This window comes from Plectonema cf. radiosum LEGE 06105, from assembly GCF_015207665.1.
Taxonomy (GTDB): domain Bacteria; phylum Cyanobacteriota; class Cyanobacteriia; order Cyanobacteriales; family Nostocaceae; genus Rivularia; species Rivularia radiosa_A.
This window is the reverse complement of sequence record NZ_JADEWL010000035.1, coordinates 1-50711: the sequence shown is the minus strand read 5'-3', so window position 1 is coordinate 50711 and position 50711 is coordinate 1. Positions and strand designations below refer to the sequence as shown.

The 50711-nt window shown below is 38.0% G+C and carries 40 protein-coding genes; 24 read left to right on the top strand and 16 right to left on the bottom strand.

Annotated elements, in window-relative coordinates; translation table 11 throughout:
• Nucleotides 1-3: 3 nt before the first annotated feature.
• Nucleotides 4-1005, bottom strand: a complete 1002-nt coding sequence (gene galE, locus IQ247_RS12975; protein ID WP_193920577.1) for a UDP-glucose 4-epimerase GalE — start codon at nucleotides 1003-1005, stop codon at nucleotides 4-6.
• A gap of 250 nt (nucleotides 1006-1255) precedes the next feature.
• Here galE and fraI point away from each other — a divergent pair, with 250 nt between their 5' ends.
• Together fraI and IQ247_RS12965 are read left to right on the top strand one after the other, a co-directional pair.
• A complete protein-coding gene (gene fraI, locus IQ247_RS12970) occupies nucleotides 1256-1942 on the top strand; it encodes a septal nanopore formation protein FraI (RefSeq protein WP_193920576.1) in 687 nt (228 codons plus the stop codon).
• Between the two features lie 87 nt (nucleotides 1943-2029).
• Nucleotides 2030-2848: an SDR family oxidoreductase gene (locus IQ247_RS12965; RefSeq protein WP_193920574.1), complete on the top strand. Its 819-nt coding sequence runs from the start codon at nucleotides 2030-2032 to the stop codon at nucleotides 2846-2848.
• A gap of 240 nt (nucleotides 2849-3088) precedes the next feature.
• On the opposite strand, the gene ftsH3 is transcribed toward IQ247_RS12965, so the two are convergent.
• The 4 genes from ftsH3 to IQ247_RS12945 form a co-directional block, all read right to left on the bottom strand.
• The gene (gene ftsH3 / locus IQ247_RS12960; RefSeq protein ID WP_193920572.1) at nucleotides 3089-4939 is read right to left on the bottom strand and encodes an ATP-dependent zinc metalloprotease FtsH3; all 1851 of its coding nucleotides are present in this window, start codon (nucleotides 4937-4939) and stop codon (nucleotides 3089-3091) included.
• 108 nt (nucleotides 4940-5047) lie between these two features.
• The gene (locus tag IQ247_RS12955) at nucleotides 5048-5851 is read right to left on the bottom strand and encodes an aminotransferase class IV (RefSeq protein WP_193920570.1); all 804 of its coding nucleotides are present in this window, start codon (nucleotides 5849-5851) and stop codon (nucleotides 5048-5050) included.
• 66 nt (nucleotides 5852-5917) lie between these two features.
• Nucleotides 5918-6469, bottom strand: coding sequence for a 3'-5' exonuclease (locus IQ247_RS12950; protein ID WP_193920568.1), 552 nt, complete (start codon nucleotides 6467-6469; stop codon nucleotides 5918-5920).
• A 10-nt stretch (nucleotides 6470-6479) separates the two neighbouring features.
• Nucleotides 6480-6974, bottom strand: coding sequence for a hypothetical protein (locus IQ247_RS12945; protein ID WP_228059704.1), 495 nt, complete (start codon nucleotides 6972-6974; stop codon nucleotides 6480-6482).
• Between the two features lie 94 nt (nucleotides 6975-7068).
• On the opposite strand from IQ247_RS12945, the gene petN reads away from it, so the two are divergent.
• Nucleotides 7069-7158: a cytochrome b6-f complex subunit PetN gene (gene petN, locus IQ247_RS12940; RefSeq protein ID WP_010998401.1), complete on the top strand. Its 90-nt coding sequence runs from the start codon at nucleotides 7069-7071 to the stop codon at nucleotides 7156-7158.
• An 8-nt stretch (nucleotides 7159-7166) separates the two neighbouring features.
• Nucleotides 7167-7328, top strand: coding sequence for a hypothetical protein (locus tag IQ247_RS12935; RefSeq protein WP_193920564.1), 162 nt, complete (start codon nucleotides 7167-7169; stop codon nucleotides 7326-7328).
• 389 nt (nucleotides 7329-7717) lie between these two features.
• On the opposite strand, the gene IQ247_RS12930 is transcribed toward IQ247_RS12935, so the two are convergent.
• Nucleotides 7718-9361, bottom strand: a complete 1644-nt coding sequence (locus IQ247_RS12930) for an alpha/beta hydrolase (protein WP_193920562.1) — start codon at nucleotides 9359-9361, stop codon at nucleotides 7718-7720.
• Between the two features lie 495 nt (nucleotides 9362-9856).
• Between IQ247_RS12930 and IQ247_RS12925 the strand changes: the two genes are divergently transcribed.
• The 4 genes from IQ247_RS12925 to IQ247_RS12910 all read left to right on the top strand — a co-directional run bounded on the left by IQ247_RS12925 (nucleotide 9857) and on the right by IQ247_RS12910 (nucleotide 11765).
• Nucleotides 9857-10192, top strand: a complete 336-nt coding sequence (locus IQ247_RS12925) for an ArsR/SmtB family transcription factor (RefSeq protein ID WP_193920560.1) — start codon at nucleotides 9857-9859, stop codon at nucleotides 10190-10192.
• The gene (locus IQ247_RS12920; protein WP_193920558.1) at nucleotides 10180-10662 is read left to right on the top strand and encodes an SRPBCC family protein; all 483 of its coding nucleotides are present in this window, start codon (nucleotides 10180-10182) and stop codon (nucleotides 10660-10662) included. The genes IQ247_RS12925 and IQ247_RS12920 overlap by 13 nt, the downstream gene beginning before the upstream one ends.
• A gap of 74 nt (nucleotides 10663-10736) precedes the next feature.
• Nucleotides 10737-11624, top strand: coding sequence for an alpha/beta hydrolase family protein (locus IQ247_RS12915; RefSeq protein WP_193920556.1), 888 nt, complete (start codon nucleotides 10737-10739; stop codon nucleotides 11622-11624).
• 3 nt (nucleotides 11625-11627) lie between these two features.
• Entirely contained in the window at nucleotides 11628-11765 is a 138-nt protein-coding gene (locus IQ247_RS12910; RefSeq protein ID WP_228059703.1) for an NAD-dependent epimerase/dehydratase family protein, read from the top strand.
• A 109-nt stretch (nucleotides 11766-11874) separates the two neighbouring features.
• Here IQ247_RS12910 and IQ247_RS12905 read toward each other — a convergent pair whose 3' ends face one another.
• A complete protein-coding gene (locus IQ247_RS12905; protein WP_193920554.1) occupies nucleotides 11875-13962 on the bottom strand; it encodes a S8 family peptidase in 2088 nt (695 codons plus the stop codon).
• A gap of 294 nt (nucleotides 13963-14256) precedes the next feature.
• Between IQ247_RS12905 and IQ247_RS12900 the strand changes: the two genes are divergently transcribed.
• Both IQ247_RS12900 and IQ247_RS12895 read left to right on the top strand, forming a co-directional pair.
• The gene (locus IQ247_RS12900) at nucleotides 14257-14892 is read left to right on the top strand and encodes a L,D-transpeptidase family protein (RefSeq protein ID WP_193920552.1); all 636 of its coding nucleotides are present in this window, start codon (nucleotides 14257-14259) and stop codon (nucleotides 14890-14892) included.
• A 32-nt stretch (nucleotides 14893-14924) separates the two neighbouring features.
• Complete coding sequence (locus IQ247_RS12895; protein ID WP_322745498.1) at nucleotides 14925-15461, top strand: GNAT family N-acetyltransferase; 537 nt, start codon at nucleotides 14925-14927, stop codon at nucleotides 15459-15461.
• Nucleotides 15462-15556: 95 nt separating this feature from the next.
• On the opposite strand, the gene IQ247_RS12890 is transcribed toward IQ247_RS12895, so the two are convergent.
• Both IQ247_RS12890 and IQ247_RS12885 read right to left on the bottom strand, forming a co-directional pair.
• On the bottom strand, nucleotides 15557-16603 hold the full coding sequence (locus IQ247_RS12890; RefSeq protein ID WP_193920545.1) for a M28 family peptidase: 1047 nt from the start codon (nucleotides 16601-16603) through the stop codon (nucleotides 15557-15559).
• Between the two features lie 351 nt (nucleotides 16604-16954).
• Entirely contained in the window at nucleotides 16955-23089 is a 6135-nt protein-coding gene (locus tag IQ247_RS12885) for a translocation/assembly module TamB domain-containing protein (protein WP_193920543.1), read from the bottom strand.
• A 379-nt stretch (nucleotides 23090-23468) separates the two neighbouring features.
• Between IQ247_RS12885 and IQ247_RS12880 the strand changes: the two genes are divergently transcribed.
• The 10 genes from IQ247_RS12880 to IQ247_RS12835 all read left to right on the top strand — a co-directional run bounded on the left by IQ247_RS12880 (nucleotide 23469) and on the right by IQ247_RS12835 (nucleotide 37446).
• Nucleotides 23469-23861 (top strand): DUF3110 domain-containing protein, encoded by a 393-nt coding sequence (locus tag IQ247_RS12880; protein ID WP_193920534.1) that lies wholly within the window; start codon nucleotides 23469-23471, stop codon nucleotides 23859-23861.
• Between the two features lie 77 nt (nucleotides 23862-23938).
• Nucleotides 23939-24847, top strand: a complete 909-nt coding sequence (murQ, locus tag IQ247_RS12875; RefSeq protein ID WP_193920532.1) for an N-acetylmuramic acid 6-phosphate etherase — start codon at nucleotides 23939-23941, stop codon at nucleotides 24845-24847.
• A gap of 557 nt (nucleotides 24848-25404) precedes the next feature.
• Entirely contained in the window at nucleotides 25405-26625 is a 1221-nt protein-coding gene (locus IQ247_RS12870; protein ID WP_193920530.1) for a response regulator, read from the top strand.
• Between the two features lie 195 nt (nucleotides 26626-26820).
• On the top strand, nucleotides 26821-27183 hold the full coding sequence (locus IQ247_RS12865; RefSeq protein WP_193920528.1) for a response regulator transcription factor: 363 nt from the start codon (nucleotides 26821-26823) through the stop codon (nucleotides 27181-27183).
• Between the two features lie 127 nt (nucleotides 27184-27310).
• Nucleotides 27311-27784 carry a chemotaxis protein CheW gene (locus IQ247_RS12860; protein ID WP_193920523.1) on the top strand — a complete coding sequence of 158 codons (474 nt, stop codon included), beginning with the start codon at nucleotides 27311-27313 and terminating at the stop codon, nucleotides 27782-27784.
• A 69-nt stretch (nucleotides 27785-27853) separates the two neighbouring features.
• Complete coding sequence (locus tag IQ247_RS12855; RefSeq protein ID WP_193920521.1) at nucleotides 27854-31303, top strand: GAF domain-containing protein; 3450 nt, start codon at nucleotides 27854-27856, stop codon at nucleotides 31301-31303.
• A gap of 31 nt (nucleotides 31304-31334) precedes the next feature.
• A complete protein-coding gene (locus IQ247_RS12850; RefSeq protein ID WP_193920513.1) occupies nucleotides 31335-31709 on the top strand; it encodes a four helix bundle protein in 375 nt (124 codons plus the stop codon).
• Nucleotides 31710-31873: 164 nt separating this feature from the next.
• Nucleotides 31874-35560: a hybrid sensor histidine kinase/response regulator gene (locus IQ247_RS12845; protein WP_193920511.1), complete on the top strand. Its 3687-nt coding sequence runs from the start codon at nucleotides 31874-31876 to the stop codon at nucleotides 35558-35560.
• Between the two features lie 167 nt (nucleotides 35561-35727).
• Nucleotides 35728-36441 (top strand): CAP domain-containing protein, encoded by a 714-nt coding sequence (locus tag IQ247_RS12840; RefSeq protein WP_228059702.1) that lies wholly within the window; start codon nucleotides 35728-35730, stop codon nucleotides 36439-36441.
• A gap of 186 nt (nucleotides 36442-36627) precedes the next feature.
• Entirely contained in the window at nucleotides 36628-37446 is an 819-nt protein-coding gene (locus tag IQ247_RS12835; protein ID WP_193920510.1) for an alpha/beta fold hydrolase, read from the top strand.
• A 756-nt stretch (nucleotides 37447-38202) separates the two neighbouring features.
• Here the strand turns inward: IQ247_RS12835 and IQ247_RS12830 are convergent.
• From IQ247_RS12830 to carA, 5 genes are all read right to left on the bottom strand, one after another.
• Complete coding sequence (locus IQ247_RS12830; RefSeq protein ID WP_193920509.1) at nucleotides 38203-38505, bottom strand: DUF1816 domain-containing protein; 303 nt, start codon at nucleotides 38503-38505, stop codon at nucleotides 38203-38205.
• 84 nt (nucleotides 38506-38589) lie between these two features.
• On the bottom strand, nucleotides 38590-39576 hold the full coding sequence (rlmB, locus tag IQ247_RS12825; protein WP_193920508.1) for a 23S rRNA (guanosine(2251)-2'-O)-methyltransferase RlmB: 987 nt from the start codon (nucleotides 39574-39576) through the stop codon (nucleotides 38590-38592).
• Between the two features lie 101 nt (nucleotides 39577-39677).
• Nucleotides 39678-40154, bottom strand: a complete 477-nt coding sequence (locus IQ247_RS12820) for a Mini-ribonuclease 3 (protein WP_193920507.1) — start codon at nucleotides 40152-40154, stop codon at nucleotides 39678-39680.
• A gap of 494 nt (nucleotides 40155-40648) precedes the next feature.
• Complete coding sequence (locus tag IQ247_RS12815; RefSeq protein ID WP_322745497.1) at nucleotides 40649-41140, bottom strand: STAS domain-containing protein; 492 nt, start codon at nucleotides 41138-41140, stop codon at nucleotides 40649-40651.
• Nucleotides 41141-41159: 19 nt separating this feature from the next.
• The gene (gene carA, locus IQ247_RS12810) at nucleotides 41160-42320 is read right to left on the bottom strand and encodes a glutamine-hydrolyzing carbamoyl-phosphate synthase small subunit (protein WP_193920506.1); all 1161 of its coding nucleotides are present in this window, start codon (nucleotides 42318-42320) and stop codon (nucleotides 41160-41162) included.
• 465 nt (nucleotides 42321-42785) lie between these two features.
• Here carA and IQ247_RS33395 point away from each other — a divergent pair, with 465 nt between their 5' ends.
• Together IQ247_RS33395 and IQ247_RS12800 are read left to right on the top strand one after the other, a co-directional pair.
• A complete protein-coding gene (locus IQ247_RS33395; RefSeq protein WP_193920501.1) occupies nucleotides 42786-43880 on the top strand; it encodes a retropepsin-like aspartic protease family protein in 1095 nt (364 codons plus the stop codon).
• Between the two features lie 1034 nt (nucleotides 43881-44914).
• A complete protein-coding gene (locus IQ247_RS12800; protein WP_228059701.1) occupies nucleotides 44915-45211 on the top strand; it encodes a hypothetical protein in 297 nt (98 codons plus the stop codon).
• A 289-nt stretch (nucleotides 45212-45500) separates the two neighbouring features.
• On the opposite strand, the gene IQ247_RS12795 is transcribed toward IQ247_RS12800, so the two are convergent.
• Together IQ247_RS12795 and IQ247_RS33135 are read right to left on the bottom strand one after the other, a co-directional pair.
• Nucleotides 45501-47711: a phosphoketolase family protein gene (locus tag IQ247_RS12795; protein ID WP_193920499.1), complete on the bottom strand. Its 2211-nt coding sequence runs from the start codon at nucleotides 47709-47711 to the stop codon at nucleotides 45501-45503.
• A gap of 317 nt (nucleotides 47712-48028) precedes the next feature.
• The gene (locus IQ247_RS33135; RefSeq protein ID WP_265579684.1) at nucleotides 48029-48163 is read right to left on the bottom strand and encodes a hypothetical protein; all 135 of its coding nucleotides are present in this window, start codon (nucleotides 48161-48163) and stop codon (nucleotides 48029-48031) included.
• A 29-nt stretch (nucleotides 48164-48192) separates the two neighbouring features.
• On the opposite strand from IQ247_RS33135, the gene IQ247_RS12790 reads away from it, so the two are divergent.
• Together IQ247_RS12790 and feoB are read left to right on the top strand one after the other, a co-directional pair.
• On the top strand, nucleotides 48193-48426 hold the full coding sequence (locus IQ247_RS12790) for a FeoA family protein (RefSeq protein WP_193920497.1): 234 nt from the start codon (nucleotides 48193-48195) through the stop codon (nucleotides 48424-48426).
• Between the two features lie 74 nt (nucleotides 48427-48500).
• Complete coding sequence (gene feoB, locus IQ247_RS12785) at nucleotides 48501-50354, top strand: ferrous iron transport protein B (protein ID WP_193920495.1); 1854 nt, start codon at nucleotides 48501-48503, stop codon at nucleotides 50352-50354.
• Nucleotides 50355-50711 lie beyond the last annotated feature (357 nt).

Sequence of the window (50711 nt, the reverse complement as noted above, 5' to 3'; positions counted from 1 at the left end):
CCATTAACTCCCGTGTCGCTTCTGATGCCATTCCCAAGCGTGGGTAATGATATCTTTAAGGGAGGTATATTGTGGCTGCCAACCTAGGATTTTATGAGCTTTTTGAGCGCTACCGATCAAGGCTGGGGGGTCTCCCGGACGACGATCGCACTCTACAACTTTAATCTCTTTGCCTGTGATCAATTGTGCGGCTTCTATTACTTCTTTGACAGAAAAACCGTTACCATTACCTAAGTTAAAGAAGTCACTATCGCCACCTTTGAGAAGATATTCTAAACCTAAAACGTGAGCATCGGCTAAATCGCTAACGTGAATGTAGTCCCGAACACAGGTACCGTCCTTTGTGGGGTAATCGGTACCAAAAATTGATATTGATTCGCGCTTACCTAAAGCTGTTTGTAAAACCAAGGGAATTAAATGAGTTTCGGGGTTATGGTCTTCACCAAGTAAACCTGATGGATCTGCACCTGCTGCATTAAAGTATCGAAAACGTACCGATCTAAAGTCGTATGCTTCGTTAAAATCAGCAAGTATGCGCTCTACCATTAATTTAGTGGCACCATAAGGGTTGATGGGATTTTGGGGGTGATCTTCCGGCATCGGTACCATTTCCGGGACTCCATATGTAGCACAAGTTGAAGAAAATACAAATTTCTTAACGGATGCTGCTAACATTGCCTCTAACAGGGTTATTGTACCGATAACGTTATTGCGGTAATATTTTGCTGGGTCAGTAACTGACTCTCCGACATAAGCATAAGCAGAAAAGTGCATGACTGCTGCAATATTTCGTGTAGCAAACAACTTATCCAATAAATCGCGATCGCTAGTATCTCCCTCGATAAGTTCGACCTGAAGCACTTGTTCTACCAAGTCGCGGTGTCCGTAAACTAAATTATCAAGAATCAAAACTTCATAACCTGCTTGCTTCAAAGCCAGTACGGTATGTGAACCAATATATCCGGCTCCTCCCGTGACTAAAATTGTAGATTGTGCGGAAGACATAAATTTCCTTTGAATTTGACAAGTACATAATTAATTTAATTTACTTAAGCGAGATTACTTATCCTTAAGACTACAAATACTCAGCATTGTTGAATAAAATTGCACTAAAATCACTACGAAGGTAATTTTAGTGTGTAGGGTATAAGGTATTTGAAGTCAAACAATGGTGGTACTACCATTTGACAGTAGAATAAATCAATTGCCCAGAGCCATATAGATTGACCGTACAGAAACATTTGAGAGTAAATTTATGTTTGAATTATTAAGCCGAGTGCTTCTATGGCTACTTATAGGTACTGTCGTATTTAGCCTATTCCAGAAATTCTACCCAACCGGCAACTTTGTCGGACGATTTGTAGTAGTAATTTTTCTGATTGTCTTATTGTTGTCCTTCGTTAATCCTACGGAACCAGCTATTGCTTCATTGTGGAGAGTAATATCTTTTCCTCTAAAACCTTTGGGAGCATCAATTTTGTTGATGACTTTCGCTGCTCAAAGAATAAAAGGTGGAGCAATAGACAAACCGGGAGGATATTTAATCGGCTGGGCTTTGACGATTTTAATCTTAGCTAGTACACCAGCGGTTGCTTATTTCTTGATTCAATCACCTGTTGCACAGGTAGCTTATCCCAATGTAGCTTTAATTCAACCGAAATCTGCAACCCTTGTGGCATTTGCAGAAGAAACCAATCTAGCGAATATGTCAGATGTAGTAAGCGATACTTATATTTCTCCACTAAATGCAAGTCAATCAACAATAGCATTTAATCCTACCAAAATAAATATTCCGCCTTATCTTTTACAAAGACCAGAAACTATCCGTCGTCGTGGTTTAAGCTTAGAAGATTTTGTACCGAATGCAGAAACTCTACTATTAACTACCGAAGTTTGGGAACGTTACCTCTCTCAGCTTTACGCTTTCTTAAGTCCGCGATAGAGATTATACATATAAATATTCTAGGGTGTGGTAGGTACTATACCCTAGTTTTGATTTGTCAGCGGAAGGATATTTTAGTAAAAAATCATGACTTCAAATAATGTGTCGGGACAAGATTTAGTATTAGTTGCTGGTGCTACAGGTGGGGTTGGACAATTAACTGTAGCAAAGTTACTTGACAAAGGTTACAAAGTCAGAGTTTTGACGCGCAACACTTCTAAAGCCGCAAATATGTTTGGGGATAAAGTAGAAGTTACTGTTGGTGATATTCGCAATCTCGAAACTCTACCAACAGCAATGACGAATGTTACTCATATTATTTGCTGTAGCGGTACAACTGCTTTCCCATCCGAAAGGTGGGAGTTTGAAAACAATCCTAATTTTCTAGAGTATTTTGGATTATTTTTTAATCCCGAAGAAGCAAAAGCGAAAGCTAAAAATAGTCCGATGAAAGTTGATGCTCAAGGTGTGAGTAATTTAGTTGAAGTTGCACCACAAAATTTACAGCAATTTGTTTTTATATCTTCTTGCGGTGTCGAACGTAAAAATGAATTTCCTTACAGTATTTTAAATAGTTTCGGCATCCTTGATGCAAAAAAACAAGCTGAACAAACTATTATCAATTCCAATTTACCTTATACAATTATCCGTCCTGGACGTTTAATAGATGGTCCTTACACTTCCTATGACCTAAATACTTTATTGAAAGCAAAAACCGATGGTAATTTAGATATAGTATTGGGAACTGGGGATAAACTTACAGGACAAACTAGTAGAATTGACGTTGCCAATGCTTGTGTTGAATGTCTGAATAATTCAAATTGTTATAACAAAGTTTTTGAAATTGTTAATCAAGGGAAAAGACCATCTGTTGTTGATTGGAATGGGTTGTTTGAGCAGCTTTGATTTGATTACGGTGCGTTATTTATATCAAATATTTTAACATCGAAATTATGTTTTTCTTAACGCAAAGGAATACAAAGGTATACGCTGAGGAACGCAGAGTTTTTGATAAAAAAAAGAGGTAACTCTAGAACATTCTAGAACTACCCCGCTTTATATCAGTTAAAAGCTCTTAATTAACTCCTAACTCCCGTACAGACGTAGCATTGCTACGTCTCTACAACTCTTAATTCCTAACTTATCTTAAGCAAACGCTGCTGTTTTCACATCATTTGTTGCTAATAATTCTTGCAATTCTTCAGCGTCTACGGTTTCTTTATCAATCAACATTGCTGCTAATTTGTCAAGAATGTGACGGTTTTCTTGTAACACTTGTTTAGCACGGTTGTAAGCAACGTCTACTAAGTCGCGGACTTCCATATCAATGGTCGCTGCGGTTTCTTCGGAGAAATCACGCTCTGACATGATGTCACGTCCGAGGAACATATTACCTTGCTGACGACCAAGGGCAACTGGTCCAAGGTTATCGCTCATTCCAAAGCGAGTTACCATTTGACGAGCTACACGAGCTACTTGCTGTAAATCATTAGAAGCACCTGTGGTAACTTCTTCTTGACCGTAGATTAATTCTTCAGCGATACGTCCACCCAAAGCTACAGCCATTTGGTTTTCCAAATAAGCTCGGCTGTACAAACCGCTGTCCATGCGGTCTTCACTAGGGGTAAACCAGGTTAAACCACCCGCACGTCCGCGAGGAATAATACTGATTTTTTGCACTGGATCGTAATCTGGCATTAAAGCACCAACTAAAGCGTGACCGGCTTCGTGGTATGCTACTAATTCTTTGCGTTTTTCGCTCATTACGCGGTCTTTCTTCTCTGGACCAGCTAATACGCGATCGATCGCATCGTTAATTTCATCCATGGAAATCTCTGTCAAGTTGCGTCGTGCTGCTAAAATCGCGGCTTCGTTGAGCAAGTTTGATAAATCCGCACCAGTGAAACCGGGAGTACGACGAGCAATTCTATCTATATCTACGTCTTTCGCTAAAGTCTTACCGCGAGCGTGAACTTTAAGAATTTCAACTCTTCCAGCGTAGTCGGGACGGTCAACAACTACTTGGCGGTCGAAACGTCCGGGACGTAATAATGCTGCATCGAGTACGTCTGGACGGTTGGTAGCAGCAATAATGATGATTCCGGTGTTACCTTCAAAACCATCCATTTCGGTGAGTAACTGGTTCAAGGTTTGCTCCCTTTCATCGTTACCACCACCTAAACCCGCACCTCGCTGACGACCTACTGCGTCAATTTCATCGATAAATACGATACAGGGAGCATTGGCTTTCGCTTGCTCGAACAAATCACGAACCCTCGAAGCACCAACACCGACAAACATTTCTACGAACTCGGAACCGGAGATGGAAAAGAAGGGAACCCCAGCTTCACCAGCTACCGCACGAGCTAACAAAGTTTTACCAGTTCCGGGAGGTCCAACTAAAAGTACACCTTTAGGAATTTTCGCACCAATAGCGGTAAAGCGATCGGCGTTTTTAAGAAAATCTACTACTTCGTTTAACTCCAGCTTGGCTTGGTCAATACCAGCGACATCACCAAAAGTAACTTGAGTTTGTGGCTCCATTTGCACTCTGGCTTTTGACTTACCAAAGTTCATCGCTTGGCTTCCCGGTCCGCTTTGAGCGCGTCGCAGTAAGAAGAACAAACCTACTAGAAGCAATACAGGAAAAAATAGGCTGCTAAGTGCTTTAAACCATAAACCTTCATCGGTTTGAGGCAATACAGAAATATCAACCTTGTTTTCGGTAAGAGTATTAATCAGTTCTGAGTCATTATTAACCAAATTCACAACTTTTTTATTGGGGTCGTACTTCGGAGTTACCAAAGCCCTTGAGCGGTCGGAACTCAAACTAACTTTTTCTACTCTGCCTTTTTGAACTTCTTGGATAAACTCACTGTAACGCCATGAATCGGCATTTTGAGCTTGATTATTGTCAAAAAATGCTGTTCCTAAAGCAATCACAACAATAAAAAGCAGCGCGTATAGCCCCGCATTTCTCCATCTTTTATTATTCACCGAGGTCAATCCTCCTGTTTTTTTTCGTGTCGCGTCTCTATAATCAGAGAGATGGAATTCTTAAGAATTATGTTAACTTATCTTAACGTATACCAGAATGCGTACACATTATGCTAGTAAATATCTTTGTAATTCCTTAAAACAATAGTGCTGATTGTCGTATTGTAGCTTTCCTGTCGGGTGAATGACTTGGTGGATTGGTAGTATTTCCACTACACAGTTACTGTAGGCGATCGCCACAAATTTTTTGACTAATTCTGGGGTAAAGGGTTCTTCTTTGACTTGATATTGTTGAGTTCGCAACCAATTTATCAGTTGTTCTCTCATAATTCCCGGTAAGATTCCCGCAGTTAATGGTGGTGTAAACCAACAGCGATCGCGCCATCCCCAAAGATTACCAGTAGTGGTTTCTAGCCAATTTCCCCCAGAGTCAGTTAAAATCGCTTCTTGAGTATTTTGCTGAATATTTTGCTTCAAAGCTTGATTTTTCGCCAACCAAGCCGCTAGATAATTCCCGGTTTTATGAAAAGGTAAACTGCGGTATTGTTCTGTTTTCGCAATAGTTACGTTTACACCATACTTTTGCTTTTCTGTCAAATTATCAGGAATTAATCTACCAGTTATCCACTCCTTACCATCGGGGAACAAGGTAATTCTGAGAATTGGGTAATGATTTATCAGAATTGATGCACCACGGCGGATATTTTGCCAATTTGGTTGTTGAAAATCCAGTTTTTGTATCGAATCAACCAGACGTTTTTGATGGGCTTCCCAATGAGTTAAACGGCTTTCGAGGGAGTTGTGATAAACTCGCAAAGTTGTAAAAATTGTTGCACCAAATAATAAACCTGGTTCGTTAATTGGTAATTGAATAATTTCGGATTCGATTAATTCACCATTGTACCAATACATATTAAAGTGAGGAGTGAGGAGTTAGGAGTTAGGAGTAAAAAGTAAGGAATTTTTAACCTTTAACCTTTAACCTTTAACCTGATTCATATATTTATATATAGCGGCAATATTCCGAGCATCATCAATACCGCGATGGTGAGTTCCTTGCAATTCTATTCCTAAATGTTGCAAAGCCTCTGCCATGCCAAATCTTTTTTTCTTATCCCCACGATATAAGGAAAATTCTTTTTTTATATTTCGATATTCTGTACCGAAAGGATAAGCTAAATGATGAAATTCGCAATCTTGAATAAACTGCTTTTTATCATAATTTCCCCAGGAACAAAAGATATTTTTAGCATAGGAATCAATCCATTGTTTAAAGTACGGAATTACCTCCGGGAAAGTCGGTGCTGTATCAACGTCTTGCTGAGTAATAGTAGTTAACTCCGTGCAAAAATCAGTTAACTTTGAATTCCTTACAGGCTTGATAAACTGCTGATACTCCGAATCTATTTCCCAAGTAGAACGGTTCAACATCACCGCACCAATTTCAATTATTTCCATTTCCTGACTGGGAAGACTGCCATCATCGGAACAGGTTGCTTCTAAATCTACAATTAAAAAATAATTAGCCATTTATCAATTATTAATTGCTAACAAAAGGTTTAACCCAGCCCAATTGAAGAGCGCGATCGAGGATAAAAGCTGTTACCCCAAACTCTAAAATACTTTCCACAGCCAACAACGCAAAAGGTAAGATTGATAGAGTAAAATTTAATCCTACATCTAACTGAGTTAAACCCCGTATTAATCCAAAAGCAAATACGCTACCAGTTTTCAGGTGCGGGTTTTCATCTGCCCGAATGATGTAGCGATAGGTAACACCAAATAGAAAACCACAAAATCCGGCAATCCCAGCACTTATCAATCGCTGCCAATTTAACGTAATAATACTGAGATTATCAACTTCGCTAAAATACTCTTTAAATAAGAAATCATTAAAAATAGCAGCGAGAATAAATACCGCAGAAAAACTCAATGCACCTACAGCGCCAGCCTTGACAGATTCTAGGCGTTCTAATTGTAATTCAGTATTATAAGTTATTTTCATCACAGCTATTACCAGTAAACAATTACCCATTACCCATTACCCATTACCCATTACCCATTCCAACTGGTAACTGATAATTGTATGATAATTGTAGAGTTGTTTTAGGAACTTAAAAAGTAGTATTATGGCGATTTTGACGTTAGGCTGGGTTTCTCTATTGGTTGTTTTTACTTGGTCGATCGCAATGGTAGTTTGGGGTCGTAACGGACTGTAGAATCGGATATGGAAGCTCCATTTCTCAACATTTTGGCAATATCAGCCTTGGTGCTACTTGTATCTGTTACAGGTGGCGTGATTTATTTAACTTTAATGGAATGGCGCGATCGCCGTCTTCTAGAACAAGAAAAACGTGAAATGCGTCGTAGTTCCCCAAAACAGAGATGATTTAACTAATAATAATCGCTATCTCTCAAAAATCCTCTAAAAAGGCTAATGTAGAGACGTAGCAGTGCTACGTCTTTATAGTCCAGATGCAAAAAACCTCGGGTACCAATCCGAGGTCTATTAAAAAAACCAAATGTCGATAATATTAATAGAGATTTTGAAAGTCTCAATTTCTTAATTCACTCCCAAGCCGTACAAACTAGGCTTTTGTGAAGTTATGTAAATAATTTTAATGAAATCGTTACAAAATGTCAATCAGGCTTGACACTGATTTTTTTTGTGTGGAAATAACAAAGTCTAAGTAAATTACTTAGGAAAAAGGGGTGGAGGATTAGCAGATTGGGAGATGGGGAGACAACTATCAATTACCAACTATCAACTATCAACCATCAACCATCAACTAACTCTTGAATAACAGTTGCAACATGGTCTGGAATTTCTGTTACCAAATGGAAAGGAAATTCATTGCTAGAAGCAAGTTGAGCATAATCTGGAGTGAGAAATACTTTGTATTTATCTGCGTCTGGTGTTAATTGAGCAGCAAAAGCCAAAACAATCGCTTTGACAAATTCGCGAATATCGGCAGCTTGTTCCCCGATAACTTCACCACCGCTTAAAGGAGTATTGGGTTTTCCTGTTTGATCAACAGTCGCGATGGGATCTTTGACGCTTAAATGGGTACCCCCAACTATACCAACTAACCATTTCGGAGAGGGAATCTTGCGGAAGCCGATTATTTGTTCGGTTAAAGCGGGGGTGGTTTTATCTGCCGAACTTGCTAATACCAAAGTAGGAATTTCTACTGATGCTAAACCTGTTTCACCAAACATTAAGGAACTTGTTGGATTCATCGCGACTATACTTTTTACTCTTTTGTCGCGTAACTGATAGCTCTTTTCTGGTAATTCCTCGGCTATACACTGGATACCTTGTCCAAAACTTAAAGTAGCCAAGTTACCTTTACAGCGTTGTTTGAGGCTTTCTGGCTGCAAACGCGCTCCAGCTATTGATAAAGCCGTACCACCACCGAAAGAATAACCTACTACCATGACTTTATGAGTTGCAAGTTTATTTTGTAGGGTATGATTCGCTGTTTGATTGAGCTTTTCTAATTCATCGATCACAAAACTGATATCTTGAGGACGATGCAAAAATTCTTGCGGTTTTAAAAGTCTAGTTTTACCCTGTATAGCAGCGTTATTATTTGCTTGGTTGCTACCGGGATGCTCCAAAGCTGCAACTACAAAACCATAAGATGCGAGATGTTTTGCTAAGTAACGCAACTCAGTACGAACTGAACCAAAACCGTGAGTAAATACGATAACTGGTTTCTCATCACTCGCAATATCTGACCAATATATATCAACGGGAAGGTTTCTACTTCTGCTTTCGTCGTTCAAATTTAATGTCAGTTCTTCAACCTTACCGCTTCCCGGTTGGGTAGCATCCATTGGTAGTGAAATTTGGGGTTTTCTACTCGTAAGTTGAGGTGTAATTGCACTCATAAACTGTTGAGTTTGCCAAAATGCTGTATTTAAACTTTTGAATACTCTAAATGCTTGAGATAAATTGATTTCTAAATTTTTGCTCGGATAAGCTGTAATAAAAGACAGCAATGAAAATCCTGTAGGTTCGCTCGCTGCTAACTCTAAACTTGCTCTGAGGGCTTTTGCTCCTACCTCGTCTTCTTGGTGGATTACGCTGGCTAAATCTTTCAAAATTGTTGTCCCAATTTGAGTATTTAGTAAATTACTCATGGTCACAACATTGATGGGAATTTTCGTTATCAACGCTTTCACAATCAAATTACGTTGTTCTTCTGATAAGCGGTTGGTGTATGTTTTAAAACTACTAGGAAATATACCCGTTTGTGCGACTTGCTCTAATTGTGCGATCGAAATCGATTCCGCAAACGAACCATAACGGACTACTACGGTTTCTGTTGTTTGTAATGGTTTTTTAATTAACTGTGCAATCATCAATGTACAAAATATATTTACAAATATCTTCAAACCTCTTCGACTATATTTCATATATACTTATACGTTTTTTATGATTGACTACGCAATAATACGTATAAAACACTGAAATAATATCTAGCTAGAGTTTAGTTTTAACTTAATATTCTATGGGTGACAACAAGATGCAAAGCCTGGGTTCCAAAAAAAAATTAAAATATATCGAAAGCTACAAATCTGGTTCCATACCTATACAGGAAGATTCAGGAAAAAATTAATAAATTAATGTGAACTCGGTAAATGTAATCCGACAATTACAAATTTCAGATAAAAACTCGACTTCTCACCCTACAAAACATCAAGTTTTCTCAGGTTCTTCTTTTTAGCGGACAACTATTTCTCATAACTATACTCGACAATAATTTCAGAAAATTAATATATGTAAATATTGACATTTAAGCGAATCCTTAATTAATATATTTAAGTAATTACTTAACTATTGCTGAAAAGAGGAATTTTTGCTCAACCTACTTCTAGGTAAGTTTTTACAGACATTAATCGATAATTGATATGAGCCGACAATCCGTAAGCGCAGATGTTTTTCAAGTAATTGCAGATCCAACGCGGAGGAAAATATTAGATTTATTGTGTGAGAAAGGGGAACAACCTGTCAAACAGCTAGCTGAACCGTTTGCGATGAGTTTACCAGCGATTTCTCAGCATCTACAGATATTGTGCGAGGCTGACTTAGTAGAAATACGTAAGTCAGGGCGACAAAGATTGTATACGCTAAAACCAGAAAAGTTAAAGCAAGTCTCACATTGGGTTGCTAATTATGAACTATTTTGGCAGCAAAAACTCGACGCTCTTAGCGATTATTTGGAGGAAAATTCATGCTCGGATTAAGCAAAGAAATATTCTATCCCTATTCACCTGAACGAGTTTGGCTCTTATTAACTAACAGTCGCACTTTGGCTAAATGGTTGATGGAAAATGACTTTGAGCCGCGAGTTGGGTGTAAATTTTGTTTTTACAGTCAATCTTTGCCGGGAATAGATACAAATATTAGGTGTGAAGTAATTGAAGTTGACGAGCCAAATCGTCTGGTTTACACCTGGCAAGATTGTATGATGAGTCAGTCTTCTATCGTAATTTGGACGTTGAAAGCTGTGGAAGGTGGTACGCAGTTACGTTTGCAACATCGAATTCGGGAAACTGCTTTTACTGCTGTAAGAGAGTCAGTCTATTCTCAAAGGCAATCTCGATACATCAAAGCATCCGATAGCTTTATTCTTGCATCTTATTTAAACGGTGGATGGGAGAAAAAACTTTGCGATCGCTTACCATTCGTTTTGGGTGAAACGAGCAGCGTTTAATTATTTACTTCTCGTTGCAAATCAAAACATGAGAGACGTTGCAGTGCAACGTCTTTACAAAAATACCTGGTAATATGACAAAACAAAACCAAGAGTTTTTAGAATTAGCTGGTGTACCTGTAATAGTACATCCACCTGCAAATCCCAGTTTACCCGCTCCGCTTATCGTTTTGTGGCACGGTTTTGGGATACCTAATAGTGAGGAGTTGCTTGCGGAAGTTTTACCGTTGGAAGAGGTGCAAGCTTGGAAAGCATATCTGGGATTACCTTCATTTGGTAAACGTTTACCCGCAGGTGGAATTGATGAGATTGAGCGACGATACATGGAAGATTTCCTATTAAAGTTGCTGTTACCGACAAGCGAACAAGCAATGCAAGAACTACCAAATGTTATAGAAGCATTGCTTGCAAAATTTCCGATTGATCACAAAGAAGAAATTGGTTTATTTGGTTTCTCCGCTGGTGGTTTAGCAGTTTTGCTGACTTTGCTGGAAAGCTCTGTAGCGATTAAAACTATTGTTTTAGCTGGTGTAACTAAGGATTTAGTATCAATAGTAGATGGCAATGAACGCGCAAAAAAACAACTTCATCCGGAATTAAACGAAGAGCAAATAAAATATCGCTGGAGTGAAGCATCAGAGTTAGCGAAAAAACGTTTAGATTTTATTGCTCGTGCGTCGGAAATTGTTAAACGTCAACCAATTCCGGCAATATTATTTGTACATGGTTCCCAAGATGAGGTTTTTGCGGTGAATCAAATCGAGGAATTATATGCAGCTATTGCCCCATATTATTCCCAAACTAATCAATCTGAGCGTCTGTGTCTACAAACTTTTGAGCATTTAGGACATGATATAAATTTAGAAGCAGCTAAGAATTCACCCGAATTACAGCAGGATATAGCCGAACTTCAACAGGTTGTAACAGCTTGGTTCGTTAAACATTTGTCATCAAAGACTTGAATCATGAAAATTCTGATTATCGGTGGAACTAATTTTATCGGTCCCTTTTTAGTTCGTCATCTGCTAACTATGGGACACGATATTACCTTATTTCATCGGGGAAAAACGAAGGCAGAGTTACCTCAAAACGTAAATCAATAAATTTGTAGTCTTTACATTAGACATCTGGTGGAAATTAATTATGCGTCATCCAGAAACCTTGTAGAGACGCGAAATTTCGCGTCTCTACATTCTTTTTCGGAGATGTCTATTATTTTCCAGCCTTATTCAACTGACGTTGAACTTCTTTAACTGCTGTATGTGCATTCACCAAACCATTACCAAAGAAGTATTGCTCCATCGAAACTCCAGGAGGAATTTTACCTAGTAATAATAGAACCTTGTACAACTCTTTTTCTGCATCAGAAACAGTTAATCCATCATAAGAGGCTGTCTGTTTAAGAATGGAAATAATCTGTTCTCTGGTTAAACGTCGTTGGGGATCTTCTCCTTTCATCAACGCTATGACTCCCGCTACCATTGGTGAAGCGAAAGAAGTTCCTTCTGCTCGGATATATTTACCTTTAGTATCAAGTGCTGAACCCCAAGGAGCGGATGGTTGTAAAATTATTCCTTGCCAAAACTGATCTATTCCTGTACCTCCGGTAGTGAGAATTCCACCATTTAAGCCAATTTTTTCGATGGAAGTATCTCCACCAGGAGCGACTACCATCAAACCATTACCAAAATTGCTGTAAGGTGCGCGATATCCATTAATGTTAGTAGCACCAACTGCAATTACTCCTTTGATAGCAGCAGGAAAACCTACTTCAAAATCTGTTTCATTACCAGCAGCAGCAACAATTACTAAATGAGGATTTTTACGATAAGCACGAGTAATCGCATTTTGAATCTCTACACTTGGTAAATAACTACCAAAACTCATATTTATGACATCTGCACCTCTAGCTACTGCATAGTCAATTCCTTCTACGATGTGAGAAATTTCGCAGCCAATTTTACACACCGTAACAGGTAAAATTTTTGCTTTAGGAGCAACTCCAACTATTCCCAATTCATCTTGAGAATGTGCAGCAATTATCCCACTGATCCAAGTACCATGAAAAAAACTAGCTGTTTCCATACGAATATAGTTACGTATTTCCTCAGCAATTTGTTTTTTACTATAGAGAGGGTTATTGCTCTTGATAATAAACGTGTAATACTTATATTTTTCTAGTAATGCATCATCAGGTAAATGAAATGTATTTTGGAAAATGGGACGAAGTACTGAGAGTTCTTTTTCATTTATGCGGGTATCTGCATCGTTATCAACAAAATCCCAACCGTGTTTTTCATCTTTGAGCTTATTTTTTACTTCATCACCGACTGTGTAAATATTGTTAATTAAGTCTGGATGATTCCACTGTACAACATTATCTAAGACTGCAATAGTAACTCCTTTCCCAGCATGGGAATTCTGCCAAGCTTCTGTTGCGCGAATGTCACTACGTGGTAGAGATAAATGAGAGCTTTTATACAAATATTCATGCAAACATTTATCTAGATTATCAGCGAACTTAGCCAAACAAACTCTTAAAGGATTGCTATTGAGATACCATTGTTGCGGAAGTAGATTAGTTTGAAATACAGTTTTCGTTTCAAGTTGATTTGCAGGTGCTTCAGTTTTTTGAGAAATTTCTTTATTTCGTAGGTGAATAAAGTTAGGTGTTGCTGATTTTATTCCTTTAACTTGATTAAGTTGATTGGCAATTTTGAGAATATTTGTTCCTGACTCAATTTTTGATTTGACTATATAGTGATTTGTACTGAAGCGTAGAGGACGAATAATTTCTAAGTTCTGTTGCTCTAGAATTACCTGCTTTTGGCTTGAGGAAAGTTGTTCATCCAAATTAACAATAATCTCGTTTGGTAGTATTATTTGTTCAGTATGTCCGCGTCTAGAAAGTACTGGTAAAGTGCTATCTACATAACCTTTTTGATTGACTTGCAATTGCATTATGGTAGGATTAGCATTATCCGCAGATAATTTCATTAAGGCATAATCTCTACCCAAAGGTTCCACTTCTACTTTTGATACGTTTTGATTGCTGCTTAAGTCTTGTTGAAGTTTTAAATATAATGGTAAAGTTGTACTTTGCGTAACCGTTGTTTTGAAAGCAATAGCAATAATATCATCTCGCTGCTTCAAAGGAATTTTTTGCCCGTAATAAGTATAAAAAAGTTCGTTTTCTTCTTGAGATTGTTCGATAACTAGAGTGTCTGCTCTCACACTATCAATACCTATTAGCATCCATAAACCGCTCGTCAAGAGAATACCAGACAACAAACGTTTCATACTACGGGTACCTCGCAGATGGGTTGTAAATACAAGTACTTAGTAATAGTTAGTACTTGTAATTTGACTATACTCTGTATGCTGAGGTATTTGATGTGCGAAAAAGCACTATTAATCTCCAGTTAAATTTGATTTTATTAATTATTAATAAATAATCAAAACATTTTTATAGTTGTTGATTTTTCGGTACATTCTCTGAAAAATAATCCAAAAAATAACTCTTGAGGGTACTTTTCATCAGGTAATTATTTCTTGTAAGATGCAATTAATATCACCTATATCAATGGTAATCTAATGACAGAAACTTATATATCAAAAGTCAATGTTGACTTATGGAAACAAGAAGTGACACTGGAATGGACGGGACCGAATGCAGCAGCACAGCAAAAAGGTCCTTATCATTGTACCCCCGGTGAAGGGATGGCTGGTATAGATTGCGACGACGTTGCAACCAGTAAAAAAAGAGGAACAAATTGTACTCCCAAAGGTGAATTTGCGGTAATTCGTCACGAACGTCGTTTTAGCCAGTTTCCCGAAGCAGAATGGGTGACACGTTTTCAAGATGATGCACGGGGAATTGCACTTCATTACTATCCACGGGTTCCTGAATTCCCTGACTCTAATGGATGCGTTCGCATTGGCAATTTAGAAGTAGCAAAACGAATTCATGACAATACTAAACCCGGAAAATCAATTGTCAGGGTATATGGAGAACTACGACCAAATTTTAATAATACATTGAAGAAGGGAGCCAACGGTCGGGATGTAAAAAAGCTTCAGCGTCAGTTAGCGAATAAAGGATATAATGTTTCGGTTGACGGTGATTTTGGTCCGAAAACAGAAGCGATAGTTAAACAGTTTCAAAAAGATAAAGGACTGTTATCTGATGGAATATGTGGTCGTCAAACCTACGGGACACTATTTGCATAATATCAAAGTTTAGGGAGTATTTAAATTGCGATATGCCCCTTGGACATCGCTGGAGGCATCGCAATCTTTTCGATAAGATTATTTTTATCGGAAGCGATTATCGGGGAAAGATGATTATCAAGCATTTACCACAGGGATGTATTGTCCGCAAAGCTACATCTAATGATGCTTTATCAATTCGCTGGTTAGTATTAAAGGCAAAACTCGACCCTACTCAATTAAAATGGCAGCAATTTTGGTTAGTTGAATGCGATAGTAATGTAATAGCTTGCGGACAGTTGCGTAATTTTAGAGAAGCTCAAGAACTTGGTAGTTTAGTTGTAGCAAAAAACTGGAGAAATCGCGGTTTGGGAACTTTTCTCACGCAACATTTGATTAATCAGGCGACTCAACCACTGTATTTGGAATGTTTGGGTAATAAATTAGTTAATTACTATCAAAAACTTGGCTTTCAACAAATTGATTTTCAAGATTTACCAGTATCTCTTAAAAGTAAATTTAGGTTATCTCAATTGGGTAAACAATTAATTGGAGTTCCTGTAACTTTTATGAATAAAGCTGGCGGTTAAAACCGCGCCTACACACCCAAAGTCCACCTACGTGGACTATATCCGTGTAGGTGGGTTTTGCCTGGATAGCAGCCGGATAAAAATTATTAATTCGGTTAATTAGGTGTTGCTAAACTACCGCTACCCTGCAATAAAGAATCAGTAACATTAACAATTAATTGTGCTGCACCTGTAAAAAAATTACGTTCAATATTAGCAGGAGTATCGCTTGGTTGATGATAATAATAACTGCGTAAATTTGCCGTGTCAGTAACTAATAAAGCACCGATTCCTTGCAGCCAAAATGGTGCGTGGTCACTACGTAAAACATCTGGAGTAAATACACCTTTGAGGGGAACTGGTAAAGTAAATACTGGTGGTAATTTAGATGAATTATTAATATTATTCTCAACATTCTCAACATTATTAAAGACATTAATTAATGGTAAATGTTCCGTATCACCTACCACTGCTAAAAAATCACCTTTGTCACTAATTGGAGTTATCGGTAAACCGGAGGGAGATTTCTGACAACCGGATGTATAGCAAGCGTAACCCACCATATCTAAAACAACTACACCGCGCAAATTTTCTAAACGTGCTGGATTATTCACAAAAGCACGACTACCTAATAAACCAGCTTCTTCCTTATCGAAAAATGCTAATTGCAAAGTTCGAGGAGTCGAACTAGAACCGAAAAGTCGAGCAATTTCGAGTAATACCGCAACACCGCTAGCATTATCATCAGCACCAGGAGAATTCAAAACGGTATCGTAATGTGCTGCAATTAGGATTGATCCAGCATTGCGATCGCGACCTTGTTTTTCTGTGAAAATATTAACACCTGTGGGGAATTCTTCTAAAGCGGGTTCCCAACCCAGTTTTTTTAATTCCTTGGTAATATAATCTCGAGTACGTCTGCGTTCTGCATCTGTAAAACGCTGAAAACTCAACTTTTGCACATTAGCAAATAATCGTTGTGAATCAACTTGAGGAGGATTAATAGCTACTGTTTGAGGTTCTTTTTTTGGTAATGGAGTTTCTATTTGAATATTATTAATAACAGCAGTTTCTTCTGGTTGACTAAAAAATTTATCGCCGAATAATATCGCAACAGCAACACCAACTATTATTAAAATTATAAATATAAGATTTTTTTTCATAAATTACCAACTAATAATTATTTGAAATTGGATTACATCAATTATGACAACAATCACAGAAGTCGGGTTTTAAGGATAACTATCCGTAATCACAAAAAATAGTCATAAAAACCCGACTTCTTACCCCAGGATAAATTGAAGTTTTACAACTTCTCACTCCTCCCTACTCCCTAATCTTAAAACAGTGAACAGTGTTAGCGCAGCGTGACGCGGCAGCGTCATACAGTAAACACTCTTAGTATGGTGAGGGATTTAAACTAATACAGAAGACGCCGACCACCTTCTTTGTGAGGGACTTAAACCCGCTTGTATAAACGTTACTGATAACTGATAACTGATAACTGATAACTGTTAAAACCTTCTTTGATACTCAATAACAGCACGATTATCATCATCGAAATTAGTCGAACCACGAAGACGAATGTTATCCTTTAAACTGTAATTAATACCCCATTGAAATGGGTCATCTGCGGTCAAAAGTTTTAAAGCGGAAATCGAAATTCTATTGGTAATATCGACTCCAGCTTCTGCTGCTAATTCCACACTTGAACTGCTTTTTCCTGCTTCGGGATTATCGGAAATAATAGTTGGAAATATTCGCAGTTCGTTTAAACCAAAAGCAGTGCCAATTTGGTCAAAAGTTGTTTGAAAATTACCTAAAACAGCAGAACCTGCAATATTAAGTAATCCCACAGTAGAATTACCTCTTCCTTCACCATCATATCCGCCACCTAATAAAGCCACAATTTCTGTTTCGCTACGTGCGGGACTACTTTTTAACTCCAAGTTTTCGTTGAGTTTACTTGCGAAACCATTGACAATTGCATCTACACGAACTGTTTCTAAAGCTGCTAAACCTGTTGCATTTTTACTAAAATCAGAACTTTGAATTACATCTAATACTTTAGCAAATAAACTAATATCTAAAATTGGGTCGCGGGGTTGATTTGCTCTAAATGTGGCGGTATTGTTTTCACCACGAGCCAGATTAAACTGGGTAGTAAATAAGTTGACTCCTCCTTTTTTTAAGTTTAAAGTTCCTACTGGTACGGGATTACTAAATGTACCATTTACATTCAAATTTCCAGTTGCTTCAATACTAATAATTGGCGGACGTTCTACTTTTACTTTTTTACCCAAAGTTAATTGTAAATTATTAAATTTACCTCTAGTATTTTCATTATTATTAATTTGTTTAGCTACTTTTACACGTTCAATTCCTTTATTGCTAACAATCGCATTATTAGTGTCATTTTCGGGTAGCAATACTAAACCGTTATCTAAATTGACATTACCACTAATAACCGGATTCAAAGCAGAACCTTTAATCATGACGTTACCTGCAACACCACCTTGATAAAGTCCTTTGAGGTTTACTGCTAATTTATCTAAAGTGACGGAAAGTGGATTTTGAATTTGAATCAATTGGTCATCATATACAGGAATTTGACCTTGGGCTACCACTTTACCCTTACTAAAGTTTCCTTGCAGATTTTCTACTCTTATCGTGTCAAAATCAAACTTGACTTCTCCGGTTACATTTGTTAATTTCTCAGGTAAAGCTTGAGCGGAAAATATGGCATTATTCAGAGTAGCATTTCCTTCTAATATTGGTTTATCTAAAGTTCCGCGTACTGTTAATTTAACTTCTCCTTCACCTTGTTCAAAGGTTGCTTGATTAGTAAACAAATTTAATACCGCTAATCCCTCATTTTTAACATTTACATCTAATTTAATTTGATTACTTTCGGGTGTTACTGAAGCAAAAGGTAATTTGTAAGGAATATTCCCGTTAATCTCAACTGGTTGAGAATTTTCAACCATTACGTTACTAGCAAAATTCAAGCTTCCGTTAATATAACTGAAACTAGCTGCTGCTGATTCGACTCCTTGTTGATTTAATGTTCCATCGCTAATTGTTAATTCTCCTTTGGTTAAAGGATTTGCAATACTACCGGCTATTGCTGCTTTTGCATCCAGATTTCCTGTTAAACCAATTGGTAAATTAACAAAGTTATTAAGTAGTTCTATCGGAAAATTATTGACTTGTAAATTACCGAATTGTTCATCACCACCAATTGTACCGCTAAAGCTAAATAGTCGATTAGTTGATTCGATTCGTAATGGTGTTAATCTTAAAATTCCGTTTTCAAACGCACCTTGAGCAATTACTTGTTTTGCATTATAACGGTTTGGATCTTCTTCGGGACCCCAACTAAAGTTTTCACCTTGAATATTAAATTGTGTGGCTAATTCTTTATTTTCATTAGTATCTACGCTCACTTCCGCATTGAAAGTACCTTGCAAATCTGCTAATTCTGGAAAAATAGTAGCTTCACGTCGCTGTTGTTTTTGCAATGCTAATAATCTTTTGATTTCTGAAAAGCGTCGTAATTGAGTTGATAAAGATTGATTTGGTAGACCTATTGCAATGGTTTCTAATTCACTTGCTTTACCATAGGTAGGTTCTTCAAAATTACGCTGGATATCTTCTAATTCATATATTTGTAAAGCCATTAATACATCTTGGACTTTTCCTTGTTTGATGTTTAATTTACCTTGAATTTGCGGTTCTTTAGTTAAGTTATTTACTCTACCCGCAATCATATAACTACTTTCACCTTTGCTAAATTCTCCTTGATTAATCACAAAATTATCATCATTGTAGCTAAACTTGGCAACTAATTTATCGCCTTTTAAACGACCGATTTCTGGATTTTTAATGGCGATATTTCCCGAAGCTGTAGCAAAAGTTTTTTGATTAATTTGTAAATTTCCGTCGAAGGTTCCAGCAATTTTACCAGAACCAAGATAGCGATTAACTGGTAAAGGTATTTTTAATAACTGTAAAGGGAATTGATTGACATTGAGTGCTAAAATATCACCTTGGGATTGACCGGAAGCAAATGTTTCACCACGTTTAATTAAGAAAGATTCTGGTCGATTATTACTATTTAATTTAACTGCAATTTGGTCTTGTTTACCCGCAAGGTTCAATTGTAAACCTTTTGCGGATTGTGATTGGATGCTTCCAGTTAAAGTTGGTTCAAAAGCTATATCATTAATTACAAAATTTCGTAGTGCTATTTTTCCTACTACATTTGGTAAAGGCAGTTTACCAGTAATTTTGCCGTTAAAATCAACTTTACCGGCTACATTTACTACATTGGGAATTTTTAGAGGTAACTGTTCTAAATTATAATTACTAGCTTGAACATTCAAATTTAATTGCGTAATTTCCGGTATTCGGTCAGCTTTTGCATTGGCTAAAATATCACCACTAATATTCAAACCCGGTGCAGTTGCTTTTTCAATGTTTAACTTATTTCCAGTCCAAGCGATGACTGCATTTATTGGTTGTTCAAATCCGGGAACTCCTTGGGATAACTGCACTTCACCAGCAGCATTTAAGTTCGCTAAATTTGGATTTTTCAAGTTCCCTGTAACTTGTAAATTACTGCTAATTTTACCTTGTAAGCCTTGGTTTAATCTGTTTAATTCAACACCAGCAGCTTTTACCGCAGCTTGATAGCGTCCTTTATTAACTAAAATATTCGACGCTGTAATATTACCACCACCGGCATTTATTAAAGCATTCCCCGAAGCAGTTAAATCTTCAAAGGAATTGATCGAACCAGCAATATTAAATTTACCTGTCAATCTTCCTGGAAATGACTTGGGAATTTGTGGTGATAACTGCTGTATATCTAAATTATTTGCATCAACTTGTGCTTGATACTTACCGTTATTCACCACAATATCCGATGCTGTAATCCTACCACCACCAGCATTTATCAAAGCACTCCCAGATACAGTTAAATCTTCAGGAGATTTTACCGAACCAGCAACATCAAATTTCCCGGTTAACTTTCCGGGAAATGAATTGGGAATTTGTGGTGATAACTGCTGTAACTCTACATTATTCGTTGCTATCTTGGCTCGATAAAATCCTCTGGCAAACTGAATATCACTCGCTCGAATCAAACCAGCAGCAGTATTTAAATTTCCTTGACCAGAAATTATTAAACTTTCTGGTGTAAAGGAATTTAACGCACCAGCAACCTTAAATTTACCCGTCAATCTTCCTGAAAACGACTGGGGAACCTGGGGTGATAAATCCTTAACTCGGACATTATTTGCAGCTACTTGAGCTAAATAAACCCCGTCTTTAACCTGAATCTGATTCGCATTAATAATACCATCTGCGGTATTTATTCTCGCTTGACCTGTCGCGACTATACTTTCCGGTTCAAAGGAATCTACCGCACCAGCAACATCAAATTCCCCCGTTACTCTTCCTTTCACAAACTGCGGTATTTGCGGAGATAATTGCTGTAATTGCAAGTTATTTGCCTTGACTTGCGCTAAGTATACACCATTACTAACTTGGATGTTATTCGCCGTAATTCTTCCCCCAGGCGTAGCTAAACTTGCATTACCTTGAACAACCAAGGTTTTGGTATCAAAATTATTTGTATTACCCGATACTTGAAACTTGCCATTCAAAGGAGCATTAACAGGTAAATTAGAATCTTTTAACAAACGTCCTACTTGAACCCCAGAAGCTACTAACTCAGCGGAAAACTTTTGCTCGTCAAACTTCACAGAATTAACTGCAACAGTACCCCCAGCAACTGCAATATTGGCATTTTCGGTACGAACTTGAGCAATTTTAAACGGTGTCGAACTTCCCGAAATAATCACTCGACCGTTAAAATTAGCGCTATCTAAATTTACTTTTTGTAACTGCTCTTGATTGATCGGGGAACGCCGATCGCCGCAGGCTCCGCCGTTGCACGGCGGAGTACCGGCGATTAACTGATTGACTTTTATACCTTTAGTATCCGCTACAGCCTGCCAGCCCTGTTGATTCCAACTACCATAAGCCAAAGCCTTACCACCAGCCACAGACAAAGCAACATTACGGAATGAGAAACTTCTTTCGCGATTCACAATTACTTCACCCGTTGCTGGATAAGTCGCTTGTGGAGCATTAAATTTAACGAATGTATTAATATTTTCAGGATTTCCACGGAGATTAACTGTAGCTGCGACGGTACCCACTTGCAAACCAGGTGTAGGGATATTGTAAATCTTAGCTAGACTATCTCCTGGTGCATTACTTGTGCGGAAATTAAAATCAACTTGGGACTTGCGATTAAGATTATCATCGCCGATGAGAATTTTACCATCGCCTCGAACTTCACCGCCGACAGCAGCAATACCGCGAATATCTGTAAATGTTACCGTCGAATCAGCACTGACAAAATCAAACTTAGTACTAGCGCTTTTAAATTTAACTTGATCAACAATTCCTGGCTTAACAGTAGCAACAGTACCCGAAAGAATCGGTCGAGTAATAGCCCCTCTGAGAGTCAAATCGGCTTTAACGACTCCACCAACGGGTAAAGGTGATTGAACATCAAGACTTTGTAAAGTATCGTTGACGCTGGCTGCGTTGACACGAGCGGTCAAATTGTAACCTGTTTGCAAATCAATGGTACCACCACCGCTCAAAGGAATTTTACCGTAACTGGTGATTACATCATTGAGTCCGATTTTTGTGCCATCAAACTTTAACATTCCTTGAGAATTAACCAGTGGTTTTGGCATTCGGGGTATTGTCAAAGTCAACCCTTCTACGTGAGCGCTGCCGTATAACAAAGGCTGTATTTCTTCTCCTGGCAATTTAACCTGTAAATCGCCATTTATCCGCCCACCTTGGAACTTAACTGGTAAATTGACAATAGGTGTAACTTCATCCGTGAATAAATCTTTTGCCTGTAACTGTAAATTACCCGTTTTATTTTTAATATCTATCCTTCCCGTCGCGGAAATACTACCAGTACGTCCCGGTTGTCCCCCAACTTCAAACCGAACTAGCTGATAATTATCGATAAATTTTGCATAACCATTGAGGTCTGAAAAAACTACCTTTGGGGAAGTAACTTGCCGATTCTCCACAAACGGCATTAATGCTAGATTACCATTACGCAAACGAACCTCATCCACATCGATCGCGATCGCTCCTGGTTGATCGGGTAAAACAATTTTAGTATTAATCCAGCGCCCCTGTTGGTCTTGCTCAACATAGCCAAGGGGGTTGACTAAAGTTACATCTAGTTTTAATCTACGATGAAACAGTAATTGTAGTGGGTCAAACCCGACTTCTACAGCATCAGCTTTCACCTGGTCAGGGTCTGTTGCTGTGGCTGGAATAGCCGAAGCTCCAAACCTAACTCCAGATAGTGAAAAACCTTCGACTTTTCCCAACTGTAGCGGACGGTCAATAATAGTAGTAAGATTTTTTTCTACTAAAGGAGCTAAATCTTTCTGAATAAAACTCTGTATTCGCCAAATACCAGCGACAGTTCCCACAAGGGATAATCCGCTCAAAGCCAATCCACCACGATTAAGTATCTGTAACAAAACACGCTTGCGATTTGCGGATTTAGATTTTTTTTCAGTAGAAGAGAAATTGGTCATTTTATATTACTTCTGACTGTAGCCGATGCAACAAATACATAAGTAAACTAGCTAGCGCGTAGCTTACAGTGATTTATATAAGGATAACTTTCCGACTCAAAACCGAAAAAGTCTCGAATTTGAATTTTAAAAAACAACAAAATTGGTTTAACCCAGTTGTAGCAATAATTTCAAACAATCCTGCGCCACACAATTAAAATTGAAACGTTACCGGGGTTAAAGCAATAAATATTTGTATACCTGTTGATATTAGCGCCAAAATAAAAGTGCATTCAGGAAAATCTTAAGAAAGGGAGAATTATTATCTAAAAATTTCCTCAAGTGCATCCTACGAACTTTAATATAGATAGAACCCAAACAAAAGGACAGGTGATTACAGATGGGGCGCGTTTTTGTGTTACTCTTTAATGCCCGTACAGAAAATGAGGGAATTCATACAGTCCGGATTGGCGATCGCAATAAGGTGTTGATGTTTGAATCCGAAGACGATGCTACACGTTTTGCGTTAATGCTCGAAGCCCAAGATTTTCCTTCTCCCGCAGTCGAACCAATGGATAGGTCAGAAATAGAGCGTTTTTGCGAAAGTGCTGATTATGATTACGAACTCGTTCCTACCGACGGTGATTTAGTTGTTCCTCCAGAACAAAACGTCGATCAAACAGATTGGAATGAAGCAGGTTCAACTTTCAGCGAACCAAAAGCCGAAGAAAAAGGAGAAATGTCAAATTCCGAACTAGACAATATCCGTCGCAAACTGGAAGGATTACTGTAAAAATTGATTGGTCATTTGTCATTTGTCCTCGGACGAAGGGCAAATGACAATGACAATAAATCAAGGATAAAAAACACATGGCATTGCAAGAGCGCGGACACTTACTAACCGAACAAGTTAATCCCGATAGTCTAAATTTAGACCAATTAACTAGCGTCGAATTTGTCGAACTGTTTAATCGTGAAGACGCAAAAGCTGTTGCTGCGGTAGCTGCGGCAAAACAAGACTTAGCAAAAGCGATTGATTTGACAGCCCAAAGTCTTCAAAAAGGTGGACGCTTGTTTTACGTAGGTGCGGGTACTTCCGGTAGATTGGGTGTATTAGATGCTGCTGAATGTCCGCCGACTTTTTGTACTCCTCCCGAACTAGTCCAAGGTATAATTGCTGGTGGTGCTGGTGCATTAGTACGTAGTTCTGAAGACTTAGAAGACCGCGCTGAAGACGGTGCAGCTACAATCGCTCAACGAGAAATTACTCAGCTTGATGTCGTCGTAGGTATTACCGCAGGTGGAACCACTCCCTTTGTCCACGGTGCGATAAACGCAGCTAACAGCCGTGGTGCTACCACAATATTTATCGCTTGCGTTCCATCGGAGCAAGTCAGTATCCAAGTAGACGTTGATATTCGTTTGCTTACAGGGCCAGAAATACTAGCTGGTTCCACTCGTCTGAAAGCCGGTACAGCCACCAAATTAGCATTAAATATACTTTCTACCGGCGTAATGGTAAAACTTGGTAAAGTGTACGGTAATCGCATGGTAGATGTCGCAGTCACAAATCAAAAGTTACGCGATCGCGCTTTACGAATTTTGCAAGATTTAACTTCTTTGAGTCGTGAAACTGCTGACATTTTACTAGAACGTAGCGGCAAATGGGTAAAATTAGCAGTTTTGATGCACGAAACAGGTTTGGACAAAGAACAAGCCGATAAACTGCTCTTGCAGCATCAAGGAAATCTCAGAGAAGCAATTCAAGCAGAAAATTAAATTTGTTGCAACCGCTTGTAGAGACGTGAAATTTCACGTCTCTCAATTTTAATTATCTATAAAACCAGATAAAACGAGATTTTTTACGTGCTATTACTTACTATAAATCCAAAAATATCACAATATAATTGATAATCTTTGGTAAACAATTTAATTGATAATGTAAGCTAAAATCCGTACAAACAAGAGAATCCCAAAAAAACAAAATCAGAATAAACACGGATTTTATTATACTGTGAAGAGTCTAAAATTATATGTAACTATTGGGTGCATCCTCGTATTGGGGTATAGCAATTCTTGAAATGATTAGTGGAATGTTAACAAATATATAAAATAAGATAGAAATTCTATGAATAGAATTTTTCTATATTCCTATAAATGTATATTGTAAATGTTCTCGGTCTTAAACAAGAAACGTTATTAACCACTACATCAAATTAGGGTCGCTATCCGGAGTCGGTTTGCTTATTGGATTCCATTCAATCAAGTATCTCCTGAATAGCTGTATAGCTATTTTGGACTTTTAAGGGAAGACCTATTAACAAAGGGAATAAAGTATGAGCCATCCGGAAATGATGGTATCGAGTCAATTGCTCGATGAATTTAAAACTTGTACTCGATTACAATACAGTGGCAAATTAAACATCAAAAGTTCCAAAGGGAATAAATGGGTTTTTTACTACCGATTGGGTCGTATAGTTTGGGCAACTGGAGGGACCCATCCCTTCCGACGCTGGCGCAGACACATGACTCAACATTGCCCGGATATTGATATTGACAATATGGAGTTAAATTCCACAGAAATATCAATCTCAAATGATTATTGGGATTATAGACTGCTGGAAATTTTACATGAAAAGCAGAAAATCAAGCGCGAGTATATTAACTCTGTTGTAGAAAGAACTATCGCAGAGCTGCTGTTTGATTTAGCTCAACAAGCACATTTTAATCAAATTCAGTGCGATCGCAGTGCTGATGTGATATTGGAAGCGCCGATGAGCTTTACAAGTGCAGATATGTCTCTGAAGTTCATGGAAGACAGTTGGAAAAATTGGTCTGAAGCCGGTTTGGCAAATTTTTCTCCCGATTTGGCTCCAATTCTCCGCAGAGCCGAACAGTTACAGCAAATGGTAAGTCCAGCTGTCTACAAAAACTTTGTGAATTTGATGAACGGGAAATACACCCTGCGGGATTTAGCCGTCAAAATGAAGCAAAGTCCCTTACCTATAGCTCGTTCATTACTACCTTACGTCCTCAAAGGAATCGTCGAACTGATCAAAGTCCCCGATTTGCCCTTCAAAATAGGTGAGAGTCAAAATATACCGATAGTGGAACCGGAACCGGAACCACCTAGTGGTCTATTGATAGCTTGTGTAGATGATAGTCCTCAAGTCTGTCAGATGCTCGAACAAATTCTTGTTCCTCAAGGACTAAGGTTTATTAAAATTCAAGACCCCGTGCAGGCTTTACCAGTTTTGATTGAAAATAAACCAGACTTAATTTTCTTAGATTTGGTGATGCCAGTTGCTAGTGGTTACGAGATTTGCGCTCAATTGCGCCGGATTTCAGTTTTTACAAACACACCAGTAATTATTCTTACGGGCAGTGATGGATTGTTTGACCGAGTTCGTGCCAAGGTAGTTGGTTCCACGGATTTTATTACCAAGCCTGTAGTTGCCGATAAAGTACTGGGAGTAATTCGTAAGTATATACAGCCTCAATCACCGACTAGTGCTAAGGGTAATTTAAATGCACAAATGTCATTTGGACATTCTTAATTTATTTGTTTTTATAAGCAACATTCTTTTAGCCTATTTATTAAATCTCCTTCGAGTCAAGCATAAGTATTTACACTGAAGCTTAATTAACTTTATATGCATGAAAATTAGATAAAGTCCAAGAGGAAAATATCTAATTTAAATGCTCAATAGCCGTTTTTTTCTGTTGTTAAATAAATTTGATAGGTAATCGCTATGAGTACGATTTTGGTTGTTGAAGACGGTTTAACTGATATGCAGGTGATTAGCCGTTATTTAGAGCAAGCAGGCTACAGCGTCATGGGAGCAACAAGTAGTGAAGAGGCTCAAGAAAAAATCACTCAAAATAAACCTGATCTGATATTTCTGGATGTAATTTTACCTGGAAAAAGCGGTTTTGAAATTTGCAGAGAACTGAAAAATAATCCTAATACCAAAACTATTCCAGTGGTTTTCTGTTCTACAAAAAATACTGATGTAGATAAAATGTGGGGTGATATGTTAGGTGCTGATGCTTATCTTTCTAAGCCGGTACAAAAGGAAGAATTAGAAGGAGTTCTACAAAAATTGAATAAATAGTTGATTAGGAATAAAAGGGAGTAGGGAATAGGGAATAAGAAGCTCCCGTACTCTCAACTTTTCCCCGTTAAAAGTTAATAACTCTCCTTTAAAACATAGAAATAAACCTGTATAAGGAACAATCATCTTGGACAGTTCAGAAAAGTTTTTAAGCTTTAACTTGGGTATACAAAATACAGCAATTATTTCATTGCAAAACGTGACAGAAATTTTACCTGTATCCTTGAATGAAGTCTGCTGCGTTCCCCAAATGCCAAGCTGTGTATTTGGCATTTATAATTGGCGCGGTGAGATGCTTTGGTTAATTGATTTAGAAGCAATGCTAGGTTACTTACCTTGTTCTGATGGCAGTAATTTTGTTTCAAAAATGATGACAATTGTATTGGAGAAAGAAGGTAAATCCTTGGGATTATTGGTGCGGCAAATTATGGATATCGAAGAGTTTAGTTTAGAACAAATGAAACCACCATCAACCGAATTAGTTTCTCAAGAAGTTGCTCCTTTTGTACAAGGATATTTTATTAATTCTTCAGAAGAAATGATTGTCAACTTAGATGCGTCTGCGATTATTCAATCTCCTTTATGGTCAATTCATAATTAATAGCCAATAGCCATAAAAATAATATTTTTCCATTACCCATAACAAATATAAATATTTTAGGTACCTCCAATGACCAGCGCATATCAAGAAAATACCGAAAACGGACATCATTTCGATAATATTGAAAAGTCTGATAAAGTCAGCGAATTCAATCAACAAGTTTCTAATTTAAAAAATATCGAGCAGCAATTTAAAAATTGGCGAATACATTTATCGTCAATTGTTGATCAAATTCGTCAACTAAAAGAATTAGAAGAATTAGTAAAAGTTACAACCGCAGCAGTTAGAAAGAAAATAAAAAGCGATCGCGTGTTGATTTATCGTTTTGATTCATCATCATCAGGTATCGTTATTGGAGAATCAATGAGTCAGGGTTGGACACCTACCAAGGATGAAATTCTCCCGACTATGATTTTTGGTTTAGACGCAAGAGAAGAATATGTAGAATCTCTGAGTATCAAGGATATTAAAGAAATTGAACTGACGGCTTACAAAGCTCAGTTGTTAGAAAAATTCCAAGTTACAGCTAGTTTAACCATTCCAATTTTAGTTGCAGGTGAAATCTGGGGATTACTGGGGATACACAGTTGTAAAACACCACGTCAGTGGGAAGAATGGGAAATTAGCTTGTTAACTCAAGTAACTGCTGAATTTTCTCATAAATTGCAAAATTTTGAGTTGCAAAGAAAATTACAGCAGCAATCACAAGAGTTTAAATCGATCTCAAAAGTAATTGAAAAGATTCAGTCAGCCTCTAGTCTTGATAAGCTGTTCCGTACTACTACCCAGGATGTCCGTCAATTAATTCAATGCGATCGTTTAGCTGTTTATCGCTTTAATCCTGATTGGAGCGGGGAATTTATCGCTGAATCTGTGGCTAATGGTTGGGTTCCTCTGGTTGGTGCTGGTATTAAAACTGTCTGGGAAGATACTCATTTACAAGAAACTCAAGGAGGACGTTATCGTCAGCATGAAACCTTGGTAGTAAATGATATCTATGAAATGAATCATGCTCCTTGTCATATAGAAATTTTGGAACAGTTTCAAGTCAGAGCCTACGTAATTGCTCCAGTGTTTTCAGGACAGAAATTATGGGGTTTACTAGGTGCTTATCAAAACGCTGATATCTATAAATGGCAAGAAGAGCAAGTTAAATTGTTGCGCCAAATTGCAATTAACTTAGGTGTAGCTGTATCCCAAGCAGAATTCTTAGAGCAAACTGAAGAGCAATCGCGAAAATTAGCGAAAACAGCGGAACGTCAGCAAAGTCTAATTATTCTGACTCGCAAAATTGGAGAAGGGCTCACACAAAAAGGTACAGATTCTTCACAATTTAGTCAAATTCTGCAAACAACTGCTTACGAAGTCCGTCGCTTATTGGAAGCAGATCGTACTGTTGTTTATCGCTTTAATCAGGATTGGAGCGGTGAATTTATTGTAGAATCTATCGGTAAAAACTGGAAACCTTTTATAGAAAAAGAAATTGACCAAGCTTTATTGAAAGAGAACGGTCATTGCGACTCTATCCGCAGCCTTGCTTCAGTATATAAAGAAAAGGATACTTATATTCAAGACAATCAAGGTGGTCGCTACAAACAAAAAACCAGTTTCGTTGTTGATGATGTAGAAAAAGCAGGGTTCCCTCCTTGCTACATGGAATTATTAGAACAATTTGAAGCTAAAGCTTATCTTACCGTTCCCATCTTTCAAGGTGATAAACTTTGGGGATTGCTAGCGACTTATCAACATTCCGGAACTCGTCACTGGGAGGAATTTGAAATCAGCGCAATGGAACAAATTGCCGTATTGCTCGCTGTCGCAATGCAACAGACACAAACATTAGATAAATATCAGCAGCAATCTGAAAAAATGGCTAAAGCCGTGCAACGCGATCGCACTGTAGCCAAAGTGATTGACAAAATTCGGCAATCTCTCGATATGGAGAGTATCTTTTTAACTACTACTCAAGAAGTGCGAGCGCTATTAAATACTGATCGCGTCGCAGTATATCGACTCAATCCAGACTACAGCGGGGAATTTGTTTCCGAATCTGTAAGTCCCGGTTGGCTCCCCTTAGTAGAGAGACAACATCACATTCAACGCTTACAAGAAAGTATTAATAGCTGTAGTCGAATGCGAACTTTGTTCAAAAATAGCGAAGTCGATAAAAGTACTGCTGACCCTTACTTACAAAGTTCTTTAGCTGGTAATATTACTGATAATCAAGCTTATGTTGTGTCTGATATATACGCCAGAGGATTTAACGAGTGTTATCTTCAGGTATTAGAGCAATATCAATGTAAAGCTTATGCTATTGTCCCCATTCATCAAGGACAAAAACTTTGGGGAATGCTCGCAGCTTATCAGAATGACGCTCCTCGCCAATGGGAAGACACAGAAGTTAACTTGTTGACCCAAATTGCCAATCAATTAAGTGTAGCCCTACAACAAGCTGAATTCCTGCAACAATTACAAACACAATCTTCACAAGTAGCACAAGCAGCAGCACGAGAGAAGCAAGCTAGAGAGTCTTTGCAAAAAGGAGCCATGGAACTTTTAGCAGCAGTTAGACCTGCTTTAAACGGCGATTTAACAGTACGTGCGCCGATTACTGAAGATGAACTAGGTACCATCGCTGATGCTTATAACAATACTCTACAAGCATTGCGGCAAATTGTTCTGCAAGTACAAGCAGCCGCCCAACAAGTTGCGGAAACTTCCGTGCAAAGCAACCTATCCCTGACTGGATTAACAGAATTAGCACAACAACAGTCAAGAGAAATTAGCGGCTCTTTAACCGAAATTCAACAGATGGTTGATTCTACTCAAGAGGTAGTATCAAATGCCGAATCAGTACAAATTGCAGTCCAAAAAGCCAACCAAACCGTAGATTCCGGCGATGCAGCCATGAATATGACTGTAGAAGCGATTCAAGCAATCCGCGAAACAGTTGCTCAAACCAGTAAAAAGATTAAACGTCTGAGTGAATCCTCCCAGAAAATTTCCAAGGTAGTAAACTTAATCAGCAACTTTGCAACTCAAACCAACGTACTAGCTTTGAACGCAGCAATTGAAGCAACCCGTGCAGGTGAATATGGTAAAGGCTTTGCAGTAGTAGCCGATGAAGTACGCTCTTTATCTCGTCAATCAGCAGCAGCAACCATCGAAATTGAAAAACTAGTCCAAGAAATCCAAGAAGAAACCAGTGAAGTAGCAGTAGCAATGGAAACAGGTATTCAGCAAGTAGTAGAAGGTACCAATTTAGTCAACGAAACCAGACAGAACCTCAACGACATTGTTGATGCAACTGCCGAAATCAGCGAATTACTCCAAAGAATTACCGATGCAACCCAAACCCAAATGGTGCAATCAGTATCCGCCACAGCATCCATGAAAGATGTAGCCGAGATTTCCGAAAGAACTTCCACCGAAACTAACAACATTGCCGTAGTCTTCCAACAGTTATCTGAAATGGGACAGGAATTGTTAGCAAGTGTAAGTAAGTTTAAAGTCAATTGAATTTTAGATTTTAGATTTTAGATTTTGGATTATGAATGAGGTGGAATTCAAGAGGAGAACTAAGCAGCTAGCGTTGCGAGTAATCCGTTTAATAGAAGCACTTCCCCATAACTTAACTGCTCAAATTATTAGCAAGCAATTAATTCGTTCGGCAACTTCTGTAGGTGCTAATTACCGTTCAGCTTGTCGGGCTAAATCAACTGCCGATATTATTGCCAAATTGAGCTTGGTTGAAGAAGAAGCAGATGAAAGTCTTTACTGGATGGAACTGATTGTTGAATCAGCTTTAATCCCACAAGAAAAATTAACTAACTTGATGTCGGAAACTAGCGAGATTTTAGCAATGACTGTTGCATCTATTAAAACTTTACGTATTAAATCCCAACATCCAAAGTCCAAAATTTAAAATCTGATGGGCTTTGCTGATTGAATTTATGAATTTGTCAAGGTAAATTTATGCTCTTATGTAGCAAAGCCTAAAATCCTCGACACTGGCTCATTGGGGAAACCACCAGAATCCCAGTGTCCTCAAAATCCAAAATCTAAAATCCAAAATCCAAAATTGAAATCATGATTACCGACTCTTCGATCCGCGAACAAGGATATCTTTATTTTCTCAGTGAAGCTCCAGAATTACTGCAAACTATTGAACAAGAACTTTTTAGTTTAGTTGAAGAGCGAAGTACCAATAAAGTGCATAATTTAATGCGAGCTACTCATACACTTAAAGGTGGGGCTGCTAATGTTGAACTAGAATCAATTACTAAAATCGCTCATTCTTTAGAAGATGTTTTTAAAGCTTTATATAATCCTGAAGTAGAAATTGATTCTCATTTGTACTCTTTACTATTACAAGCTTTCGAGTGTTTGCAATTATGCTTAACTTCGGAAATGATGGGGACTAAAATTGATGATGATGAATTGATGCAGCGAGCTGCCTCGGTATTTGCACAGTTACAAGAAAAACTCGGTGATGCCTTTGGTGCTGAAGCTCATATTCCTACTTCTGAGGAATTAGGTTTTGATATTGTATTATCAATTTTTGAAACAGGTGTAACTCAACGTATAGATAGTATTCAAGAGTTACTCAAAAATCCTCCCGCAACTACCGAAATTGCCGGTTTTTTACGCACTCAAGCTGAAGTTTTTACTGGACTATCCGAGTCGTTAAATTTACCTGGCTTTGGCCAAATTACTCAAGCTATTCTTGCTGCATTAGAGGCTAATCCTTCTCAAGCCTTGGAAATTGCTAAAATTGCAAATCGGGATTTACAGCAAGCACGAAAAGCTGTTTTAAATGGCGATCGCGAACGTGGTGGAGAACCTTCACAGGCTTTACTTGCTTTTTTGCAGCCTGGAGCAGTTAATTATCAAGATGAGACAGAAGATTTATCTGTAGATTCAAAAAATGAATCATTAGAAACTGAATCTTTTTCTATATCTTTAAGAAAGGAGATAGAACAATTATATGAGTTTTTTACAACAGGTAATCTCGATAACGAACCTCTCAAGCCAAAGTCAGCAAAGTTTCATTTAAAAGTCATTCGGTATATTTTAAGTTGGTTTAACCATGAATTAGATATTCCAAAAGAAAACCTTGGCTTGCACCTACTTATTCCCAAGGATAATGTTGAAAAATCTATGGAGTATGTCGAGAATTGGCTACAAGAATTTATTGAATTTTTGCAAGATGATTCTGATAGTCAAAATCTCTACCTTTACCGTATTGGTGGTATTTTAACGGTACTTTTAGCAGTTGCCAAATTTAAATATTATCAAGGTAATCTAGAAAATTACTTGGTAATTGAAACTTTACAAACCAAAATTGCAGATATTGCAAAACAATATAAAAATTATTCTCCTGTGGCTGCTAAAGAAAAAAATTGGCTTGATAGTCCAAAATTAAAAAAATTATTAGAAATAAAAAAAACATCTCCTACAATTGCTGTAAACCAAAATGAAAATATTGTAGAAGCAATTTGGGGAGAAGAAGTCACCCTTACTCCGCCGTGCAACAATAGTACCAGTGCTGAACGACTTTCCCCGGTAAATTCAATTATAAATAACCATACTATTGAAGATACAAAAACGGGATTTGAATCTGATACTGTAGTAAATAGACTTACTAAGTCTAAATCATTAGCCTGTATTGATGATAATGATATAGATGGAGATTCTTGCGAAACAATTATAGAATTTCCAATTAATTCAGTTACTAAAACTGAACATAAAATCGAAGAAAAATCGCCAACAACTGTTAGAAATTCTAAACTACCTGCTTTTGTACGTGTAGATGTAGAAAGTTTACAGCGGCTTAATTATTTAGCAGGAGAATTACTAATTTATCAAAAGCGTCGAACTTCTCAAGATGAGCAGCTTAGAGAAATAATTAAACAGTTATCCAAAAAATTACAAAAACATCAACAAACTCTAGAACAATTACAAGAATTACCTCTATATTCTCCAAATTTAGTATCGCGAAATACCCTGAACGTTGCCTTTGTAGATTTTGATTGTTTAGAAATGGATGACTACACAGAGTTCCATTTAGGATTGCATGAAGTTACCGAACAAGCAATTCAATTACAGGAAATTATCGAATCAGCAAATGTAATTGTTCAGCAATCTAGTCAAATTCACGATAAAAAACAGCGATTAACCCTCGCTATTATTGATAATTTAGTTGAAGCAAGAATGTTACCTCTGGGTAATATTTTAAATCGTTTTCCCCAAATGGTACAAAATCTCAACAACGTTCACGGTAAAAATGTCAAATTACAACTGAGTGGTGGTGGAGTTTTAGTAGATAAAGCAATTGCTGAAAAGCTTTATGAACCATTATTACATTTGGTGCGGAACTCCTACGATCATGGTATCGAACCAGCCAAAGTTCGTTGCGATCGCGGTAAATCAGAACAAGGTTTAATCGAAATTTGTGCTTACAATCGAGGTTCTCAGACTGTGATCGAAGTTCGAGATGATGGTGGAGGATTAAATTTTGAAAAAATTCGCGCTAAAGCAATCGAATTAGGATTTTTACGTCAAGATAGGGAATTTGATAAACACGATTCAATATTGATGGAAGAATTATTAGATTGTTTATTTGCACCAGGATTTTCCACTGCTAGTAAAGTCAGCGATATTTCTGGGCGGGGTATTGGGTTGGATATTGTCCGCGCTCAATTACAAGCACTCAATGGTTCTATTGCAGTTTACTCACAACCCCAGCAAGGAACAACATTTGTACTCAAAATGCCTTTTTCTATGACTACTGAAAAATTAATGATAGTTCAAACGGGAGGTGCTGCTTACGCACTGCTGTTAGACAGTATTGCGAAAATATTGCTTCCATCTCCCGAACAAATTAAACAGTTTGAAAATAAAAAAGTTCTTTACTGGAATACTGGTAAAGAAGAGCGTATGGTAAACTTGCTCAATCTTTCAGATTTAATCCAATATAATCGCTCATTTAATAGCGAAAACATTTTACATAATCAATCTGTAATTAATCATGCCGAACAAACCGTAAATCCTATACTATTACTACGCAATAATGACCAAATTTTAGGTTTAGAAATTGACCAAATTATCGGCGAACAAGAATTAGTAGTTAGACCTTTAGGTCAAGCAATTGCTCCACCAAAATATGTTTATGGTTGTAGCAGTTTAGCGAATGGTAATTTAATCCTAGTCATAGATGGTACTTTGTTACCATCTATGAGCGAAATGCAGGCATCAATTGATTATATGGTGCTACCATCCTCCGCTTCTTTAAATAAGAAAGCTTTACAAATGTCGGGAGAAATTGTTACATCTAAAGCGCTACTTACTGCTTCTAAATCTACAAATAATCCTCAAATTACTTCAGAAAATCCGGTCAAATCTCCAAAAATAGTTTTAGTAGTAGATGATGCAATTAGTTTGCGGCAAACTATTTCCTTGACTTTACAAAAATACGGTTATCAAGTAATACAAGCCCAAAATGGTGTAGAAGCTTTAGAAAAATTACAGCACCATCCCCAAATTGATTTGGTGATTTCCGATTTAGAAATGCCCCGAATGAATGGTTTTGAATTATTAAGTAACCTACGCCAAAATTCGGATTTAGCTAATCTACCCGTAGTTGTTCTGACTTCTCGTAGTGCCGAAAAACACCGTCAGCTTGCACAAGCATTAGGAGCAAATGCCTACTTAACTAAACCTTATTTGGAACATGAGTTTCTTTCCAAAGTTGAGCAATTAGTAATGAGTAATTGATACAACGTAAGTGGGGTGAGAAGTCGGGTTTTTTACGATGATTGTCTTGTCTCTCGAAGAGATTTAACTTAAAAACCCGACTTCTGAAAGTGGGAATCCCCGGATTCAGGAAACTGATGCTAACATCATGAATCTAGATATATACTTAAACTCCATTCTCCCGGTTTATGAGGTTCTTGATGCGTCGGATGCTTTATTGGGTAGCTCCTTTTAGCCTACTTGCTGGATGTTCCGCTGTCGAAATTCTTGAACCACCAATATCTCCAGTACCGGAAGCTCCCTTAAAATCTCCTGATTCACTGATGCGCTCCGATCATCTTTCACCTTTGGAACAGCGAGTAATTGCCGAAATGAATTTAGCTCGGACGAATCCAAAAGCTTATGCTGCTATATTAGAGGATTATAGAAAACGCTTTGAAGGTAAACGGGTCAAAATTTCTCAAAATGTTTATTTAATAACTCAAGAAGGCGTTCCTGCTGTTGATGAAGCGATTAGCTATCTAAAAACGGTTTCTCCCGTACCTTCTTTAACTGCTTCCAAAGGAATGTCAATGGCAGCGAAAGATCATGTTAAAGACCAAGGTCCTAAAGGTATCGTTGGTCACAACGGTAGCGATAACAGCGACCCTTTTAAACGTTTAAACCGCTACGGAAAATGGCAAGTTACTGCTGGGGAAAATATCAGCTACGGTTCCCATACAGCCAGGGATATCGTCATGCAGCTTATTATTGATGATGGAGTTAGCGATCGCGGTCATCGAGTAAATATGTTTAACCCCGATTTTAAAGTATCCGGTGTTGCTTTCGGAATTCACACCACCTACAGGCAGATGTGCGTTATTACTTATGCTGGAGGATATCAAGAATCAGTTAACAGTTAGCAGTGAACAGTGAACAGTGACTAATCAAAAGCTATGCTGTTAAGGACCATTAAAGCTTTCTACTTTCTTATTGGAGAATCTAAACCTAATCTTTTTTTCTCATAGATCTCAATTGCTAAATCACATACTCTAGATAATAACTGTTCACTGATAACTGTTCACTGATAACTGATAACTGTTTCCCCGATGCACCTCAACGCTTATACTCAAGGTCAAGGGTTCCCTATTCTTTGCTTACACGGACATCCCGGTTCGGGTTTGAGTCTTTCTGTATTTACCGATAGTTTATCAAAGCGCTTTCAAACTATCGCTCCAGATTTGCGGGGATATGGCAAAAGTCGCTATTCGGAAAATTTTGCTATGACCGACCATTTAAGCGACTTAGAAGCCCTTTTAGACCGCTTTCAGATTGAAAAATGTTTAGTGTTAGGATGGTCTTTAGGCGGCATTTTAGCGATGGAATTAGCGCTGCGACTTCCACAGCGAGTCAGTGGGTTGATTTTAGTCGCGACAGCCGCAAAACCTCGCGGCAATCATCCACCTATTACATGGCAAGATAATCTTTATACGGGTATTGCTGCTCTTTTAAGTTTGGTAAATCCGAATTGGCAGTGGAACATCGATATCTTTGGAAAGCGTTCTCTTTTTCGCTACTTAATTCAACAACATACTCCCACTGCTTACAGCTATATTGCCCGTGATGCGATACCGGCTTATTTACAAACTTCTAATTATTCAACTAGCGCTCTTTATTCGGCAATTCGGGCTGGATACAACAAAGTTAATGATTTAAGCCAAATTCAATGTCCTTCTTTGGTTCTTGCGGGTGCAGAAGATAGACACATTACATTTGAAAGCAGTTTGGAAACTTCCCAGCACCTGCACAATTGTAAATTACATCGTTATCCAAATACTGCCCATCTGTTTCCGTGGGAAATTCCCCACCAAGTATTAAGCGATATTGACTGTTGGTTAAAGGATAATCCCCAAACTGTAGGATTGTAGATAAAGATAGCCCTGGCGACTAGAAGTCGCGGCTACACCTTCCAAAGTCCGCCTACGCCGACTTAAGAAATCTTCAAACCCGCGTAGGCGGTTTTAGATAGCCCTGGCGACTAGAAGTCGCGGCTACACCTTCCAAAGTCCGCCTACGCCGACTTAAGAAAGCTTCAAACCCGCGTAGGCGGTTTTAGATAGCCCTGGCGACTAGAAGTCGCGGCTACACCTTCCAAAGTCCGCCTACGCCGACTTAAGAAATCTTCAAACCCGCGTAGGCGGTTTTAGATAGCCCTGGCGACTAGAAGTCGCGGCTACACCTTCCAAAGTCCGCCTACGCCGACTTAAGAAAGCTTCAAACCCGCGTAGGCGGTTTTAGATAGCCCTGGCGACTAGAAGTCGCGGCTACACCTTCCAAAGTCCGCCTACGCCGACTTAAGAAATCTTCAAACCCGCGTAGGCGGTTTTAGATAGCCCTGGCGACTAGAAGTCGCGGCTACACCTTCCAAAGTCCGCCTACGCCGACTTAAGAAATCTTCAAACCCGCCTAGGCGGCTTTAGTCTGTGTAGCTGCGATTTCAATCGCCCAGTAAATAATTCAACTTACAGTAAACAAATTTGAAAAAAATGAAGCATAAAGTATAAAAAAAGTCAAGTTTCACTTGATTATTCATATCTTATACTTCATTTTTTTTTTACACGACAGTGCCTGATAGAGAAAGCTTTCAGCTAAAGTTGAAAAACTTGAATGCATCCAGCCTTTAATTACATTTGACCGCTAAAGACAGGCTTTACTTTGCGGTCAAACCATTCCCCCAAGTCGTCAGAAATAGTTAAAACTTTTGGTTTACAACGCTTAACATCAACTTTCAGACCTTGCGCTCCTTCTAGTTCAAGGTCTTCGACATAACCTTTTACAGAAGCTTTAGCTTCCGTACCGTTAAGAAAAGGTCCGAAGTAATAAGTACACTTGGGATTTTGAGTCGTAATCTCTACCCACCAAGCCAAGCCAAAGTTATCAAAAATGTTGGTAACAAATTCTTTGAAAGTATTTCCAATTGTGTTCATGGTTGTTGCCAATTACTAAAGTTGATACTAGTTGTTAAAGAACTATACTGTCGGTTTTTTCCCTTCACATTTCTTTATACTCTTTTATATGTGGTTTTTGGAAGGGGTTTTTGGCAAATTTTCTAAGTAAAGCGTATCGTTCCAGCGCTGACGATAAATTTCATACAGTACCATACCGGCTGCAACTGAAGCGTTGAGGCTGGGAGTTTTGCCTTTCAAGGAAATTGACACTAAAGCATCGCAGCATTTTTGTGTGAGCATACCTAAACCTTCGCCTTCAGAACCAATTACTAAAGCAATTGGGGAACCCTTAAAATTTACTGTATGTATCGGTTGGCTCGCAGAACTCGCAGTACCATAAATCCAAAAACCAGCGGTTTTCAAGTCTTCTAAAGCACGACTGAGATTAACTACTCTAGCCACAGCAAAATTATCTAAAGCACCAGTCGCTACTTTCATGACTGTAGAAGTAATTCCAACGGCTCTACGCTGTGGAATCACCATTCCTTGGGCTCCAATTGATTCGGCTGTACGAATGATTGCTCCTAAATTGTGGGGATCGGTAATTCCGTCAGCCACAACTATTACTGGTGTATCCGTTACGGCCAAAGCTTTTTCGATCAAATCGTGCAAATCAAAATACTCATAAGGAGCAATTTGTGCAGCTACTCCCTGATGATTAGCATTTCTAGTAATTTGGTCTAAGCGGCTCGGTTCTACTTCATCTATAACCGTTCCATTCCCTTTAGCTTGTAAAAGCAAATCATGAAAACGGCGATCGTAACGTAAACGGGAAGTAATCCAAACGCGATTGAGACGACCTTGGTTTTCCAAAGTACTCAAAACTGGATGACGACCGTAAATTAAGTCACTATTTTCTGATTCTTCCGTGGATGATAAATATTCAAAATTAGAACTATTTTGACGAGGTTTATCAATTACAGAGCTATGATTTCTGTCTCTAGATTTACTTTTAGGTGGAGATGAAAAACGCTTACCTTTTAGTTTTAAAGGTTGTGGGCGATTTTCGTCATTAACATTAATTTTAATTTTTCTTGGTTTGTCAATCATATGGTTATTTGGTAGAGCTAAGATTTAGGACTTTTTCTCTCACCTTTTTTGTATCCGAACATCGCCGGATTAGGAACATTCAAGAGTTAGACATTCCGCTATTACTCCATGATGAGTTTTTGCAGAAGTTCGCTCAATCGTTCGGTATTGGTGAGATATAAATAGCCAATCAAAGTTTCTAGACTAGTAGCTTGTTGGTATGTGTGGGGATCTACACGTTTGGGACGACCTGTGGCGGCGTTACGACCCCTGCGGACAATTTCTAATTCATTATTATTAAGATATTGACTAAGTAAGTTTAACATTTGCGCCTGCTTTTCGGCTCTTACTTGTGCCACTACCAAACGATGATAATTTTCTACTCGTTGGGGTGGTAACAAGTAATATCTCCTGATGTACAGTTCGTAAACTGCATCGCCTAAATAAGCAAGAGCGGTAGGAGAAAGCTGCTGTAGTTGTGATTCAGAGAGTTTAGGTAGCAATTGTTCTGCATTTAGTGTCGTTCCATAGGAATCAAATGAATCCTTGGGGACATTCTCAGAACTTGAATTTGGAAGATTTTCCTCCTTTGATTTCACAACTTAATCATTCCTGATACGCTTAATAATTATCTGAGTGGTGATGACTTGAAAAAATTTAGTTACTACCCGTTTGTTATTTTCCTATTAGTTCGTATTTATTGCCGTTATTTTTACAAAAATTTTTGATATTTTTAATTTTCATTAACATCAATTTTCCGAACCAAAAATCTTTTGTGAGCGTAAGTAAATTTGCCAATTTAAATTTTGTCAATAGAAAAGATTTTTTAAACGCAAGGAAAACAGTTATAAATTACATTAATATTAATATTATTTATATACCTATTGCAAAATATTCAGTTTAATCATACCAGAGTTATAATCAAAAATCTTCATTTTTGTGTCAGGGGAAAATGTCAAATAAATCACAAAAAATCGTTTTGTTATATTTGCTTGCTAGATTTTTTACTTTTTTGGCTTAATATTTATTCAAAATTTATTCAAAAAAATTGAGCTATCCAAATTTAAATATCGGATAGCTAATTTTTTGACGGTCAAGAGGACTTGGTGTTTTCTAAAGCCTTATCAACTGAGGTTTGTAAGGCAAGAAATTTTTCCAAGCGAACGAGCTTGACTGTCTGAGTAACGCGGGCGTTAGTGACGATTTGAAAGGTACCTTTGATGTTTTGAGACTGCTTGGCTAATTGAACCAAAGCTCCCAAACCAGAACTATCTACAAAGTCAATTTGTGAAAGATCCAGAATAATATTTTTCGGACCTTCATCAATTTTACTACTAAGTACCTTACGAAATGTCGGCTCGGAAAATGCGTCTAACAAACCTGTGAGACGGAATAGCTGACAGTTATCCCGGACTTCACGAGTACCTCGCAGGCTAACGGTTAGATTTAGTGGCTCAGCAATAATTCCCTCCTCATGGTGAAAGCAAACGCTCAAGTATAGATGTTTTTTGTGTCTGTTGTCTACTTTAACCCCTGCTGTAAAAGAAAGGGGTGGTGAAATATTGGAACTTTCACAATTCTCCAATTTCTCACTTTTTCTATTTTTACCTTACTCGCGCAGTAATTGCTTGACGAACTGTTCTCATTGCTTGAACAAAATGCTCAAATAAATAATCTGCATCATGAGGTCCCGGAGAAGCTTCTGGGTGATATTGTACCGAGAAAACTGGTAACGATTTATGTTTCACTCCTGCGACGGTACTGTCATTTAGATTCAGGTGGCTAATCTCGACTTCGCTATGAGGTAGTGAATCGGGGTTGATGGCAAAGCTGTGATTTTGAGAAGTGATTTCGATTCGTTTGTGTAAACCTGCTGGTTGATTTAACCCCCGATGACCAAATTTTAGTTTATAGGTTTGCGCCCCCAAGGCTTGACCCAAAATTTGATGTCCCATACAAATACCAAATATGGGTTTCTCGGATTTTAACAGTGCTTTAGCGGTTTCAACTCCTTCGGTGACTGCGCTGGGGTCTCCTGGTCCATTGGAAAGAAAGATTCCGTCTGGGTTATATTTGAGAATTTCTGAAGTTGGAGTATTTGCTGGAACTACAATTACCCGACAACCATGACTTGCTAAACGACGTAATATATTGCGTTTAACGCCAAAATCTAAGGCTACAACGGTGAATTTTTCGTTTTCCTTTAAGTCCCGCTTAAATTCCCATGCTGCAATTGTGGGTTCTGACCACTCGTAAACTTCTGAAGTCGTTACCTCTGTGACCAGGTTTAATCCGCTCATCGATGGGGCTGCATTCACCTGCTCTAGTAATTCATTAGCATCAAGTATTTCAGTAGAAATACCGCCATTCATGGCTCCAAAATTACGTATTTTACGAGTTAATGCGCGAGTATCGATACCATATATACCAGGTATTTGATGCTGTTTTAAGTAATCCGGTAAAGATTGAGTTGCTCGCCAGTTGCTCGGTTGGTCACAAATATTTCGAGCAATACAAGCCCGTAAATGTGGTTTATCTGACTCGGCATCTTCGAGATTGACACCAGTATTTCCTAACTCTGGGTAGGTAAAAGCAATGATTTGACCGCAATAACTAGGGTCGGTCATTACTTCTTGATATCCCGTCATGCCGGTATTAAAAACTACTTCTCCCATGGCGGTGCCGCTAGCACCAAAAGACCAACCGCGATAGCTGGTTCCATCTGCCAGGACAAGTAGAGCAGGTGTTGTGTCAAACAGAGGCATAAGCAATAAAACGATTAGCTATTAGGAGCGAAAGTTAATTATCCCACGAGTTAATTTACTTAAATTATTTTTATTTTGATCAGTTTTTCTAAGTACATTACAAATGTAAATCGGCAAGAAGGGAATTGGGAATTGGGAATTACTAACCAATCGATAACGACTATTTAAGATTCTATGATTATTTTGATGATAACGGGATGATTATAAATGCGGATAGCGCTCTGGGTTGTTTTTAACTACCATTAGCACTGAAGCAACAAGTCTATGTCTATAAATTGTACTCTCTTACTGATTAAAATAGTTAAAGGGGCATAGAGCCTCAAAGATGCTTTTCCGATTGCGGAGAATCAGGCAGATAGTCGCGTTTGATGAATGTTAAATAATTAAAATTGGAAAGTAGATTTTTGCCCTCAAGGGCTTGGTAAAATCAAAACTATTATGCTTAAGCCTTTGTTTTCTCGTAGAGTGTCGATCTTACTATGGAGCGTACTAACTATAGCTGGTACTGCTTGTAGCCAAGAACAAAAAATTGCCAAAATTCCCACTGATCAGCAGCAAGCGGTGCCGAATGCTTCCCCTGTGGTGGGTTCCCTTAGTACTTCAGCACCAAACTCAATTCAAACCTCGGAAGAAGTTATAGAACCAACTTCCTTTGAAATGGCATTGGACAAAGCTGCGGGTGCTTTTAGTGTCAGTCAATCGGCTCATTCTCAGGAAGATTGGAAATTAGTGGCTGATTATTATCAAGATGCCATTAATTTGATGAAAACGGTTAAGCCCCAAGCTCGCTACTACCCCATTGCCCAAGCAAAAGTCAAGGAATATCAGCGTCATTTGGATTATGCTTTAGAAAAATCCGTTGCGCTTACTCAACCCCAAGAACTACCAGAGCCTGAAAAAATAGTGGTCGCAGTACCACCTCTCAAGGAATCTATTGCACATCAAAAAATGCAGATTCCTCAAGGGATAGAAAATATATTACAGCAGAATTTACAATCTCCCATTGCTGCACCGCAGCAATTACCCCCACCAACTACCCAAAAAGCGATACCAATACCCGTTGAGACAAAAAAAGTATATGCTGCTGTACCGATTCAAGAAGACACCCGTCAAGCTATGGTATTTAGCTCCCCAATCAAACGACGTATTGGTGGTACACCAATTATTGATGTCACTTTTAATGGACAACAGCAATTTGAAATGATTGTTGATACAGGTGCTAGCGGTACCGTGATTACTCAGCAGATGGCTAGCTCCCTCGGTGTTTCTACCATTGGGAAAGCTAAAGCAAATACTGCAAGCGCTCAATCTGTAGAATTCCCCATTGGCTACGTTGACTCTATTGAAGCCGGTGGTGTCAAAATTAAGAAAGTTCCTGTGGCGATCGCCGGTTCGGAATTGGAAAATGGACTTTTAGGACACGACTTTTTTGGCAACTACGACATTACGATTAAAAGCAATGTTGTCGAATTTCGCCCCCGCTTGGATAATTACCCAACATCTAAAAAAGAAACTCGAAAAAGCATTCCCATTTATCCCAAGAAGCTTTTTAATGAATAATTTATCCCAAGACACTGCTGTGGGCGCATTTACTCCGATTACAAAAAGTCTCCTTAGAACCACAAGTAGGGGGTGTTGACCCTAATGGAAATCTAGGAATTAAAGTGTAATATCTGAATGAATACGGATTGAATATCAAATCCGTCAAGTGTAATTGCTGCCTTTAAAAGCAATTCAAAATAATTTAATATTACGCTATATAGGGCGATAGTAAAGAAAAAATTATCTTTGCTGCGTACATATTCCGATGTCTTAAACAAAAATTAACCTTTTCTTAGCTTAGGATTAAGCTATAAGGTGTTAAGTTAAATAGTAATTCACTTTTTGCTGCAACATTTGAACTTCCCCTGAGCCTTTGGAGTATATAAGGTTTGGGGGATTATCTATTTTAACGTCAGTTCGATGTTCAAGAAGTCGGGTTTTTATCAGAGTTGTAAGTGTATTACAGATATAACTAAAATACAAAGGCTATGGAGTTTCCGGCAAAAGTGTGTTTGCGATGCTCCTTCAGGAGCCGCCTTCGGCGATCGCGAAGGGCATTTGTAAATACTACTTTGGGAGTATGCGTTCAAAACTAGTTTTGAGTACTATTAATCGTATAACTAAATAAAAATCATCAACATTAAAAAAAATCATCTCTTTATTTGGGTGAGAGTAAGTTTTGAACAGCATTGGTACCATATTTATGATTTTAAATTAGTTAAAAACTTCTACTTTGGCTTGTTACTCAAGGTGTTGAACGAAGTATTTGTAATTTTAGTTTATGATTCTATAAAAATATAAAAATATATATCCATATTATCAAAATGAAACTTGTGCTAATGCTGATAGCTATATGCCATTATCGATAGTATTCGCAATTTATCCTTTTGGTTAGGTTGATATTACTGAAGTAATTATATTCAATAACTTTTTTCAATAGCTTTAAAGATTGATATTTAGAATTGTAAAACAACTGTCATATAATACCAAAATAGTTGTTATCTTATTAGAGCGATAGATAATTATGAGTAAATACTGTTCAGGAGATAAAAATGCTTGCAATTTATCTGATGCTATTGATTCTTGCTTTGGGTACTATATGGCTGGGATTGAAGATAGCCGAAGAAGTCTATCGTATTGCAGTAGTGTTTACCGGAGCAATACTTTTGATCATGGGGTTTGTATTGGCTCCATCATTTATACAAATAGGTAGTGTATTGCTGTTATTGGGAGTTTATCAACTCTACGTTTGGCAACCCAAGTTTAATATACTTGTGAAAAACGAAGTTCAAGTTGTGGAGACAGTTAAATGTGTAGGTTCTAACTGTTCCATTGCAAATGCTGATTAATTGGATAACGAAACTTTATGAATTGTTAAAGACTTTATAGTGTACTAACTTTTGAATGTTCGTAGTACTTATTGGTAGTACTTAGAAGAATCTAAAATCTCAAAACCCCAATTGTGATAAGTAAAAACTCCGCGCTCCTTTGCGTGTACCTTTGCGTTTCTTTGCGTTAAAAATATATAATAATACGAATTCGTAATTAACAAACCCGGCATTGGCGAATAAAAATATCAAATGATTAGAGACGTAGCAGTGCTACGTCTCTACAAAAATTTCCAATTTATGATAAAACTTAACCGATTAAGTTGATTGCTCTTTCTTTCAAAGCTTCCGCAGTCAAACCGTTAAATGCCATTAATTCACCTGCACTTGAAGTAGTTTCTCCGCGTTTCCATGCAAAAGTGTCTCTTTGACAATTACTTCGTAGCATCACGGGTTCTAACATCGCTGCTGCACCGCCGGTAACACCAATTAAGGCATCTCCATCAAACATTTCGGTAAATTTTGCATCATCGAGAAAATCGCCGTCTGCTTGGGAACAGGCATCCCAAGCAACATCATGAGGACGATATAAACGACGGGGGTTAATGATAGAAACGATTTTGACTCCTATACGTTGTTGTTGTAATAATTCCGCAGCTTCGTATACTGGCTTTAACATCATGTCACCAATAACTGCAAAGACAACTTGCTTATTTCCAGTGGTTTCTTGTAAAACTATCGCACCATCTTTTAAAGCTTGACGGGTTTGTTCAAAGGTGGTAAGAATCGGTAAAGGTGATTTGCTCGCGGTAATGACAATTCCTTTGTTCTTAGTAGTCAATGCCCATTCGTAACAAGCTTGGATGCTATTGGCATCAGTGGGGAAAAGTGGGAAAATGTTGCCATTACGCATCATTGAAGCAAAGTAAGCCTCGATTTCTGGACGTTGATGAGTCCATCCATTACGTCCCTGTTCTAATGCACCAGCGGTAAATAAAGTTATTGTAGAAGGTGTAGAACGACGTAATTCTGCCATTGCTTGAGTTACAGTTTGCCAAATTGGTAAACCGTTGATGGCGAAGGATTCGTAAGAACACCACAAACTGCGTCCTCCCATCAAGCATAAACCCGCTGCTAAACCAGCACAAGCATCTTCGCTCAAGGGTTCGTAAACTTGTCCTTGGGGAGCTTGGTTGTAAGTGTCATCTGTTGTCGGGTGGATAATTTTTAAAGCCTGGTTAATATTACCAATACCAGATGCAGCATTTCCATCAGCGTTGGTAACTAAGAAATTCTTGTCAGCTTGTCCGACTTTCCCTACTAAAACTCCCATAGCGGTAGTAGAAACTTTCGCTTCTCCACCAACTTCAAACTCTTGCAAAGGCAACTCACCTAGTTCAGATAATTGTAACTCAAATTCTGTCACCGCAGTTTTCCCAGCCGGACCACCACCAGCGCGATCGCAATTTGTTCGCACTAATTCCCAAGCTTCTACGGGTAGAGCGCGTTTTTTCAATGCTTCTACCATATGAGGTGCATCTAAAGTATCTTTGGGATAAAGGTTGTGGGATTTGGAACCTGTAGCGTGAACTCCCGCACCTTTGAGTTGTTTAATAATAAATACGGTTAGTTTACCACCAAGGGCAGATTTTGCGGCTCGATCGACTCCTTCAATCACGGATGAAGTAAATTCCAATCTTTTTTCAAAGGAAAATTCGGTACTATCAACATATTCCCCTGGTTGATTTTGGTCGTCAAAGTCTTTAGCGTTAACTAAAATGACTTCCTCAAAACCGTTTCCGCGCCAATAATTGATCATCTCTTCGTTGGTTTTCAAGGAAACCATACTGTGATGTTCCTGACTATAACCATTCCACACCAACACTGGGAGGAAATTGGTAATTTTAGGGAAAGCAGTGTTAAAGTGTGCCATTGAACTGATGATATAAGGTTCCCCTAAACCTCCATCACCAACAGTAAAGGGGAATAATTTATCTTGATGCAAATAAGCCGCAGCCATTGCAAAATGTTGACCTTGACCTAAAGGACCCGCAGGTGCAAGAATACCAGGAATCATACCTGAAAGATGTCCGAGTAGTCCGTGTTTTTCGCGATAACGTTCCCGTAATTGTTCTACAGTGATAATACCCATGTCTTCTAGCGAACGGTCAAGAAACATGGCACTATAAAATCCGGGGGCATGATGTCCCACTTCGGTGATAATATTCTTGTAACCCAGCATGACTAAAGCAGCGTAAGCTTCCGCTTGAGATGCAAAACCACCCGGATGTCCTGAAGCTTTACTTCCAGTAATTTGTAATGTTAAATAACGTAAAGCATCGGCATAAAGTAAAGTTTGGTAAATTGCTGTTGCATTTTGAGTATCGCTAATAGCAGTTTGACCTTTTTCGATAGCGCTTTGTTTACCGTATTGATCAAAATCGGGTAAAGCTTCCCCAAAATATTGAATACCTTCACAAAACTTGGGAATTGATGTTGCTTTGGGTGTTGTTGCTGTCATGCCGATTACCTTGTGTATGAGGAGAAACTCTATATTTTGGTTTAACTTAACCCAAATTTTACAACTTTAAGGTAAAGAGAGCTAATTGTGATTTCTCAACTCATACATAAATAATCTCAATAGACGGTTGGGGGGAGTAGGGAATAGGGTTGGGGGGAATAGGGAGTAATAACCTGATTATCACATTCGTCGGGTTTTTCGGACAAATGTTGTAAAAACCCGACTTCTAACCCCACTACCACACAAGTCGGGTTTTTAGGATAAATGTTGTGTAATAACTAAGAATTGTTGTAAAAACCCGACTTCTAACCCCACGATTATTGGGGAAACTGCATACTATGTAAATAGGCGTATCTGCCACTGATAGCAATTAATTCTGAATGAGTTCCAGTTGCGATAATTCTTCCTTGTTCTAAAACGACTATCATATCGGCATTTTGACAGGACATCATATTATTAATAAATAAAACTTTTGATATTTATGACAAACATTGAACTTTGTAACTTGAAAGTAGGAGAAACAGCAGTAATTTTAGAATTATCAGGTGAAGCAAGTTTACAGCAGCGTTTGTTAGCTTTAGGTTTTCGTCCAGGGAAACGCATCAAAATACTTAGAAAAGCCTGGTTAAATGGTCCGTTACACATCAAAATTGGAACAACAGAAGTGATGATACGTCGTCGGGATACTTCTGCAATTCAAGTCAGTAGAGATTAATCAGCATAAAATAAAAAATCATTTAGAATCGCATTCACAATCTAAAATCCAAAATCTAAAATCCAAAATTCTCAATGACTCACTGTAATCCTTCTTCTATATCCGCAGATAATTTATCTACCGAACTCAAACAAATTGCCGTATTAGGAATGCCAAATACAGGTAAATCGACCTTTTTTAATCGCTTTACAGGTTCTCAAGCGACTATTGGTAATTGGCCAGGAATGACCGTTGATTTAATGATGGCAGAAGTTAGCTTAAATGAACAACCAACGCAAGTAGTAGATTTACCAGGAATATATGATTTACGAGGCTTTTCGGAAGATGAAGTTGTCGTGCAAAACTTTTTAGAAACCACACCACTTCATTTAATTATTATTATTCTTAACTCTACTCAAATTGAGCGACAAATTAGTTTAGCTTTACAAATTAAAAGTTTAAAATTACCCGCAGTATTATTGTTAAATATGGCAGATGAAGCACCAAGTTTTGGTGTCACTATTAACTATGAAAAACTCAGCGAACATTTGCAAATACCAGTCATTCCCATTAGTGCTAAATATGGAGAGGGTTGCGATAAAGCATTTCAAATAATTGCTGAACATTTACAACAGCAAAATCAATCGATAACGGTAGGAAAAGTCAGCGAAAAATTACCATCGGAAACTGAAATAAATTCCGAGATGGAATCAATATTAACCGCAGCAGTGACAACTGACAGCGAAATTTCCGAAAATTTGACAACTCGCTTAGATAAAATATTTCTCCATCCTATTTTTGGTTTACCAATATTTTTTATCACCATGTTTTTCATATTTCAATTTATCTATGCTTTGGGAATACCATTGCAAGATTTATTGACAGATGGACTAGCTTGGTTAAAAGATAATGGATTAGAACCTTTATTAAATTATTTACCTTGGTTAGGAACATTTTGGCATAATTTTATTGTTGAAGGTATTTACGAAGGAATTGGAACAGTTGCAGCATTTATTCCCGTGATTTTTTTATTCTTTATTTGTATGGGAATAGTTGAAGATAGCGGTTATTTATCCCGCTCCGCTTTTTTAATGGACGCATTCATGGAAAGATTAGGTTTAGATGGACGTTCCTTTGTCATGTCATTGATGGGATTTGGGTGTAATGTCCCTGCAATCATGGGATTAAGAGTAATGCGATCGCCAGCTTTAAGAATGCTTTCAATGTTGGTAATTCCCTTTTCTTTATGTTCTGCAAGATTGAATGTATTTATCTTCATGACAACGGCATTATTCACACCCAAACAAGCACCAATTGTCCTATTTAGTCTCTATTTATTTAGCTTTGCTGCGGCAATTTTAACCGCTGCATTATTTAAAGGAATGTTCCCTAATTCTGAACCAATGGTATTAGAATTACCTCCCTATCGCTTCCCGACTATCAAACAAATGATAACCAGAGCTTGGAATGAAGCGACAAATTTTTTATTTTGGTCGCGGAGATTTATTATCTTTGGAGTAGTGATAATTTGGCTATGTAATAACTTACCTACTAACGTACCACCAGCAAGTTCTCAAACAATTTCTGGAATGATTAGTCATGTTACTCAACCAATTTTATCTCCCTTGGGAATCAATTCACAATTAGCAGTAGCTTTGATTTTTGGATTTATTGCTAAAGAAATTGTCTTAGGTGGTTTAGCTATTATTTATAGCGCTCAATCAGAAGCCGGACTTGCAAAACTTATTGCCGAACAAATTGACTGGGTACAAGCTTATAGTTTTATGTTATTTACCCTGCTTTATGTTCCTTGTTTGTCCACAGTTGCCATAATTAAAAGCGAATCTAAAAGCGATAAATTTACTTGGTTATCAATAGTTTGGTCTTTAGGTTTAGCTTGGATAGCTAGTTTTATATTTTATCAAGCAGCGCGATTTTTGGGATGGTAATTTACCCTTTAATAATGAAAATTATACTAGTACTCCGCCACATTAATTTTGAATGGTTAGTTTTTTCCCAAAATTGTCTAGAGACGTTATGTATAACGTCTCTACAGCACCTCGGTAGACGAACAAACCCCTCATAACTTATGTGGTGAACTATTAGTATTCCACCACATTAATTTTGAGGAGTTAAAATACCTCTTCGTAGGTTGGGTTAAGCGTTGGCGAAGCCTGTCCGACAGGACATAGCGCAACCCAACGCGGGTGCCGAGGCTCCACTACGTTTTGCTTCGCAACGCTTGCGCGAACAGCCCAACCTACAATATTACATTGATTACCCCTCATAACTTATGTGGTGAACTA

What these genes read in the sequence shown, in the direction of transcription:
- galE (WP_193920577.1), bottom strand. Translation starts at nt 1,005, where the DNA reads ATGTCTTCCGCACAATCTACAATTTTAGTCACGGGAGGAGCCGGATAT.
- fraI (WP_193920576.1), top strand. Translation starts at nt 1,256, where the DNA reads ATGTTTGAATTATTAAGCCGAGTGCTTCTATGGCTACTTATAGGTACT.
- IQ247_RS12965 (WP_193920574.1), top strand. Translation starts at nt 2,030, where the DNA reads ATGACTTCAAATAATGTGTCGGGACAAGATTTAGTATTAGTTGCTGGT.
- IQ247_RS12955 (WP_193920570.1), bottom strand. Translation starts at nt 5,851, where the DNA reads ATGTATTGGTACAATGGTGAATTAATCGAATCCGAAATTATTCAATTA.
- IQ247_RS12950 (WP_193920568.1), bottom strand. Translation starts at nt 6,469, where the DNA reads ATGGCTAATTATTTTTTAATTGTAGATTTAGAAGCAACCTGTTCCGAT.
- IQ247_RS12945 (WP_228059704.1), bottom strand. Translation starts at nt 6,974, where the DNA reads ATGGGTAATTGTTTACTGGTAATAGCTGTGATGAAAATAACTTATAAT.
- petN (WP_010998401.1), top strand. Translation starts at nt 7,069, where the DNA reads ATGGCGATTTTGACGTTAGGCTGGGTTTCTCTATTGGTTGTTTTTACT.
- IQ247_RS12935 (WP_193920564.1), top strand. Translation starts at nt 7,167, where the DNA reads ATGGAAGCTCCATTTCTCAACATTTTGGCAATATCAGCCTTGGTGCTA.
- IQ247_RS12930 (WP_193920562.1), bottom strand. Translation starts at nt 9,361, where the DNA reads ATGAAATATAGTCGAAGAGGTTTGAAGATATTTGTAAATATATTTTGT.
- IQ247_RS12925 (WP_193920560.1), top strand. Translation starts at nt 9,857, where the DNA reads ATGAGCCGACAATCCGTAAGCGCAGATGTTTTTCAAGTAATTGCAGAT.
- IQ247_RS12920 (WP_193920558.1), top strand. Translation starts at nt 10,180, where the DNA reads ATGCTCGGATTAAGCAAAGAAATATTCTATCCCTATTCACCTGAACGA.
- IQ247_RS12915 (WP_193920556.1), top strand. Translation starts at nt 10,737, where the DNA reads ATGACAAAACAAAACCAAGAGTTTTTAGAATTAGCTGGTGTACCTGTA.
- IQ247_RS12910 (WP_228059703.1), top strand. Translation starts at nt 11,628, where the DNA reads ATGAAAATTCTGATTATCGGTGGAACTAATTTTATCGGTCCCTTTTTA.
- IQ247_RS12905 (WP_193920554.1), bottom strand. Translation starts at nt 13,962, where the DNA reads ATGAAACGTTTGTTGTCTGGTATTCTCTTGACGAGCGGTTTATGGATG.
- IQ247_RS12900 (WP_193920552.1), top strand. Translation starts at nt 14,257, where the DNA reads ATGACAGAAACTTATATATCAAAAGTCAATGTTGACTTATGGAAACAA.
- IQ247_RS12895 (WP_322745498.1), top strand. Translation starts at nt 14,925, where the DNA reads ATGCCCCTTGGACATCGCTGGAGGCATCGCAATCTTTTCGATAAGATT.
- IQ247_RS12890 (WP_193920545.1), bottom strand. Translation starts at nt 16,603, where the DNA reads ATGAAAAAAAATCTTATATTTATAATTTTAATAATAGTTGGTGTTGCT.
- IQ247_RS12885 (WP_193920543.1), bottom strand. Translation starts at nt 23,089, where the DNA reads ATGACCAATTTCTCTTCTACTGAAAAAAAATCTAAATCCGCAAATCGC.
- IQ247_RS12880 (WP_193920534.1), top strand. Translation starts at nt 23,469, where the DNA reads ATGGGGCGCGTTTTTGTGTTACTCTTTAATGCCCGTACAGAAAATGAG.
- murQ (WP_193920532.1), top strand. Translation starts at nt 23,939, where the DNA reads ATGGCATTGCAAGAGCGCGGACACTTACTAACCGAACAAGTTAATCCC.
- IQ247_RS12870 (WP_193920530.1), top strand. Translation starts at nt 25,405, where the DNA reads ATGAGCCATCCGGAAATGATGGTATCGAGTCAATTGCTCGATGAATTT.
- IQ247_RS12865 (WP_193920528.1), top strand. Translation starts at nt 26,821, where the DNA reads ATGAGTACGATTTTGGTTGTTGAAGACGGTTTAACTGATATGCAGGTG.
- IQ247_RS12855 (WP_193920521.1), top strand. Translation starts at nt 27,854, where the DNA reads ATGACCAGCGCATATCAAGAAAATACCGAAAACGGACATCATTTCGAT.
- IQ247_RS12850 (WP_193920513.1), top strand. Translation starts at nt 31,335, where the DNA reads ATGAATGAGGTGGAATTCAAGAGGAGAACTAAGCAGCTAGCGTTGCGA.
- IQ247_RS12845 (WP_193920511.1), top strand. Translation starts at nt 31,874, where the DNA reads ATGATTACCGACTCTTCGATCCGCGAACAAGGATATCTTTATTTTCTC.
- IQ247_RS12840 (WP_228059702.1), top strand. Translation starts at nt 35,728, where the DNA reads ATGAGGTTCTTGATGCGTCGGATGCTTTATTGGGTAGCTCCTTTTAGC.
- IQ247_RS12835 (WP_193920510.1), top strand. Translation starts at nt 36,628, where the DNA reads ATGCACCTCAACGCTTATACTCAAGGTCAAGGGTTCCCTATTCTTTGC.
- IQ247_RS12830 (WP_193920509.1), bottom strand. Translation starts at nt 38,505, where the DNA reads ATGAACACAATTGGAAATACTTTCAAAGAATTTGTTACCAACATTTTT.
- rlmB (WP_193920508.1), bottom strand. Translation starts at nt 39,576, where the DNA reads ATGATTGACAAACCAAGAAAAATTAAAATTAATGTTAATGACGAAAAT.
- carA (WP_193920506.1), bottom strand. Translation starts at nt 42,320, where the DNA reads ATGCCTCTGTTTGACACAACACCTGCTCTACTTGTCCTGGCAGATGGA.
- IQ247_RS12800 (WP_228059701.1), top strand. Translation starts at nt 44,915, where the DNA reads ATGCTTGCAATTTATCTGATGCTATTGATTCTTGCTTTGGGTACTATA.
- IQ247_RS12795 (WP_193920499.1), bottom strand. Translation starts at nt 47,711, where the DNA reads ATGACAGCAACAACACCCAAAGCAACATCAATTCCCAAGTTTTGTGAA.
- IQ247_RS33135 (WP_265579684.1), bottom strand. Translation starts at nt 48,163, where the DNA reads ATGATGTCCTGTCAAAATGCCGATATGATAGTCGTTTTAGAACAAGGA.
- IQ247_RS12790 (WP_193920497.1), top strand. Translation starts at nt 48,193, where the DNA reads ATGACAAACATTGAACTTTGTAACTTGAAAGTAGGAGAAACAGCAGTA.
- feoB (WP_193920495.1), top strand. Translation starts at nt 48,501, where the DNA reads ATGACTCACTGTAATCCTTCTTCTATATCCGCAGATAATTTATCTACC.